The 56,531-nt window shown below is 52.6% G+C and carries 57 protein-coding genes (1 of these 57 only partly in view); 38 read left to right on the forward strand and 19 right to left on the reverse strand.

Annotated elements, in window-relative coordinates; all coding sequences use genetic code 11:
* The first annotated feature begins 22 nt into the window (after positions 1-22).
* Positions 23-328, forward strand: coding sequence for a hypothetical protein (locus tag ACWAU0_RS09500; RefSeq protein WP_033157699.1), 306 nt, complete (start codon positions 23-25; stop codon positions 326-328).
* A gap of 108 nt (positions 329-436) precedes the next feature.
* Here the strand turns inward: ACWAU0_RS09500 and ACWAU0_RS09505 are convergent, their stop codons facing one another.
* On the reverse strand, positions 437-655 hold the full coding sequence (locus ACWAU0_RS09505; protein ID WP_458139004.1) for a TraR/DksA C4-type zinc finger protein: 219 nt from the start codon (positions 653-655) through the stop codon (positions 437-439).
* Positions 656-964: 309 nt separating this feature from the next.
* On the opposite strand from ACWAU0_RS09505, the gene atpD reads away from it, so the two are divergent.
* The 6 genes from atpD (at position 965) to ACWAU0_RS09535 (ending at position 5,344) form a co-directional block, all read left to right on the forward strand.
* A complete protein-coding gene (gene atpD, locus ACWAU0_RS09510; RefSeq protein WP_458139005.1) occupies positions 965-2,335 on the forward strand; it encodes a F0F1 ATP synthase subunit beta in 1,371 nt (456 codons plus the stop codon).
* A complete protein-coding gene (locus ACWAU0_RS09515) occupies positions 2,332-2,748 on the forward strand; it encodes a F0F1 ATP synthase subunit delta/epsilon (protein ID WP_458139006.1) in 417 nt (138 codons plus the stop codon). The genes atpD and ACWAU0_RS09515 overlap by 4 nt, the downstream gene beginning before the upstream one ends.
* Complete coding sequence (locus ACWAU0_RS09520) at positions 2,745-3,020, forward strand: AtpZ/AtpI family protein (RefSeq protein WP_458139007.1); 276 nt, start codon at positions 2,745-2,747, stop codon at positions 3,018-3,020. The genes ACWAU0_RS09515 and ACWAU0_RS09520 overlap by 4 nt, the downstream gene beginning before the upstream one ends.
* A gap of 136 nt (positions 3,021-3,156) precedes the next feature.
* Complete coding sequence (locus ACWAU0_RS09525; protein WP_503428546.1) at positions 3,157-4,236, forward strand: lytic transglycosylase domain-containing protein; 1,080 nt, start codon at positions 3,157-3,159, stop codon at positions 4,234-4,236.
* Between the two features lie 149 nt (positions 4,237-4,385).
* Positions 4,386-5,075: a F0F1 ATP synthase subunit A gene (locus ACWAU0_RS09530; protein WP_458139008.1), complete on the forward strand. Its 690-nt coding sequence runs from the start codon at positions 4,386-4,388 to the stop codon at positions 5,073-5,075.
* A gap of 2 nt (positions 5,076-5,077) precedes the next feature.
* The gene (locus ACWAU0_RS09535) at positions 5,078-5,344 is read left to right on the forward strand and encodes a F0F1 ATP synthase subunit C (RefSeq protein WP_020483596.1); all 267 of its coding nucleotides are present in this window, start codon (positions 5,078-5,080) and stop codon (positions 5,342-5,344) included.
* A 24-nt stretch (positions 5,345-5,368) separates the two neighbouring features.
* Here ACWAU0_RS09535 and ACWAU0_RS09540 read toward each other — a convergent pair whose 3' ends face one another.
* Entirely contained in the window at positions 5,369-7,477 is a 2,109-nt protein-coding gene (locus ACWAU0_RS09540; RefSeq protein ID WP_458139009.1) for an acyltransferase family protein, read from the reverse strand.
* A gap of 243 nt (positions 7,478-7,720) precedes the next feature.
* Here ACWAU0_RS09540 and ACWAU0_RS09545 point away from each other — a divergent pair, with 243 nt between their 5' ends.
* The 3 genes from ACWAU0_RS09545 to ACWAU0_RS09555 are packed head-to-tail and all read left to right on the forward strand — an operon-like array spanning position 7,721 to position 10,690.
* Positions 7,721-8,476, forward strand: a complete 756-nt coding sequence (locus tag ACWAU0_RS09545; protein WP_458139010.1) for a F0F1 ATP synthase subunit delta — start codon at positions 7,721-7,723, stop codon at positions 8,474-8,476.
* Positions 8,469-9,905 (forward strand): F0F1 ATP synthase subunit alpha, encoded by a 1,437-nt coding sequence (locus ACWAU0_RS09550; protein WP_458139011.1) that lies wholly within the window; start codon positions 8,469-8,471, stop codon positions 9,903-9,905. Before ACWAU0_RS09545 ends, ACWAU0_RS09550 begins: the two co-directional genes overlap by 8 nt.
* The gene (locus ACWAU0_RS09555) at positions 9,902-10,690 is read left to right on the forward strand and encodes a F0F1 ATP synthase subunit gamma (RefSeq protein WP_458139012.1); all 789 of its coding nucleotides are present in this window, start codon (positions 9,902-9,904) and stop codon (positions 10,688-10,690) included. The genes ACWAU0_RS09550 and ACWAU0_RS09555 overlap by 4 nt, the downstream gene beginning before the upstream one ends.
* A gap of 25 nt (positions 10,691-10,715) precedes the next feature.
* On the opposite strand, the gene ACWAU0_RS09560 is transcribed toward ACWAU0_RS09555, so the two are convergent.
* The 3 genes from ACWAU0_RS09560 to ACWAU0_RS09570 all read right to left on the reverse strand — a co-directional run bounded on the left by ACWAU0_RS09560 (position 10,716) and on the right by ACWAU0_RS09570 (position 12,658).
* On the reverse strand, positions 10,716-11,015 hold the full coding sequence (locus ACWAU0_RS09560; protein ID WP_458139013.1) for a type II toxin-antitoxin system RelE/ParE family toxin: 300 nt from the start codon (positions 11,013-11,015) through the stop codon (positions 10,716-10,718).
* Positions 11,009-11,194 carry a hypothetical protein gene (locus ACWAU0_RS09565; protein WP_171697394.1) on the reverse strand — a complete coding sequence of 62 codons (186 nt, stop codon included), beginning with the start codon at positions 11,192-11,194 and terminating at the stop codon, positions 11,009-11,011. Before ACWAU0_RS09565 ends, ACWAU0_RS09560 begins: the two co-directional genes overlap by 7 nt.
* A gap of 108 nt (positions 11,195-11,302) precedes the next feature.
* Complete coding sequence (locus ACWAU0_RS09570; RefSeq protein ID WP_458139014.1) at positions 11,303-12,658, reverse strand: sigma-54 interaction domain-containing protein; 1,356 nt, start codon at positions 12,656-12,658, stop codon at positions 11,303-11,305.
* A gap of 297 nt (positions 12,659-12,955) precedes the next feature.
* Between ACWAU0_RS09570 and ACWAU0_RS09575 the strand changes: the two genes are divergently transcribed.
* From ACWAU0_RS09575 to ACWAU0_RS09600, 6 genes are all read left to right on the forward strand, one after another.
* The gene (locus tag ACWAU0_RS09575) at positions 12,956-13,648 is read left to right on the forward strand and encodes an MBL fold metallo-hydrolase (RefSeq protein ID WP_205451491.1); all 693 of its coding nucleotides are present in this window, start codon (positions 12,956-12,958) and stop codon (positions 13,646-13,648) included.
* Positions 13,649-13,661: 13 nt separating this feature from the next.
* Positions 13,662-14,588, forward strand: a complete 927-nt coding sequence (locus ACWAU0_RS09580; protein ID WP_205451490.1) for a sulfite exporter TauE/SafE family protein — start codon at positions 13,662-13,664, stop codon at positions 14,586-14,588.
* A 102-nt stretch (positions 14,589-14,690) separates the two neighbouring features.
* A complete protein-coding gene (locus tag ACWAU0_RS09585) occupies positions 14,691-16,568 on the forward strand; it encodes a multicopper oxidase family protein (RefSeq protein ID WP_458139015.1) in 1,878 nt (625 codons plus the stop codon).
* 31 nt (positions 16,569-16,599) lie between these two features.
* Positions 16,600-17,631 (forward strand): urease accessory protein UreH domain-containing protein, encoded by a 1,032-nt coding sequence (locus ACWAU0_RS09590; RefSeq protein ID WP_458139016.1) that lies wholly within the window; start codon positions 16,600-16,602, stop codon positions 17,629-17,631.
* Between the two features lie 9 nt (positions 17,632-17,640).
* A complete protein-coding gene (locus ACWAU0_RS09595; protein ID WP_171697400.1) occupies positions 17,641-18,060 on the forward strand; it encodes a phosphate-starvation-inducible protein PsiE in 420 nt (139 codons plus the stop codon).
* A gap of 30 nt (positions 18,061-18,090) precedes the next feature.
* Positions 18,091-18,603, forward strand: coding sequence for an aspartate carbamoyltransferase (locus tag ACWAU0_RS09600; protein WP_458139017.1), 513 nt, complete (start codon positions 18,091-18,093; stop codon positions 18,601-18,603).
* Here ACWAU0_RS09600 and ACWAU0_RS09605 read toward each other — a convergent pair whose 3' ends face one another.
* From ACWAU0_RS09605 to ACWAU0_RS09630, 6 genes are read right to left on the reverse strand one after another with little or no spacing between them, the layout of a single operon-like run.
* Positions 18,604-20,730 carry an EAL domain-containing response regulator gene (locus ACWAU0_RS09605; RefSeq protein WP_458139018.1) on the reverse strand — a complete coding sequence of 709 codons (2,127 nt, stop codon included), beginning with the start codon at positions 20,728-20,730 and terminating at the stop codon, positions 18,604-18,606. It abuts the gene before it with no gap.
* A complete protein-coding gene (locus ACWAU0_RS09610) occupies positions 20,727-22,376 on the reverse strand; it encodes a sensor histidine kinase (protein WP_458139019.1) in 1,650 nt (549 codons plus the stop codon). Before ACWAU0_RS09610 ends, ACWAU0_RS09605 begins: the two co-directional genes overlap by 4 nt.
* Positions 22,373-22,993 (reverse strand): DUF1638 domain-containing protein, encoded by a 621-nt coding sequence (locus tag ACWAU0_RS09615; RefSeq protein ID WP_171697404.1) that lies wholly within the window; start codon positions 22,991-22,993, stop codon positions 22,373-22,375. The genes ACWAU0_RS09610 and ACWAU0_RS09615 overlap by 4 nt, the downstream gene beginning before the upstream one ends.
* A complete protein-coding gene (locus ACWAU0_RS09620; protein WP_319962333.1) occupies positions 22,990-24,018 on the reverse strand; it encodes a uroporphyrinogen decarboxylase family protein in 1,029 nt (342 codons plus the stop codon). Before ACWAU0_RS09620 ends, ACWAU0_RS09615 begins: the two co-directional genes overlap by 4 nt.
* Positions 24,015-24,680, reverse strand: a complete 666-nt coding sequence (locus tag ACWAU0_RS09625; protein WP_171697406.1) for a cobalamin B12-binding domain-containing protein — start codon at positions 24,678-24,680, stop codon at positions 24,015-24,017. Before ACWAU0_RS09625 ends, ACWAU0_RS09620 begins: the two co-directional genes overlap by 4 nt.
* Positions 24,680-26,317 carry an ASKHA domain-containing protein gene (locus ACWAU0_RS09630; RefSeq protein WP_458139020.1) on the reverse strand — a complete coding sequence of 546 codons (1,638 nt, stop codon included), beginning with the start codon at positions 26,315-26,317 and terminating at the stop codon, positions 24,680-24,682. The genes ACWAU0_RS09625 and ACWAU0_RS09630 overlap by 1 nt, the downstream gene beginning before the upstream one ends.
* A gap of 393 nt (positions 26,318-26,710) precedes the next feature.
* On the opposite strand from ACWAU0_RS09630, the gene ACWAU0_RS09635 reads away from it, so the two are divergent.
* Together ACWAU0_RS09635 and ACWAU0_RS09640 are read left to right on the forward strand one after the other, a co-directional pair.
* Positions 26,711-28,000 (forward strand): ATP-binding protein, encoded by a 1,290-nt coding sequence (locus tag ACWAU0_RS09635; protein ID WP_458139021.1) that lies wholly within the window; start codon positions 26,711-26,713, stop codon positions 27,998-28,000.
* Positions 28,001-28,094: 94 nt separating this feature from the next.
* Positions 28,095-28,634, forward strand: coding sequence for a response regulator (locus tag ACWAU0_RS09640; protein ID WP_033157719.1), 540 nt, complete (start codon positions 28,095-28,097; stop codon positions 28,632-28,634).
* A 118-nt stretch (positions 28,635-28,752) separates the two neighbouring features.
* On the opposite strand, the gene ACWAU0_RS09645 is transcribed toward ACWAU0_RS09640, so the two are convergent.
* Positions 28,753-29,529: an ATP-binding protein gene (locus ACWAU0_RS09645; protein ID WP_101054482.1), complete on the reverse strand. Its 777-nt coding sequence runs from the start codon at positions 29,527-29,529 to the stop codon at positions 28,753-28,755.
* A gap of 347 nt (positions 29,530-29,876) precedes the next feature.
* Between ACWAU0_RS09645 and ACWAU0_RS09650 the strand changes: the two genes are divergently transcribed.
* The 5 genes from ACWAU0_RS09650 to ACWAU0_RS09670 all read left to right on the forward strand — a co-directional run bounded on the left by ACWAU0_RS09650 (position 29,877) and on the right by ACWAU0_RS09670 (position 35,965).
* A complete protein-coding gene (locus ACWAU0_RS09650) occupies positions 29,877-30,758 on the forward strand; it encodes a LysR substrate-binding domain-containing protein (RefSeq protein ID WP_205451484.1) in 882 nt (293 codons plus the stop codon).
* Positions 30,759-31,186: 428 nt separating this feature from the next.
* A complete protein-coding gene (locus ACWAU0_RS09655; protein WP_458139022.1) occupies positions 31,187-31,855 on the forward strand; it encodes a laminin B domain-containing protein in 669 nt (222 codons plus the stop codon).
* Positions 31,856-32,891: 1,036 nt separating this feature from the next.
* Entirely contained in the window at positions 32,892-34,121 is a 1,230-nt protein-coding gene (locus ACWAU0_RS09660; protein WP_458139023.1) for a DUF262 domain-containing protein, read from the forward strand.
* Positions 34,114-34,812 carry a hypothetical protein gene (locus ACWAU0_RS09665; RefSeq protein ID WP_458139024.1) on the forward strand — a complete coding sequence of 233 codons (699 nt, stop codon included), beginning with the start codon at positions 34,114-34,116 and terminating at the stop codon, positions 34,810-34,812. Before ACWAU0_RS09660 ends, ACWAU0_RS09665 begins: the two co-directional genes overlap by 8 nt.
* A gap of 55 nt (positions 34,813-34,867) precedes the next feature.
* A complete protein-coding gene (locus tag ACWAU0_RS09670) occupies positions 34,868-35,965 on the forward strand; it encodes an IS5 family transposase (protein ID WP_415878136.1) in 1,098 nt (365 codons plus the stop codon).
* Positions 35,966-36,747: 782 nt separating this feature from the next.
* On the opposite strand, the gene hisD is transcribed toward ACWAU0_RS09670, so the two are convergent.
* The 7 genes from hisD to ACWAU0_RS09705 are packed head-to-tail and all read right to left on the reverse strand — an operon-like array spanning position 36,748 to position 42,391.
* Positions 36,748-38,049, reverse strand: a complete 1,302-nt coding sequence (gene hisD, locus ACWAU0_RS09675) for a histidinol dehydrogenase (protein WP_458139025.1) — start codon at positions 38,047-38,049, stop codon at positions 36,748-36,750.
* 2 nt (positions 38,050-38,051) lie between these two features.
* Positions 38,052-38,681, reverse strand: a complete 630-nt coding sequence (gene hisG / locus ACWAU0_RS09680) for an ATP phosphoribosyltransferase (RefSeq protein ID WP_256606163.1) — start codon at positions 38,679-38,681, stop codon at positions 38,052-38,054.
* A gap of 15 nt (positions 38,682-38,696) precedes the next feature.
* Positions 38,697-39,962, reverse strand: coding sequence for a UDP-N-acetylglucosamine 1-carboxyvinyltransferase (gene murA / locus ACWAU0_RS09685; protein WP_171697416.1), 1,266 nt, complete (start codon positions 39,960-39,962; stop codon positions 38,697-38,699).
* Positions 39,963-39,995: 33 nt separating this feature from the next.
* Positions 39,996-40,307, reverse strand: a complete 312-nt coding sequence (locus tag ACWAU0_RS09690; RefSeq protein WP_033157731.1) for an STAS domain-containing protein — start codon at positions 40,305-40,307, stop codon at positions 39,996-39,998.
* Complete coding sequence (gene mlaD, locus ACWAU0_RS09695) at positions 40,307-40,771, reverse strand: outer membrane lipid asymmetry maintenance protein MlaD (RefSeq protein ID WP_033157732.1); 465 nt, start codon at positions 40,769-40,771, stop codon at positions 40,307-40,309. Before mlaD ends, ACWAU0_RS09690 begins: the two co-directional genes overlap by 1 nt.
* Before the next feature lies 1 nt (position 40,772).
* Positions 40,773-41,555 (reverse strand): lipid asymmetry maintenance ABC transporter permease subunit MlaE, encoded by a 783-nt coding sequence (mlaE, locus tag ACWAU0_RS09700; protein WP_033157733.1) that lies wholly within the window; start codon positions 41,553-41,555, stop codon positions 40,773-40,775.
* Between the two features lie 17 nt (positions 41,556-41,572).
* Entirely contained in the window at positions 41,573-42,391 is an 819-nt protein-coding gene (locus tag ACWAU0_RS09705; protein WP_205451475.1) for an ABC transporter ATP-binding protein, read from the reverse strand.
* Positions 42,392-42,535: 144 nt separating this feature from the next.
* Between ACWAU0_RS09705 and ACWAU0_RS09710 the strand changes: the two genes are divergently transcribed.
* From ACWAU0_RS09710 to ACWAU0_RS09780, 15 genes are all read left to right on the forward strand, one after another.
* On the forward strand, positions 42,536-43,510 hold the full coding sequence (locus ACWAU0_RS09710) for a KpsF/GutQ family sugar-phosphate isomerase (RefSeq protein ID WP_458139026.1): 975 nt from the start codon (positions 42,536-42,538) through the stop codon (positions 43,508-43,510).
* Positions 43,511-43,522: 12 nt separating this feature from the next.
* Positions 43,523-44,056, forward strand: a complete 534-nt coding sequence (gene kdsC / locus ACWAU0_RS09715) for a 3-deoxy-manno-octulosonate-8-phosphatase KdsC (protein ID WP_445367805.1) — start codon at positions 43,523-43,525, stop codon at positions 44,054-44,056.
* Positions 44,053-44,619 carry an LPS export ABC transporter periplasmic protein LptC gene (lptC, locus tag ACWAU0_RS09720; RefSeq protein WP_445367806.1) on the forward strand — a complete coding sequence of 189 codons (567 nt, stop codon included), beginning with the start codon at positions 44,053-44,055 and terminating at the stop codon, positions 44,617-44,619. The genes kdsC and lptC overlap by 4 nt, the downstream gene beginning before the upstream one ends.
* Positions 44,606-45,106: a lipopolysaccharide transport periplasmic protein LptA gene (lptA, locus tag ACWAU0_RS09725; protein ID WP_171697419.1), complete on the forward strand. Its 501-nt coding sequence runs from the start codon at positions 44,606-44,608 to the stop codon at positions 45,104-45,106. The genes lptC and lptA overlap by 14 nt, the downstream gene beginning before the upstream one ends.
* Positions 45,106-45,831 carry an LPS export ABC transporter ATP-binding protein gene (gene lptB / locus ACWAU0_RS09730; RefSeq protein ID WP_205451472.1) on the forward strand — a complete coding sequence of 242 codons (726 nt, stop codon included), beginning with the start codon at positions 45,106-45,108 and terminating at the stop codon, positions 45,829-45,831. Before lptA ends, lptB begins: the two co-directional genes overlap by 1 nt.
* Positions 45,832-45,844: 13 nt before the next feature.
* Positions 45,845-47,281, forward strand: a complete 1,437-nt coding sequence (locus ACWAU0_RS09735) for an RNA polymerase factor sigma-54 (protein WP_171697420.1) — start codon at positions 45,845-45,847, stop codon at positions 47,279-47,281.
* Positions 47,282-47,320: 39 nt separating this feature from the next.
* Entirely contained in the window at positions 47,321-47,611 is a 291-nt protein-coding gene (gene hpf, locus ACWAU0_RS09740) for a ribosome hibernation-promoting factor, HPF/YfiA family (RefSeq protein ID WP_020483551.1), read from the forward strand.
* Positions 47,612-47,667: 56 nt separating this feature from the next.
* On the forward strand, positions 47,668-48,525 hold the full coding sequence (gene rapZ / locus ACWAU0_RS09745) for an RNase adapter RapZ (protein WP_033157739.1): 858 nt from the start codon (positions 47,668-47,670) through the stop codon (positions 48,523-48,525).
* A gap of 35 nt (positions 48,526-48,560) precedes the next feature.
* On the forward strand, positions 48,561-49,919 hold the full coding sequence (gene mgtE, locus ACWAU0_RS09750; protein ID WP_205451470.1) for a magnesium transporter: 1,359 nt from the start codon (positions 48,561-48,563) through the stop codon (positions 49,917-49,919).
* 68 nt (positions 49,920-49,987) lie between these two features.
* Complete coding sequence (gene minC / locus ACWAU0_RS09755; RefSeq protein WP_101054456.1) at positions 49,988-50,728, forward strand: septum site-determining protein MinC; 741 nt, start codon at positions 49,988-49,990, stop codon at positions 50,726-50,728.
* A gap of 21 nt (positions 50,729-50,749) precedes the next feature.
* Positions 50,750-51,562: a septum site-determining protein MinD gene (gene minD, locus ACWAU0_RS09760; RefSeq protein ID WP_033157742.1), complete on the forward strand. Its 813-nt coding sequence runs from the start codon at positions 50,750-50,752 to the stop codon at positions 51,560-51,562.
* Positions 51,562-51,816 (forward strand): cell division topological specificity factor MinE, encoded by a 255-nt coding sequence (gene minE, locus ACWAU0_RS09765; protein WP_020483546.1) that lies wholly within the window; start codon positions 51,562-51,564, stop codon positions 51,814-51,816. The genes minD and minE overlap by 1 nt, the downstream gene beginning before the upstream one ends.
* A gap of 101 nt (positions 51,817-51,917) precedes the next feature.
* Positions 51,918-52,115, forward strand: a complete 198-nt coding sequence (locus tag ACWAU0_RS09770) for a winged helix-turn-helix domain-containing protein (protein ID WP_020483545.1) — start codon at positions 51,918-51,920, stop codon at positions 52,113-52,115.
* 303 nt (positions 52,116-52,418) lie between these two features.
* Complete coding sequence (locus ACWAU0_RS09775; RefSeq protein ID WP_033157743.1) at positions 52,419-55,220, forward strand: glycosyltransferase; 2,802 nt, start codon at positions 52,419-52,421, stop codon at positions 55,218-55,220.
* 415 nt (positions 55,221-55,635) lie between these two features.
* On the forward strand, positions 55,636-56,531 hold the beginning of the coding sequence (locus ACWAU0_RS09780; RefSeq protein ID WP_458139027.1) for a TonB-dependent receptor. It continues 1,489 nt past the right edge of the window; only the first 896 of its 2,385 coding nucleotides appear in the window; it begins with the start codon at positions 55,636-55,638; the stop codon falls past the right edge of the window.

The following is a 56,531-nucleotide window of genomic DNA, read 5'->3' on the forward strand; positions in this document are numbered from 1 at the left end:
TGCATCAAAAGAGGACATATTTATGCGCAGAGTTAGACCGAATACTTCCGTTCTTCTGTTAACTTTACTGGTCGCCGGTTGTGCTAGCGAGCCAGCCGCCCCGACCAAGCAGGCGGACAAAATTCTGTCCGGTGAACAAATGTTGCGGGATAGTCAGGGCATTGCGCAGTTGGGTAGCCGTTGGCAGGAAGGTAAGCAAATGGTCGAACGCGGACAAGTGATGCAACGTGAGGGTCAGATAAAGATTGACGAAGGCCGCAATCTGGTTGAGGAAGGCCAAAAAATCATGCGTGAAAGTGAAGAGGGTTATAAAAACATAAAACAGTAGGCAACCCGTATACCGTTACAGGATGCTTTTTATAAAGTTTAGCGATGATAGGGGGTTTAAGTCCGGTGGCTACCAGCGTTTAAGGGTTTTGCTACCGGATTGAAGCGGTTAGGCCGCGTTGCTGTCTTGAGTCTTTGGGGTTTGCGGCACTAAGGTTAAGACGGTTTTGGATATTTTAACGCCTGAGTGATGGATATCCCGATATTCCAGCTGCATGTTGTAGCAAAAAGCGCATAGCGAAGCATTTGGCAGAAATTGCAATTCGTCTGGCGGAATTTCATCCCCGCACCTTGAGCAAAAGCTTAACTGCGTTGCCTTTGGTTTCATGTTTCCCCCTCTTTCCCGTAAAAATCGCTACTGAGGATAAACGGAATATTTCTTGCCTTCTGTTGGAACGCCGGCATTTTTCAACACTCCGTTGTTAGGGCAATGTGATAAAGTCCAAAGTTCCTGAACTAACCCCGTGTACCAGCGCTAATCGGTGCTTGCGACATAGTGCAAATATGCGAAATATCTAATGCGATTATCCAAGCACTGACGATTCCGTAGCAAGCTTTTTTCGCTATGGGGCGCAAGAATTTTAAAAATATGCTAATCCAAGTGCTTTAGGGGGATTATGCGTCGGAGCAAGTTGCTATGACAGGCGAGATGAAGCAGGTGGGCCGGATTGAGGCCGCGCAGGGGCCGGTGGTCGATGTGCGTTGCGAATATCTGCCGCCAATCGGTCAGGCGCTTGATGTTGTGAACGGTGGCGGTCGCTATGTGCTGGTCGTGTTTCAGCATCTGGAGCCTACGCTGATTCGGGCGATTGCTTTGCATTCGGTTTCGGGCTTATTTCGCGGCATGCCGGTGTTTGATCGTGGCGACGCTTTAAATGTGCCGGTCGATCCCGGTTGTTTGGGGCGCATGCTCAATGTGTTCGGCGACCCGCTTGATGGCGGCCAGCCTTTACCTAACATTAATTTCCGCAATATTCTCTCCTCTCCGCCCTTACTGTCCGATACGCTGCCGGCTTCGCAAATCTTGGAAACCGGCATCAAGGTCATCGACCTGCTTTGCCCGTTCGTGCGTGGCGGTAAAACCGGCTTGTTCGGCGGTGCCGGCGTCGGCAAAACCGTGCTGATGATGGAGTTCATGCACGCGGTGAGTGTGGCGATGCAAGGTGTATCGGTTTACGCCGGCGTTGGCGAACGCATGCGCGAAGGCCACGAACTCTGGCATGAAATGGCCGATGCCGGCGTATTACCCAAAGCACTGCTGGTCTACGGGCAAATGGACGAGTCACCCGGTGTGCGCTTTCATGTCGGTTACACCGCTTTGGCGTATGCCGAGTATTTGCGCGACACGCTGGATACCGAAGTGTTGTTTCTGATGGACAATATTTTTCGCTTCGTGCAGGCCGGCAGTGAAATTTCCGGTTTGCTGGGGCGGATGCCGGCCACGGTCGGCTATCAACCCACTTTGCTGACCGAAGTTGCATCGCTGGAAGAACGTATCGTCTCCACCAAATCGGGCTCCATTACCTCGGTGCAGGCTGTGTATGTGCCGGCCGACGACATGTCTGATCCGGCAGTGGCTACCATCCTTGGGCATCTGGATAGCGTGGTCATCTTGTCGCGGCAACAGGCCGCCAAAGGCATTTATCCGGCCATAGATCCTTTGCGATCCAGCAGCCGGATCATGGATCACCATATCCTGGGCGACCGGCACTATCAGGTGGCTCGTGCCGTGCGCGAGCATTTGTCGCGCTATCGGGAATTGGAAGATATTATCGCCATGCTCGGTATCGAAGAGCTCTCGCAAGAGGATCGCCGAATCGTCGAACGGGCGCGCCGCTTGCAACGCTATCTGACCCAACCGTTTACCACCGTAGCCGATCACACCGGCATGCCGGGCGTGCGCGTGCCGCTGGCGCAAACCATCACCGACTGCGAAGCATTTATGGGCGGCCAATATGACCAGCTCAGCGAAGCCGATTGCTATATGAAAGGGGCAATGTCGGCATGAACGGGTTTGCGTTAACTTTGCTGGATAGTCGTGGCGCCGAGCATTTCGATACCGTTACCCAGTTTATCGGTGCCGATGCCGACGGCAGTTTCGGGATTTTGGCGGGGCATATTCACTGCGTGGCTTTGTTGAGATACGGGCTGGCCCGTTTCTGCGATCAAGCCGATGTCTGGCATTATTTGGCCTTGCCCAGCGGTGTGCTGCGCTTTGCCGACAATCAACTGACCGTGACGACGGTACGCTATTTTCTCGGCAAAGACCGCGACAGCATCTGCGAACGACTCGCCGCAGAAATGGCCCTGGCCGATTCAGAAGTACATACCGCGCGGGCGACGTTGTCGGAAATTGAACATTCTTTGGTGCGGCGCCTAGCCGAATTGAGTAGTCGCGGATCAGCGGGAATAGTGCCATGAGTTTTCGCAACAAATTAATCGAACACACTCGTCGCGATCTGCGTCGCTTGGAAGATAAAACCCGACGCCCGGCGACTTGGGTTGGCATGCTGTTTTATGGCGGCACCCTGGGTTTACTGTTTGTAGCGCCTATCGTCGCAGGTGCGTATTTGGGGCGGTGGTTGGATACATTGGCTACCGGTTATTCGGTGCGCTGGACTGTCAGTTTGATCGTGTTGGGTATTGTGCTTGGCGCTTATAACGTTTTTCGATTTTTGCAGGAAAAAAGCTGATTTTTTTCGGATTTATTCTTCACGAAAATTCGAAATGAGCGCTATTATTTATTGAAAATACACGAGGAATATCTTACGGCTCTTCGGCGTAGCAAACTTTACATCGATCAACGTTGCACTCAATAACCAGACTAAAATGAAACCACCCTTGCTGCGTTTAGCTCTTCCCTTATTAGCCTTATTTTTATTAAATGCTTGCACCAGCAGTTCGCCGGTAAAGCGAGAGAAAATGGCGTCGGTAAGGCCGAATATCGTCCAACAGCGACCGTCTTATCAACCGCAACCGACGCTGTATAAACCAGCATTTTATACGGGGACGTTCCCAAAACCGGCAGCGTTGGAGCCGGCCGTGGATTTCTGGCGAAAAACCTATGCGGTCTGGCAGCGTTCCGAAGTGGCTTTTCATGACGACCGTTATTTGGATGTCGTCTACGAAGTGATGACCTTACCGGGCTACGTTGCGGAAGGCCTGACGGCAGAACAAAAAGACATGATCAGCCAGCGCCGCGAGTATTGGAAAGCCCAATTGGCGGAATTGGAAAGTAAAGTGCGTTATGGCGCGGCCTTGAACGCCAACGACCGGCAATTGATCGCCAAGCTGGAAAGTAACGGCAGATCGCTAAATAGCGTGTTGCCTGGCCTTAGCGACAGACTGCGTTCGCAGCGCGGCACTCGCGAGCGTTTTAAACGCGGCTTGGAGATCAGCGGCCGCTATGATTTGCAGTTTAGAAAAACCTTCCGCGATGCCGGCTTGCCTGAAGACTTGGCCTATCTGCCGCACGTAGAGTCTTCGTTTCAACCATCCGCCAAATCCTCCGCCGGAGCGGTCGGCATGTGGCAATTTACCAAGGCTGCCGCCAAAACCTTCATGCCCGGCGGTGATCGCGTCGATCAACGTTACGATCCTTTCGTGTCCGCCAACGGCGCGGCCCGGTATCTGAGTTACGCTTACGGTAAGCTTGGTGATTGGCCGGCGGCGGTAACTTCATACAACCACGGCATCGGCGGGATGAAGCGTGCCCAAAACCAAGTCGGCAGTGACTTCGTGCGTATCGTAGATACCTATGACGGTCCGGCCTTCGGTTTCGCCTCCCGTAACTACTATGCGCAATTCCTGGCCGCCCGCGAAATTGCTTCCAATCCCGAGCAGTTTTTCCGGGAAGGCGTCCGCTACGAAAGTCCGTTGGCCCCCGGTCAATACTTGGCTGTTGAATAAATCAGTGCTTAAAGCTTATTCCAGCGAGGCTGTCGTAAAGGGTAGGCTAGGCTGAACGCAATGAAGCCCAACATTTATATTTTGTTGGGCTTCGCTGTGCTCTGCTCAACCTAGATTGCTGTTCTGTTTGTTTAATTCGAGGTGCGGACATGAATAACGCCGAGTCGGCAGCCGATACTGTTTTTCAACTCGGTCCACTGCCGATCAGTAACACGGTCGTGACTACCTGGGGCGTGATGCTGGGTTTTGTGGTGTTAATCTTGTTGCTGCGCTTCAGCCGTCAGCCATCTTCATTGCGAAATTTGCTCGAAGCCGTGGTCGTGGCGATAGAAGGCGCGATTGCCGAAGTCTTACCGGCGGCTTCAGTGCGGCGGGTGTTGCCGTTCGTGGCCAGCTTGTGGCTGTTTGTGTTGGTGGCTAATCTGGTGGGATTAATTCCGGAACTGCATGCGCCCACCCGCGACTTGTCCGCTACCGCCGCCTTGGCGGTTCTGGTGTTCGGGTCTACTCACTGGTTCGGGATCCGTGATCGCGGCTGGCGTCAGCATTTTCGCCATTACGCCGAACCCAGTATCATCCTGTTACCGTTTCACATCATCAGCGAATTTACCCGCACCCTGGCTTTGGCCATCCGCCTGTTCGGCAACATCATGAGTCTGGAAATGGCGGCCTTGCTGGTATTGTTGATTGCCGGCTTTCTGGTGCCGGTGCCGTTATTGATGCTGCATGTAATCGAAGCGGTGGTGCAGGCCTATATCTTTGGTATGCTGGCGCTGATTTACATCGCTGGTGCGTTGGAACCTGGCGAATCCGATACATCCGCCATTCCCGAGGAATAGTCATGAATGACATCCATTTATTCAGCATGATTTCCACCGGCGTGGCCGGGCTGGTGATCGCCCTAGGCACGATGCTGCCGGCTCTGGCAATGGGCAAAGCCATCGCCGCCGCGCTAGAAGCTCTTGCTCGCCAGCCGGAAGCCGAGAAGACCATCACCCGGACCTTGTTCATCGGTTTAGCGATGATAGAGTCCTTGGCGATTTATTGTTTGGTGGTGGCCCTGATTGTGTTGTTTAGAAATCCTCTGCTTGAGTATTTTTTAAAATAACTCAACGCAGATTGCTCCAATCGTTTACTTGGACTCTTTGTCCAACCATTCAGTAAATTTGTCGAAAATAAATTTACTGCCGCGCATGGAAAGATGATCGTCATCGTAAAAATAAGACATGTCATCGTGCATGCCGCTGCAAGTCGATTCATCGCATAAATATTCGTAGGCGGGAAAAATCTTAATCCGCTTATGCGTGGCGGCATTGATAGCATCGACCGCTCGTCTGTAGTTTATATTGCGTTCTTCAAAAGACTTTCTGGACACATCGCACTCGGGCAGCGCTTTGTCTGTAATACGCAGTGGGCGCTCGTCCACACAGTTTTTAGCGCTTATACCAATCTCCGGTACGTCTTCAATAAAAACCACCACTTTGCCCAGCTTTAAAATCTCATTGATGGTTGCGACATAGCCGGAAACAAATTGATTGTAATTTTCCGTCAACACATCATCCGGGCTTCTAACAATCCGATACAGGTTTTTAGAATCAGTGTTGCCGAAGCCAAAACCTTCTATGTACATCGCGCCTCTGGTCGCAAACACTACGCGCTGAATGGATGGGAATTCCTTCAGCAGCTTTAGCACGATAGGAACCACTACCCGGCATCTTGTCGATTTTTCGGCAAATTCTTCCGTCGGATTAATGCTCACCAGATCGATGAATGGCAGGCAGCCATTGACACCTACCAATGCCAGATCGTTCGAGCCCTTGGAAATGGAGTCGTAGACAAATTGCGCGGCGTGACTATCGCCGACCACCAGCATTTTTGGGGTGGCGGTGGTAAAGCGGCACATCAAATAATTGTAACTGGCCCCTTCCAATACCGTCTTACAGCGCTCATCGACCCAGTCCTCCGGTGTGTTGTAGAGCACTGTGCCGTTTACGTCGGCATACATTTTGGTTTTGGTCTGCGCATCGGCTTTACGAAAACCCAGTCCGTCCCGAGAATATGAAGCGTAACCGACATAGCCGATACCCAGCATCAGTAGCAGCAGTATCGCGGTCTTGGCTCTGCTGTGGCTACCCAAACGTATTGGTTTTTCCACCAGTCTGTAGGTCAGCCAAGCCAATGCCACGGCCAGCAACACCGCAATGGCTCGAATATTCATGCTAGGTACGTCGGTCTCGATGATTTGCGCAAAAGACAGCAGGGGCCAGTGCCACAAATACAACGGAAAACTGATCAAGCCGAACCAGACCGCCAGCGGGTGGGATAAGACGATGCGATTAACCCAGGCATTCGGCCCGGCCGATATGATCATGACTGCAGCCAACATCGGGATCACCGCCCAACGGCCAGGGAAATTGAGTTCTTTATTGATGATGAAAAAACCGAAGGCCAGCAGCAGCATGCCCAGAATAGAAAGCGCGTTGGCCAGTGTTTTGCCGTCGGCGGCGTGAGAGTTTCGATAAACCGCGCCTGCCAGCCAACCGTCGAGCTTCAGCTTGATAGTAGAGAACGAGTCTTTCTTGTAGAGCGTCATCCAGGCCAGCAAACTACCGCATAACAGCTCCCAAAACCGGGTTTGCGGAGAGTAAAACGTCGCGACAGGATGGGCGATGACGCCTGTGATATTCAGGCCGAAAGAGACGATGGCAATCAGAACCGTAATGGTCAACAGATTGAAGTTCCGCTCCCAGGCAAACCAAAGCAACAAGGGCCAGACGATGTAAAACTGTTCCTCAATGCCTAAACTCCAGAGATGCAGCAAGGGTTTAGTCTCGCCGGAGTTGTCGAAATAGCCGGCCTCGCTCCACAGCACAATGTTGGAAACGAATCCTGCGCCTGCGGCAATATGCTTGCTCAACTGCTTGTACTCGTCGGCAAACAGCGCGAACCAACCGAAGACGTAACAGGCTACTAACACCAGAATCAGTGCCGGAAATATACGTTTAACCCGGCGGGCATAAAATTCGGTGAAGCTGAAAGTACCCTTTTCCAGGTTCTGAAAAATGATGGTCGAAATCAGATAGCCAGAAATCACAAAGAAGATGTCTACACCTATAAAGCCGCCTTGCAAACTGCTGGGAAAGGCATGAAAGGCGATAACCGAGAGCACGGCAATGGCTCTCAAGCCGTCAATATCCGGACGATACTTTGGGTGTGACAGATGTTCTTGCAAAGAGGTCATAGGGTAAAGAAATGCTAAGTGGGTTCGGACTTTCCATCTAATCTGCTCTAGCCTGGAAAGGCGGGCCGTATTCTAAGCCGTAAGTATTCGAGCCTCAAGACGTGCCTAAGCGGCAAACTGCGCAGGCTAAATTTTCAGACATCGAAACCATTGCGGGGTTTAAGATAGCGGATAAACAAAAGATCGGCGGTATTTTCGGAACAACGCCGCAAGTTCATATCCAACAAAACGGGTTACCCATCCATGATGCAATTCGACTGGACAACCTTTATCCTGGAAATCCTCAACTTTCTAGTCCTGGTGTGGATACTGCAACGCTTTCTGTACCGGCCGGTGCTGGCCATGCTCGATGCCCGGCAGCAGCGCATCAAAGACGAAACCGAGCAGGCCGCAAAATTGCGCAACCAAGCGGAAGCCCTGCGTCAACAATACGAACAACGCTTAGCCGCTTGGAATCAAGAACAGGAGACCAGTCGCCGCCAACTAGACGAAGAGTTAACTCAGTTGCGCAATACTGCAATGGAGAATCTGAAACAAACCCTAGCCGATGAAGAAGCTAAATTGCGCGTCCGCAACCAGACGCTGATTGCGGCACGGGAAGCCGCTTTGATAAGGGAAGCTGCGGGCGCGGCTTACGGGCAAGCTGCGGCTATGTTGCAACGGCTGGCTTCGCCGCAATTGACGCAGCGCATCGTCGAGGTCTTTCTGCAGGACCTGCTTGATATGCCGGACAGCGAGCTAGCGGCGCTACGCAAAGCCGCTGCTATGTTGATTGCCGCTTCTGCGGTCGAAGTGCTTAGCGCGCACCCGTTGAGCGAAGCCGATCAAGCGCGAGTGACGGAGGCCTTGTCGACTGCTGCCGGACAAACCTTGCAAATCACCTTCAAGGAAGACTCGGCCTTGATTGCCGGGTTGCGCGCCATAGTCGGCGAATGCCAATTGCACGCCAATCTGGCCGACGAACTGGCGTTTTTCCGGCGCCAAGCCAATCATGGTTGAGTCGGTTAAACCCTACCAATTCGGCTTGCGCTTATCTGAGCGCGGCTGCGTGGCCGGCATCGGCGATGGCATCGCCTGGATCCGCGGCTTGCCCACGGCGCGGCTGGACGAACTGATCGGTTTCGACGACGGCAGCACCGGCTTGGTGTTTCAGTTGGGCCGGGAAGTGTTGGGAGCGATTCTGTTGTCGCAAAACCGTGGCGTCACCGCCGGCATGGCGGTGCAACACATTGGGCGTAAGCTGGAAATTGGCGTTGGCGATACTTTAATGGGACGGGTGGTTGATCCGCTCGGCAGTCCGCTGGACGGTTTACCGCCGCCGGAATTGCGCCAGTTTCGCTCACTGGAAGCTGCCGCGCCGCCCATCATCGAGCGCGATTTCGTCTCCGAACCTTTATACACCGGCTGTAAGATCGTCGATACGCTGATTCCCATCGGTAAGGGCCAGCGCCAGTTGATCATCGGCGACGACGGCATTGGCAAAAGTGCGCTGGCTCTGGATGCGGTTCTGAATCAACGCGGCCGCAATGTATTGTGCGTGATGGTGTTGATCGGCCAGCCGCGTTCTTCCGTCGCCGGTACCCTAGAAGCGCTACGTCAGGCCGACGCGCTGGCCTATACTGTGGTGGTGGTCGCCGAAGCCAACGCTTTACCGGGTTTTCGCTATCTGGCGCCGTTTGCCGGCTGCGCGATTGCCGAGCACTGGATGCGCATGGGCCGCGACACCTTGGTGGTCTATGACGATTTGACGCGCCACGCTCAGTCCTATCGCGAGCTATCGCTGCTATTGCAACGGCCACCAGGCCGGGAAGCCTATCCGGGCGATATTTTTTATCTGCATTCCCGGCTGCTGGAGCGCTCCACCGTATTGTCGCCAGCCTATGGCGGCGGCAGCATGACCGCCTTGCCGATTATCGAAACCCGCCAGGGCGAGCTGTCGGCGTATATCCCCACTAACTTGATTTCGATCACCGATGGCCAGATTTATCTGGAGAGCAAGCTGTTCGCGGCAGGCATGCTGCCGGCCATCGACATCGGCCGTTCGGTGTCGCGCATCGGCGGCAAGGCTCAGCATCCGGCCATCAAAACCGCTTCCGCGCATATCCGCTTGGATTATTTGCTGTTTCTGGAGCTGGAGTTGTTCGCCCGCTTCGGCACCCGTTTGGAAGCCGGTGTCGAGGAAAAACTGCAACGCGGCCGTTTGCTGCGGGAAATATTGAAACAGGACCGTTTGCAACCTTTGTCCGAACGCGCGCATCTGGCCTGGTTGCTGGCCTATGGCGAGGGTTTACTGGAAAACCTCAAACCGGAACAGGCGGCCGGCGTATTGGCCGGGTTACTGGCAAAATTGCCGGATGCGTTGACTTTGGATTCGCCGAAAAAACAATGGTTGTCAGTGTTGCGGCAACTCTTGGCGGATAAAGCATGAGCCAGCGCCGGGAAGTCGAGGCGCGCTTAGTCTTGTTCGACGATTTGTCCGGCATTCTCGGCGCCATGCGCAGTTTTGCCTTGGCCGAGCTGCGGAAAGTGGGTAAGCGCGAAGCCGCGCAGCAACAAGTTGTGCAATCGCTGGAAACGGCCTTGGCCGATTTGGCCGACAGCTTGCCGGAGCCGGCTTTAAGCGCGCCCGCGAAAGACATTTGGCTGTTATTCGGTTCCGTGCGCGGCTTTTGCGGCAGCTTTAACGAAGACGTGATCCGTTACTGGCGGCAAAATGCCGATCAGCAGTGCCCTCTGATTCTGCTTGGCGAACGCCTGCACCCAATGGTTGAGGAGCACGCCGCATTGCAACGGCTGCGCGGTGCCGAAGGCGGTCTGGATGCGCTGGCAGCGATAGATAGTATTCTGGCGGCGGTGGCAGAGCTGCGCGGCGTCGAATTTGGGTTGATAGCTTGTATTCGTGACGAACAAGGGGCGCGCAGCCAACGCCTTTGGCCTCTGGCGAATGTTGCCAGCCACGCCCGGCCAAACCCGCCGTTGACTTTCGCGCCGGCAGCGGAAGTGGCTCAAGGCGTTGCCGAACATTATCTGTTTCATACCTTGCTGGCCTTATTGTTACGCTCGATTCGTGTCGAAAACCACATGCGGCTGATGCAGATGGAAACCGCGTTGCGGCATCTGGAGCGCGGCGGCGAAGAATTACAACGGCAACGCAACCGGCTGCGCCAGGAAGAAATCGTCGAGGAAATCGAGTTGATGGTGGGGCGGCATTAGCAGTCTGCGTTTAGCCATTCAATGCTTATTCCCGTTGCAGATATTCCTGTTTGAAGTCTCGCCGCTTATGAATCACACCATGGATATATAAGGTTTCGCCGATTATTTCGTAAAGTATCCGGTATGAATATACGCCGATTTCGCGCACATTTTCCTCGCCAATTTCGGAGACTGTCCTACCCAGCTTTGGCATGATCGCCAGTACATCGACTTTAGCGAGAATGTCTTGCGTTACGCGGTTTGCGTAGAGTTTGGAATCACGAGCAATAAATTGATGTATCGAGTGGAGGTCTTCGCGTGCGGGTTTTGACCAAACAATCACCATTGTTCGATTTCGCGCTTTAACTCTTCGTGGTGAATGAATTGGTCTTCAGCGATAGCTTTGCGGCTTTTGCGTAACTTGTCGACGACGTACAGCTGATACATGATTTCGTCCATGTCTGCGTTGTCAGGCAAACGGTCAATCGATTCCAGCGCTTCCTGTTTTAGAGTGGGTGCTTGCATGAATAGAGTCCCATTGATGACTGGAGCTACACCATAAAACGCAATCAATGGGACGTCAATACGATATTTGCGCGGCGTTGACGTGATTAACCTGCCAATTGAGCGAGCCTATAGCCCATACTTCCGCCGTTTCCGCCAAAAAGTCGCCCGGCTCATCCCTGCAAATTGCGCGGCCTGTTCCAGATTGTCCGGGTTATTTTCCAAGGCTTCGCGGATCAATTCCGCTTCGTTTTGACTTTTTGGACGCGGGGCAGAGTTTTGGTCAAGCGTTGCTGCCGGTCTAAGCGGCTCACGAAACTCGGGTGGCAAATCGCCTATACCGAGCTCACTGCCGCGGCCTACCGCATAGGCGTATTCGACGACATTATTCAGTTCCCGGACATTACCCGGCCAGCGGTAATCCAGCAACAGGCGCATCGCTTCCGGCGCGATGCGGTCGATATGGCGATGGCCTTGGGTGTTATGCCGGTCTATCAGGTGTTGCAGCAACAGGCTGATGTCCTGGCGACGTTCGCGTAGCGGTGGCAGAAAGATCGGCACCACTCGTAAGCGATACATCAAATCTTCTCGAAACCGCCCGGCCTTAACCTCTTCGCGCAACGATCTATGCGTGGCGGCAATAATCCGCACATCCACGCTGACCGCGCTATCGCCGCCCACCGGGGTGAAATTACGTTCCTGTATCACCCGCAGCAACTTGGCTTGCAGCTCTAGTGGCAACTCCGCTATTTCGTCCAAAAATAAAGTACCGCCGTTGGCACGTTGAAACAAGCCGGCATGATTACGCACCGCGCCGGTAAATGCGCCTTTGACGTGGCCGAACAATTCGCTTTCCAACAGGCTGGGGGTCAAGGCCGCGCAGTTGATCGCCAAAAACGGCTGATAGTGCCGTGGGCTTTCCAGGTGCAAGGCATGCGCCACCATCTCTTTACCGGTGCCGGATTCGCCGCGGATTAACACGGTGGCTTCGGTTTCGGCGACGTTGCGGATGATTTTGATGGCCTCTTTCATGGCCGGGTCGCGCGACAGAATGCCGTGAAAGCTGTCGCTGTCGTCCGGTTTTTGCTCGGGCGCTATGTCGCTTTGTGGTTGCAGAAATTCAATCGCCCCGGCGAAGCCGCCGTTGTTGTCGTAGAAGGCGCGCGCGGTTCGATAGCAATTCAGCGTCCGGCCATCCGGGCGATGTATCCGCACTGCTTGCGACTTGACGATGCCGAGTTCGGCCAGATTGCAGGGATCGTTGCCGCTGTCGCAATTCAGTGCGGTTTTGCAAGGCTTGCCTACGGTCTCGGTTGCGTTCAGGCCGAACAATTGTTCGGCGCCTTTGCTCCACAGCAAAATGTCGCTATTGCTGTCTACGATAAAGGCTGCGCCGCTTTCGAATAAATCGGTCAACACTTCTACGACTTGATCGGCGCCGATTTGGCCGAGCCAGCGTTTGAATAGGGGGGAAGAAGATGCCATGCGTTCAAGCTCGTTTTGTTTCAGTGATGTTTCAAGTGTATCAGCATCGTTTCAATATTTCATATTGAAACGCCAGGCGTGGCCGGCGCCAGACCGCTTCATCAAACCTATCGACTTAATTCTTTAAGGTAAGAAAACTAAAATAATCAATTAAAACAAAGGTATATATCTATTTATCCCATGCTGGATAGCGCTGGATTTGTGGGCCGTGCGGATATAAATACTGCCGGTAAACTGGCACGAGTATTGATATACAGCACTTATATTCTTTTTACTTTGCGCTTAATGAGGCGGGTCATGATTTTCAGACAACTCTTCGAAACAGAAACCTCCACCTACAGTTATTTGTTGGGATGCGAACGCAGCCGTCGCGCCTGTCTGATCGATCCGGTGGCTTCGGAGCTGCCGATTTATATCGATTTGCTGCAAAGCCTGAACCTCAAGCTGATTTACACATTCGAAACCCATGTGCACGCCGACCACATTACCGGCGCTGGATTGTTGCGGGAAAAGCTTGGCAGCAAGAGTGTGGTACATCGGGATGCTGGCGCGCTCTGTGCGGATTTGCTGGTCACCGACGGGGTGTTATTGCAAGTGGGCGATCTGGATATTCAGGTGCGGCATACCCCCGGCCATACCAGCGGTTGCGTCAGTTATGTGATGGCTGATCGGGTGTTTACCGGCGATGCCTTGTTGATCGGCGGTAGCGGGCGCACTGATTTCCAGCAAGGCGATGCCGGCCAGCTGTATGACAGCATCACCGGCAAGTTATTCACATTACCGCCTGATACGCTGGTGTATCCGGGGCATGATTACCAGGGTAATACCGTGTCTACCATCAAACAGGAAATGGCAAAAAACACCCGTTTGGGCCAGGGGCGCACTCGCGCCGAGTTTATCGGCATCATGAGCGAATTGAAGCTGGCGTATCCCAAGTTCATCGATCAGGCGCTGCCGGCCAATCAGTCCTGTGGGACGCCTGCCGAATAGGCGGAGTTAGCCGATGATCCTGACGCTAATCTTGGCAATCTGTATCGGCCTGCTGTTGGGCTTGTTGGGCGGCGGCGGTTCGATTTTGACGGTGCCGATGCTGGTTTACGTGCTGCATGTACCGCCCAAGACCGCGATCGTCACCTCATTTGTGGTGGTGGGTGTCTCCAGCCTGATGGCGTTGATCCCGCATGCTCGGCGCGGCCATGTCTGCTGGAAAAGTGCGCTGGTATTCGGTTTGGCCGGGATGCTCGGCGCATTTGGCGGTGGCCGCTTGGCCGGCCATTTTTCCGGGGAATGGCTCATGGTGTTTTTTGGCGCGATTACATTGTTGACGGGTCTGGCGATGATTTTCAAGAAAGCGCCAAGCCAGCCGGCTGTTGAGCAGGCGCTACCGATGTGTCCTTTACAAACACCGGTATTGCGATTGTTGTTCGACGGGGTTTTGGTCGGCGGGCTGACCGGCTTGGTTGGGGTCGGTGGCGGATTTTTGATCGTGCCGGCATTGACCTTGCTGGTGGGTTTGCCGATGCCGGCGGCTATCGGTACGTCTTTACTGGTTATTGTCATGAACGCCAGCGCCGGCTTGAGCGGCTACGCGAATCACGCCCAACTGGATATTCCCTTGATGGCGCTGGTGACGGCGGGTGCGGTAATGGGCAGTTTTCTGGGTGGCTGGTTATCCAACTTCATCAGCGCGACGGCGTTACGCCGCGGGTTTGGTTGGTTCGTGATACTGGTGGCGGTTTATGTATTGTTTAACGCGCTGAGCTGGCAACTATTGGCATCGTTAGAGCTGTGGCAGGATGACGAACGTGCCTGGCGACGAGGCTTGGCAGGATTGGCCGCCTTGTTGGCGCTCGGTTTGATAGGCAACCGCATTCATAGCCATACGCCGCGCAGAGAAGCGTTGCCAATGTCGCCCCGCCATCACCTTTGAATTAGGCTAGACTAATATTGACGGTTGTGCTACGCCGTTGATTCCGCCATCCGGTGCCAACCGCCTGGCGTATAACTATAAAAAATCGTTTGAGGAGGGTATATGTCTTATTCAATCAATACGTCACGTCGGCGCTTTTTTGCACAAAGTGGAGCGGGATTAATGGCGTGGGCTGCGGCGCCCGCATGGCTGAGAGCGATGGAAAACATGGCCGAGATGCCGACGATGCCGCCGCGCAAAGCCTCGGCCAATTTTCACCCGGACGTGGAATTGGATTTGATCTGCAAACCAAACGCGGTGGCTATTTTGCCCGGCCAGCCCACGCGCGTGCAGCAATATTTTGCCAAGTTGGTGAAGGGACCGGCGCAGACTTTAGCGGAAATTCCCGGCTCTTATTTGGGGCCGATACTGCGCTTCGAAAAGGGCCAAAAGATCAGAATCAATCTGCATAATCAGCTTAACGAACCGAGTATTACCCACTGGCATGGTTTGCATGTACCTGCGGAAGTGGACGGGCATCCGCTGTACACGATAGACAGCGGCCAAGTGTTTGTGTACGAATTTGAAATGCTTAATCGTGCCAGCATGAATATTTACCATCCGCATCCGCACAACACCACAGCCAAGCAGGTTTATCACGGTTTGGCGGGTGCGATTTTGGTTAACGACGAGGAAGAACGGCGCCTGGAACTGCCCGGCGGCGAATACGAAGTGCCGATCGTGATTCAGGACCGCAAGTTCGACGCGAATAATCAATTGCAATATGTGCATGCCATGCACGACAGAATGATGGGTTTTTACGGCGACCGGATTTTAGTGAACGGTCTGGCCAATTTTCAGCTCGACGTCGCCAGTCGAGCGTATCGTTTCCGCGTCCTCAACGGCTCAACGGCGCGCATCTACAAACTGGCTTGGGACGACAAATCGCCTATCACCGTCATCGGCACCGATGGCGGTTTGTTGGAAGCACCGGTCAATAAACCTTACGTGATGCTGGCCCCCGGCGAGCGTTTGGATATTTGGGCGGATTTCAGCGGGCGTAAAGTTGGCTCTCAGTTGGTGTTGCGCAGCCGTTCTTTTTCCGGCGTATTGCCGGGCATGGCCGAACGGATGATGGGCGGTGGTCAAGGCGATCATGGCCGTATGGGTGGCGGCATGGGTATGCATGCTAGCGCCATACCGGTGGGTAGCGACTATCCGATTTTTACGGTGAAAGTCACCCGGCAGCAAAGTGATAGTCCGAAATTACCTAACAGCCTGGCGAAAATTAACCATTACAGCGTAAACGACACAGCCAATCCCGGTAAACCGGTGCCCATCGCTATTTCGGAAGGGCCGATGCGCATGGTTTTAAATGGCCGGCCTTATGCTTATAACGATATTTTGCCGAGCGAGCGCATTCCCGTAAATACCGTGCAATTGCTGGAAATTTTTCATGCGCATGGCGGTGGCGGACACGGCGATAAAGCCGGTGGCGAGCACAGCAGTGCCGAGAAGGCCGATGCCGGTTCCCACAAAATGGGCGGTATGGGCATGATGGGTGATATGCGGCATGGTGATAACAACCAGGGCGAAGGTGAGCACCGGCGCATGGGTATGATGGGCATGCGCCACGGCGGCGAGAACGCAGAAGCCGGTGGGCATCAGATGGGCGGCATGGGCGGTATGAGCGGTATGAGCGGTATGAGCGGTATGGGAGGCGGAATGGGTATGATGATGTCCATGGCCCATCCGATTCATTTGCACGGCCAATATTTTCAAATCCTGAGCCGAACTATCGCCAATAACGAAAGCGCAGATTACGCCACGGTTAAAGAGGGTTTTATCGAAGGCGGCTGGAAAGACACGGTGTTGGTGATGCCGGGCGAGCGGGTCAAAATCATCAAGCCCTTCCAGGATTTTAAAGGTTTGTTCATGTACCACTGCCATAACCTGGAGCATGAAGATATGGGCATGATGCGCGATTTCCTGGTGGTCTAACCGGAAAGCGCCAATTGTCAGGGAGCGGGATATGACGATAATCAACAGGCATTTAACAGTCGAAGGCATGCATTGCCCTGGTTGCGAAGACGTCATTCGTCAAGCGCTGGCCGATTTACCGGGTGTGACAACCCTGGATGTCAGCTATGTGCGAGCGACGGTGGATGTGCAATTCGACGACAAGCTTGCCGACGAAGCGGCGATATACCAAGCCATTCGCGCCAAGGGCTATGGCGTGGCACTGACGCCGCGGCCTGCCGCTGGCAAGTTAAAAGGCCTGTTGATTTTTCTGTTGTTATTGCTGGCGGTCGGCGGCGTGACGTTCTGGGGCAAGAGTTTGATGCCCGGCGTAATGCAGCAAATGTCGCCGCACATGGATCAAGCGGTATTGCTGGGCATCGGTTTTCTCACCGGTTTTCATTGTATCGGTATGTGCGGCGGTTTTGTGGTGGGTTACACCGATCCTCGTCAAGCCAAGTCCCGCCAGCTGCTGGCGCATTTACGTTACGCAGTCGGCAAAACCTTGTCCTACAGCGCACTCGGTGCCGGATTTGGCTTGTTGGGCGCCACCATTGCGATTACCCCGCCGATGCGCGGCGGACTGGCGTTGGCGGCGAGCGTGTTTTTGTTGCTGTACGGGCTGAAGATGCTCAACGTCTTTGCGGTCTTGCGCCGCTTTACCTTGCGCATGCCTAAGGCCGTCAATCGCCAGCTTGCAGATGAATTGCGCAAACCGCGCAGTGCTTTGCGTACCGGCTTGTTGACCGGTTTTTTGTTGGGTTGTGGACCGTTACAAGCCATGTATGTGATGGCCGCCGGCAGCGGCGACCCGCTACAGGGCGCGTCGATGCTGTTCTGGTTTGGTCTCGGTACGTTAGTGCCATTGCTCGGATTTGGGTTCTTCGCCAGCTTGTTGTCGCAGGTTTTCATGCGCCAGCTGGTAAAGGTTTCCGCAATATTGGTGATCGCGATGGGCGTGATGATGGCGCAGCGCGGTTTAAAAATTATCCAGGCAGGCCAGATGCCCACAGCGATGCCTGCGCATACTCAGCCCGTTCAGTGAGGTAAAGTGTTGGATATTCAGCGTTTCAGACAATTGAACGAGCAGGCCAAATTGCTGGCGGACGAAATAGGCAATTTGCTGATCGAAATATTTCATTATTTGGCCTTGTTTGTCATTGGTGCCAGTATTGTCTGGTCGGCGGTGGTGGCTTACGGCGGCATGATGCTGCAAGGTCACGCCACCATTGGTGACATTTTGCTGTTGTTTATCTATTTAGAGCTGGGTGCGATGGTCGGCATCTATTTCAAAACCAACCTAATGCCAGTGCGTTGTCTGATTTACATTGCCATCACCGCGCTGGCTAGATTGTTGATCGCGGATATTCAAGCCCATCATCAGGCCGATATGGGAATTTTGCTGGTGTCCGGCGGCATTTTATTGTTGGCCTTGTCGACCGTGATCATTCGCAAGCCAAGTGACGATACCTGAACCGGCAGTTACAGATAAAGGAAGACTAAAATGAACAAATCATTACTGATTGCGGCGTTGGTGTTAACGGCTCCTATTGTCCTGGCCATTCCACCTGTCGATCCATCGCGCTTAGACGAAGTGCAAGAGCGCGGCAGCCATGTCATGCCGTTTGCACTGGAAAAAACCCTGCATATTTTCAATAAGACTGATACCGGCGGTATTCAACAAGTGATCGCTAAGGATGCCGCTGACAGCCAACAAATTGGCTTAGTGCGCAGTCATCTGTCGCAACTGGCTACACATTTTGCGGCTGGCGATTTTTCAGGGCCGCGACGCATTCATGGGGATGACATGCCGGGGCTAAACGCCTTGGCGTCGGCAGCCGGGAAAGTCAGTTTTGCCTATCGGGAATTGCCGAACGGTGCCGAGATCGAGTATTTGAGTGAAGATAAACAGTTGATAGAAGCAGTGCACAGCTACTTCGATGCCCAACTCAGCGACCACGCCCGCCATGCGGTGCCCGGCGGACATGCTATGCATCATGGTGGTCATCAGCCATAGTTACTTTTCGGCGGCTCCGGCTTGGGGATGTGATTTTTCCAACCACTCTCGATTAGGATGCCAGTGGCTGATCCAGGCGGGCAAATCTGCAGCAGGCATCGGCCGCGCAATGCCGTAGCCCTGGGCGTTATCGCAGCCCAGTTTTAGCAATAGCAAGCCATGTTCATCGGTTTCGACGCCTTCGGCTATTACTTGCCGATGAAAGGCGGCGGTGAGATTGATGATGCCGGCGACGATGGCCAGATCTTCCGGGTCGCCGAGAATGTCGCGAATAAAGGATTGGTCGATTTTTAAGGTGTCGGCCGGCAAGGCTTTAAGGTAGGTCAGTGACGAATAGCCGGTGCCGAAATCGTCCAACGCAAAGCCGACGCCCAGTTTTTGGCATTCCTTCATTACGGCGGTGACGCGGCCAATGTCTTCCAGTGCGGCTGTTTCCAATATCTCCAGTTCCAGGCAACGCGGGCGTAATTGCGGATGCGCGGCAAAGCCGGTTTTCAAGGTGTCGACGAAATCCTGGTGCAGTAAGTGGCGCGGGGCGATATTGATGCTGATGGCAATGTTCAAGCCCATGTCTTGCCACGTTTGCAGGTGGTCCAGGGCGCGGGCCAATACCCAATTGCCCAGGGCGATGACCAGTTCGGTGCCTTCTATGTCGGGTAAAAACGCCGCAGGCGACAATAAGCCGCGCTCGGGATGCCTCCAGCGAATCAAAGCCTCCGCACCCAGCACTTTACCCAGGCGCATATTGACCTTGGGTTGGAAATACAATTCGAACTGGTTATTGAGCAGCGCGGATTCGATTTGCGTTAAGGTCTCGCCGCGGACCAGCGCTATTCTGTCCAGTTCCTGATCAAACAGGTGGTAGCGATTTTTCCCGCGCTGTTTGGCGACATACATGGCTTGGTCGGCATGCCGCAGCAGCGTGTCCGCGCTTGCCAGGTCATCAGGGTATAGGGTAAGGCCCACGCTGGCCGATACGCAGACCTGGTTATCATCTATGCTCAACGGTTCCGCGACTTTGCAGAGCATGCGCTCCAATACCGCCTCGCATTCGCGGGTGTCGTTAAAGTCCAGCAAGAGCAGCACAAATTCGTCGCCGCCGATGCGGGCGACGGTATCGCCGGCTCTGAGGCAGTCGCGGATGCGTAGGGAAATTTCTATCAGTAACTGATCCCCCGCTTCGTGGCCGAATTGGTCGTTGACCGGCTTAAAACCGTCCAGATCCAGATAGCATACCGCCATATGGTTGCCGGCGCGGTGTGTGTGGGCCAGCGCTTGGGCTAGGCGGTCTGCCAGTAATACCCGGTTGGGGATGCCGGTCAGCGGATCAAAATGGGCGATGCGTTCCAGATCGTATTCATGGTTCTTCAGCGGGGTAATGTCGGCCGACAAACCGATGTAATGATGAATTTTGCCGTCGTCGTCCCGCACTACCGAAATCGAGGTCAGCGCAGCAAAAACCTCGCCTTTTTTATTGCGGTTCCAGAGTTCGCCACTCCAATGATCGTGTGCGTTCAGTGCTTGCCATATGGCTTTGTAAAATTCCGCGGATTGTCGGCCGGATTTGAGAATACTGGGATTTTTACCCAGCACTTCCTCGCGCGCGTAGCCGGTAATTCGACTAAAAGCCGCGTTGACATCAATGATGCGGTTCTCGCTGTCGGTAATGACGACGCTGTCGTGAGTGTGGGCAAATACACTGGCCGCCAGGCGTTGCCCAGCCTCGCGGCGTTGCAGCTCTTGACGAAATTGTTCGCGTTGCAACAGATTGCGAATCCGCAAGCGGGCGATTTCGATGCTGATGGGTTTGGTCAAATAGTCCGCGGCGCCCAAAGAAAAGCCCAAGGCCTCGGCTTGAATTTCGTTCAAAGCGGTCACGAACACAATCGGAATGTCTTTTAACAGCGGGCTGGCCTTGATCCGCCGACAGGTTTCGTAGCCGTCCATATCCGGCATCATGATGTCGAGCAGAATCAGATCAGGCGGCTCATCCAGCGCCAGTTCCAAGCCTTTAGCGCCGGAGGTGGCGATTTGAATTTGGTAATCGTCCTGCAATGCCAAACCCAACAAGGCCAGGTTGGCGGGAGTGTCGTCGATGGCGAGAATTTTCAATTGTTTGCTGTTCATTCGGTTTGTACTCCATTCCAACCCAAGGCTGAATAAAGCTGCCGCAACTGCTGGCGTGCCTGGTCGAATTTCATTTCGTTAACCGACTGAGCTATTTCGGAAAACCGTGGTTCTAGCGCACTAGCGCGCAGTAAATTTTGCAATGCTTTAACGTGATTAATGGCATGGAACATGTTCTTGGCCAATAAGTTATCGAGTTCGTCCATTAGCGGCCGTAATTCTTGGTTGTGGTGGAGCAAGGCGATGTCTTCTGCATTTATTGGGTCGGTTACCGCCATGACGGGTTGCTCTGGATGGGCTGGCGCAGCTTGATAATGTTCGGCATTGACTGCTGCGGAATACAGCTCGGCGCACGGGACGGGTAGGCGCTGTTGTGCGGAATTGTGGTTATGCAGTTGACAGTCAACCAGGTCGCAGCGAATTCTGAACCAGAACCGGGCACCCCTGCCCGGACTACTCTCCACGCCGGCTTCGCCCTGCATCAGCCCGGCAAAGCGTTGCACGATGGATAAGCCCAAGCCGGTGCCGGCGTAACGCCGCGTCGAACTGGCGTCGATTTGGGTAAAGGGTTTGAAAAGCAGGCTCTGTTGGTCGGCGGCAATGCCGATGCCTTGATCGGACACGGAAAATTCCAGTTGTGCTTGCGAACCTTGCCGACGCAACTCTATTACCTGGATTTTGATCGCGCCTTGATTAGTAAATTTGATGGCATTGCTGACCAGATTTGACAGCATTTGCCTGACTCTGATTTGATCCAGTTGATAGCATTGCTCGCTGGGGCCGAGCCAGACGGTTTCGATTTGCAGGTTTTTCTGATGTGCGCTTTCCCCAAACAGCGACTGGACTTCGGTGATGATTTGCCGAGGCTGCGCGGCAGAGTAAACCAGCTCCAGCCTATTCGCCTCGATTTTAGACAAATCCAACACATCGTTTAACAGGGTTAATAGAGTCTGTCCGGATGCGAGGATAGTGCGGGCGCATTCTTGATGCTTGCTTGGGTCGCAGTCAGGTAGACTCAGCAGTTGCGCCATTCCCAAGATACCGTTCAATGGGGTGCGGATTTCGTGCGACATGGTCGCCAGGAAATTACTTTTAGCCTGGTTCGCGCTTTCCGCGATGCGGGTTTTGATTTCATTGCTCAAAATCAGCGCCATGTGCGAGAAAAATGGCGATAGATAATCGCGCATTTGCGCGGAGCCCAACATGTCGGTCATTTTGATGGCACCGATTAATTCTTTGCCCACCTGCAAGGGCATGACCCAGGTGCAGGCAATAGCCGGCGTCATGCCGCGCAGTAGCGTGTGCTCAGAATCCGTGGCTTGTTCGACAAAGCGGCGCTGCTGAAAAACTTCGTTGATTAAGGGATCGTCGATATGATCAATAATTTGGCGTTCGCCGGCTAAATTGGCGTAATGGATTGCCCCCGCGTCCAGATAATAAATTTCGACATTGCTGCCGCCCAAACTGCCGCACAAAGCAGTCATTAAGCTCTCTAACAATCCTTCGACGCCGGCGATGGGGTTTAACAACTCCAGCATGTGCAGGATCAGATACAGATTGGCTTTTTCTTCCGAAAGCTTGCGGACGCGGGTTTCCAATTGCTTGATTTGGTCCTGCAGCTCTTGATGGGAAGGCACTTGGGTCATTGTTCCGCAGCAAGCCGGCGTTGAATGGCATCGGCCAAAACGGTTTCCAAATGCTCCAGGCTGACATCCATCCATGCCAGCGGTAAATCCACGAAGCGCGCAGCGGTTTCGGCGGCGGCGCTGAAATCGCCGTTACACGGGGTACGCAGCGCCAGAATATATTTATGACTACTGTGAAATATCTCCCTGATCACCGTCATATTGGCGCCGAAGCAGGCGGTGATCATGGGTTCCCAGGTCAAGGCCCAGTCTTCCAGTAAAAAATACGCGCCCTTTTCCAGTTCCTGCATGAATAACTCGTAGCCGAGCAGCATGACGATACAGTTTTGGCCGTGGGTGCGGCAGGTGTGGTGGCCCTCCAGATATTTTTCCATCAACGGGTGGCAGCCGCCGTAAAACACCACGGTTTTTTCGCCGAGTTTCTCGCGTTCTTCCAGCGCCTGATTCAGCTCGGTCGACAAACGATTCAGGTAATTGTGCAAGGCCGAATCCAGATAATGGGTATGCACGTTCCAGTGATTTTTCGCGATTAGTCCGTCCACTTCCTTACGCAAAATGCCGCAGCCCACCATGGTCAGCGGAGTTTGATTTTCCGGATGTATCGCGAAGGTTTTCATGGCAGTCTCCCGTATTCGAATGCTGCATCGACCATGGTCCGAATGTTGGCCTCGGGCACGGCCATTGGCATGACGCCGTTACCGAACAAAAAATGGCCGCCGGTTTTGCCGATTTCGACAATACGCTGCACTTCGGCGCGGGTTTGCTCGGCGCTCCAGTGAATCATTTTAATATCGTCGATCACCCCGCAGGTCAGGCCGCGATTACCGATCAGGCGTTTGGCTTCGGCTAAGTCGGCAAGTGGGCTGATGTAGTGAGTTTTGATGTGAAGTTCATCGAAAACCAAATCGATCACATCGTTAAAACCCGCCATGCCGCAGTAATAAACGATGTCCTCATTTCCGCCCGGCAGCAAGTCCCGCCGCATCCAGGGCATCACCTTTTGCTCAATTTGCTTGCGGCTGACGAAATACGGCGAGCCAAACGGCGTGGAGTAAATCAACACATTGGCGCCCAATGCCCGTAAGGCGGCGATTTCCTGCCGGCAGAAATCCGAGCATTTGCGCAGCAGTTCGTCGCGGACATCAAACGGGCCGAGCAGGAATAACTCCATCCATTTATCCATACCCATCAAGATGGCCGGCAAGGTGGTCGAGGCCGTGACGTAGGCGCAAATCGGATGCGTGGTGCCGACTTCGCAGCACAAAATCTTTAGACAGTCGGCAACCGATTGCCAGGCCGGATGCTGTGTAATGTCGGTGGGAATGTCGAGTTTGGCAATGTCGTCCAGGTTTTTGATGACGAAGTCCGCGACATTTGGAACGCCGTCGTCGGCAAACAGGATTTCCCGGCAACCCAGCAACTCCGCTTCCTTGCCAACATAATGCAGACTCCAGATGTTGTCGTAGCCGTAGCGCCGCAACAGGCGTAATTGGCCGTCGGCCACATATTCACCCCTGCTGAAGTATTGCTTGGCGGGCATACCCAATTCTCGGGCGCCGTGATCGGACATATTGCAAAAAACCGGAATGCGCGGCGCGGGGTTGCCGGTCGCCGTCGCGGTGAGGATTTCCAAAGGTGTCATGGCTTGACCTCGCGAATCAGATCGACGATGACTTTAGCGGCGGTGACGCCATCCGGCGCCCAGGCATCCGCGCCGACCTTGGTGTACAACTCCGGATCGAAACGGTAGGGAGCGCCGCCGACCGCCAGTTTGATTTGTTGTTCCAGACCACGTTCTTGTAACAAACTGCGCACACCCAGGCTGCCTTTTTCGCTGGTGGCGGTGTGGACCATCATCGCGGATACCGCGATGACTTGAGCGTTCTCGGCTACCGCGGTATCGACGAATTTTTCGGCAGTGACGTTGGTGCCCAGGTCGACCACATCCACCATCAGCGATTTCAAGCAGCCGCTAACGATCCGTTTGCCCAAGGAATGCAAGTCGCCGTAGGCGGCACCGATGACGACCCGGCCTATCATTTCCGGCGGCTTACTGAATTTTTCCAGCATTTTTTCGGTGACGTCGGCCGCAATTTGCGCGGTCATGAAATGCTGGGCCAGATTGGCGTCCGGATCTTTTTCGATTAAGGTCATCATCAACTCGATGGCCGGGATGACTAATTTGAAGACGATATCCTCGGGGCTGAATCCGTCGTTTAAGGCGTGATTGACGACCTCTAGGGCGGCCGGCTTATCGGTTTCGAATACCGCCTGGTTATAGGATTGAATATAAGCGTCGAGCATTATTCGAATTCCTCGATGGACATGGGCTGCAAGCGTAAATTGTCGATAAAGCGGTTTTCATATTCGAAAACCCCGCCAAGATTGACCACGCGCGCCCGTTGCACAATATTGTTTAACAGACTGGGCCCGGCCGGATTCAACAGCAGTTGTTCGCAGCCGGCCAGACTGGCATTGGCCAGCAGGCTGACCCGTTCGGGGGGTATAGGAGGCAGTAAGCCAACTCGGAACCCGCTGTTTAGGTCCAAATGTTGACCAAAACTTCCGCAAATCCACAGACGATTCAAATCGCTTATTGCCAAGCCTGCGTACGACATCAATTGTGACATGGCAGCGGCTGTCGATGCCTTGGCACGCTGGAAAATATCGATGTCGCTCGCAAAAATGGCACTTTTGGGAATGTCGGCTTGCAATAAAAAGCCTTGTTCGGACAGCGGTTCGGCGAAGCGTCCGGACGGTTTCAGATGCTTTTGGTCCAGTAGCAAGGCAATGGCATCAATGAAGCCGCTGGCGCAGTAGCCGCGCGCCTGGACATCTCCTATCGTCCGTAAGCCGCTTGCCGACACTTTGCAAATTGCACCGGCTTCTGCGGTTAAACCGTTGCGCATGCCTACGCCTTCGAAAGCGGGGCCGCCCGGCACGGAACTGACCCACAGGTTGCTGCCGTCCCACACGGCGATTTCGGTATTAGTGCCGAAGTCGGCCAACAGCATCGGTTGCGATTGTTCAGTAATGCCGGTAGCGAGCAGGTCGGCCAGTAAATCCGAACCAATAAAACCAGCCAGCGGTTGGGCGATGTCGATGTCGGCATGCGGTGTGCGCCATGTCTGCCGCCAGGCATCGGCATCGGCAGGCTGGCAGGCGATAGGGCTTTGCCAGTTCTCGGGCTGGTAGAGGCAGTCGCCGCTATTGCCGCAAATCAGCGTCAACATCGCGGTATTGCCCACTATTAATACTTTGCCCAGTTCCGCCAGTATCGGCGTTATTTCGCCCATATCGCGGCTGAGAATGTCGCGTATGCCGTCGATGATGGCCGCGCGCGCTTCCCGGCCTATGCGTCGGCAATCTTGATCGTCCAGGCGCTCGGCATCCAGCCGGGTCAGAATGTCCGCGCCATGCGCGACTTGTGGATTGATGCTGTAGCGGGTGCCGATGCGTCGGCCGGATTGCCGATTCCACAATGACAGGCGGATGTGTGTCGTCCCCAGATCGACCGCCACCCCGTAGACATATTCGGAAACGGTTGGATTGCCCTGGGCTTGATAAAGCGGGGTGGGGTCCAGACTTTTCCAGGCGGAATGCGGCGCCGGATTGTCCAGATAAAGCGTGCAGTCGCTGCGTGCCTGCAACTGGCAGGCTAAGCGTATGCCGCCAGCCAAATCTTCAGGAAGCAGCTTTTGCCGTTCCGCCAGCGTCGGTGGGTTAAATTCGCCGTCGACGGTTTGAATCAGACACGCGCCACAGGTGCCCAAACCGCCACAGGCCGCGCGTACCCGCAAAGCGGTAGTGTCGAGGGCTTGGCGTACCGTCAGATCGGGTTTGAGCAGTATGCGTAACGTCTGATCGTTACTGCCGACCGTTGCCAGCATATCGCCAGCTGGGGGGGGCGGCCGTCCGGTATCGGGAGGGATGGTGGTCATAGGCGATGGAAACCTGTAGGAGTAGTAGCAATTGCGCTTTCGCTTTCGTTGAGGCCTGGCATGATGGGGTTTGATCTATTCGGCATGGGCAAAACAGCCAGTGGTTTTCCCCTTTTATTTTAGTGTGTATTGGTGGTTTCGCTGATCCAATCTTGTGGCGTAAGCGATTTGTCTTTATTAGATCGGGTTTTACGGCATAAACTCCGTGATATGCGGTTATAAGCAGTGCCAAAAGGCACTTTAGGCTATCGGCACACTGTTCATGCTGGAATGTCATCAACAATCGGGTAAACTTTGCCGATGCGCCAAAAAGCGGGTCGTGACCGGAATCGGCTTGCCTGAGACGCTTGCAGTCAATCCAGATCATGGTTCACCTAAGCCAACGGAATTTAGATGGAATCCGATAAACAATCGACAGAGCGCCAAGCCACCATTCTGTTAGTCGATGACGAGTCTATCAACCTGTCGGTTTTCGGGCAGTTTCTCGCCCCGTATTACCAGATTTTGGTAGCGACCAACGGGCAGCGTGCGTTGCAATTGGCGGGTGGTGCGCCAAAGCCGGATTTGATTTTGTTGGATGTGATGATGCCCGATATGGATGGGTATGAAGTCATCGGCCAGCTAAAAGCTGATCCCAAAACCGGCGATATTCCCGTGATATTCGTGACCGCCTTGACTTCTGATCTGGAGGAAGAGCGGGGTTTGTCACTGGGTGCGGTGGATTATCTTTACAAGCCGTGTCATTTGTCGATTCTATTGGCCAGAATCAAAACCCAGCTGGAACTGAAGCATGCCCGGGATTGGCTAAAAAACCAAAATACCTATCTGGAAGCCGAAGTGCAACGCCGGCATCAGGAGAATCAGTCTGTACATTTGCAACTATTACAATCGGAAAAATTGGCGGCGATAGGGCAACTGGCGGCCGGCATTGCCCACGAAATCAATAATCCGATTGGTTTCGTCAATTCCAATTTGAACACGCTGAACGGCTATTTGTGCGACGTTTTTTGCGTGATGGATGCTTACAACGCCGCTTTAGCCGAAAAAAACTTTTCGGAGGAGGCGCTGCAAAACTTGCGCACGCTGAAACAAACCAAGCAGCTTGACTATTTGCGCGGCGATATTCCGGAATTGATTGCTGAGTCCATGGAAGGTTTGTCGCGGGTGCGTGACATTATTCAGGATTTGAAGGATTTTGCGCATGCCGATAAAAACGATTGGGAATTGGCCGATTTGCATAAAGGGTTGGATTCCACGCTGAATATTATCAACAACGAGCTGAAGTACCATTGCACCGTGCACAAGCAATACGGCGAGATACCGGAGATTTATTGCCTGCCTTCGCAATTGAATCAGGTGTTTATGAATTTACTGATTAACGCCGCGCACGCAATTGATACCAAAGGCGATATTCATATTAGTACCGGTTGCACGGAGCCGAATGTCTGGGTGGAAATCCGCGATAACGGCAAAGGTATTGCCCCGGAGAACCTGCCGCGTTTGTTTGAGCCGTTCTTCACCACCAAGCCGGTCGGCAAGGGCACCGGGCTAGGCTTGTCGGTTTCGCAGAATATCGTCCGTAAGCATGGCGGTAAAATCGAAGTAACCAGCCAGCCTGGGCAGGGTAGCCGGTTTCGAGTCTGGCTGCCGATTCGGCCGCCGGAATCGGCGTCTGCCGAATAGTCCGGTGCGTCTGGCGGTTTTTGAATACCAAACTTGCAGAAGGGGTTTTACCTGCCAGACTATGTCATCAATAGACCACTGTTAGTGCAAAATCATGAACCAGGCAGATATTAAAATACTCATCGTCGACGACGAGCCGAACGTGCTGAAAGCGCTGACGCGGTTGCTGAAACAGTACGAACCCGTTACCGCAACCAGCGGCGAGGAAGCGCTGTTGTTAGCTGAGGAACATAGCTTTGATTTGGTGATTTCCGATTACCGAATGCCGGGTATTAACGGTATCGATTTTTTGATTTTATTCAAGCGCATGCAGCCGGATGCTGTGCGCATTGTGTTGACCGGCTTTGCCGATCTGGAAGGCGCCCAGCACGCCATCAATGAGGCGGAAGTGTTTCGCTTTATCAACAAGCCCTGGAGCAATCTGGAAATTGTCAATGTGGTCGAGAACGGTCTGGCGCACAAACGGATGTTGTTGGAAAACCGGGCCTTGGCCGATCAGGTGCGGGCGCAGCAAATACTCCTGAATGAAAAAGAAGCGATTATTAAAGCGCTGGAAGCCGAGGAGCCGGGTATCACCCAAGTGAATTGGGCGCAGGACGGCTCGATTATTCTCGATGACGAAGATTTTAAATAGACAGTATTGCCGGCTCTATTGGTAATTATTTCCGCGATACCGTTAATCCTGCGAAATCGGGGGCCAAAGTATTAAGCGGGCTCCCGCCAGTCCGAGAGCCGCTTTGTTTAGAACGGAGTTACAGCTGTTCGGTACGCTCGTCATTACTAAAGGCATTGAAAAATTGCTTCGCGGTTCTGCCGTTTTTGGCGGCATTCTGATGGGCAAAATCCAGCGCCGATTTGTGTAAAGCCTCGCGGTTGCCGCGATAATCGACGAAATAGCTGTCGACAATATCCAGGTATGTCTGAGTATGCTGCGGGTAAAACGCCAGCCGCAAACCGAAGCGGTCGGACAGTGAGATTTTTTCCTCAATGGTGTCGGAATAATGCACCTCGTTGTCAATCAGCAGCGTATCCAGATTGTCGCGCATATGTTCCGGCAGCAAATGGCGGCGATTGGACGTGGCGTAAAACAGCACATTCTCCGGCGGCATTTCAATAGAGCCTTCCAATACACTTTTCAGCGGCTTGTAGAGAGCGTCGCCGTTCTCAAACGATAAATCGTCGCAATAAATAATAAAACGCTGATTGTGTTCGCGGATGTCGTCGACGATTTCCGGCAGATACAGCAAATCTTGTTTATCCACTTCGATGACTCGTAAACCTTCGTGCAAATACTCGTTCAACAAAGCTTTCACCAGCGAGGACTTACCGGTGCCGCGCGCGCCCCATAACAAGGCATTATTCGCCGGCAGTCCCGCCAGAAAACGCAGCGTGTTATCTATCATTTGCTGCTTTTGCGGCTCTATGCCCAGCAGTTGATCCAGCCGGATCGGATCGATTTGCCGAACAGGACGCAGAAACGCCTGGCGCTGACGCCAAATTGCCGCATAGGTGTGGTTCCAATCTATCATCTGTGATCCTTGGCTGGGGCCGGTCGAAGCCCGGTTTGTCTAAAGAAATGGAAAGTGTATAAATTTTGGACAATTTAACACCACTCCAAGCACAGCAACAACTTAGCGCGCTTTTTAACGGGTTGCCAACAGAGTTATCCACAGATTTTGTGGGAAAGTTACAGAGGTTGTGGAAATGTGACTACCCGCTGTAGCCACTATATGCCGCTTGTGCGGGTAACCAAGGACTGCTTAGACTTTATTTTAAGTCGCGGCTTTGGCGGCCGAGGCGCGTTTCTGCGCGATGATCGACTTATAATCGATTGTTATCATTTAAACGATCGCTATTGGCTATTTACGGGGTGGCTATGAATCTGCGGGATTTACATTATTTAATCGCCGTTGCCGACTTGCGCAGTTTTGTGCAGGCTGCCGACCGTTGTTGCATCAGCCAGCCGACTTTGAGTACCCAGATTAAAAAGTTGGAAGATGAATTGGGTATCCAGATTTTCGAGCGCACCAATAAAAAGGTGTTGCCTACCGAGCTAGGCGAGCAGATCGTGGCGTCGGCAAGACGGATCTTGAAGGAGCAAGACAATATCAAGGAACTGGCTGCGACAGCCCAGGACCCGTTGGCCGGTAACCTGCGTTTCGGCGCGTTTCCAACCTTGGCGACCTATTTGTTTCCGCCACTGGTACCGCTAATCAAAAAGGATTTGCCACGCATCCGCCTGATTTTAGTCGAGGAAAAAACCGAGCAATTGTTACAGCAACTTCGCAGCGGGCAGATGGATTGCGCTTTGCTGGCTCTGCCGATTTACGAGGATTTCCTGGAAAGCCAGGCCTTGTTCGACGACGAGTTTCTACTGGCGGTCGCAGACGGTCATCCGTTGGCGGTCAAGCCGCAAGTCGAGCCAGACGATCTAAACGGCGAACATTTGCTGTTGCTTGACGAAGGCCATTGCCTGCGTGGGCATGCCTTGCAAATCTGCCAAACAATCGGCGCCGACGAAGAACAGGATCTTCGCGCCACCAGCCTGGAAACCTTGCGGCAAATGGTTCGCGCCGGTACCGGCATCACCTTCATGCCACGTATCGCGGTGCGAGACGAACCGGGGCTACGTTATCTGCCATTCGCTGAGCCGGCGCCGAGCCGGACCATAGGCATGGTTTGGCGCAAGACCAGTGCCAGAGGGGAGCTGATTCGGCGCTTGAGCGGCTTGGTGCAGGATGCTGCTAAGGACATTTAGGTATACACCGCTGGCGTGGCAACTATTTTATTGGCAGTTCGTGATCTGACGGCCAAATGACATTTTCCACGAAAACCTTTGATGTTCTTTTGCTCTGTATGGCAGCCTGTCGGCTGTGGGCGCTCGCTAGAAGTTAATTTGTATTTAGCCGACAAAATGGCGGGCCTTGTCTCGTATGTCCGTTTAAAAGCTGAGATAAGTACTTACTGCGGGATACTGGAGTAATCCCCGCCGGGAAATTACAAATCGTCTAATATTTGCAAGGTCCTTAAGCCTTATTGCGCCTGATAACAGCCTGATGCTTGGACTATTTGAAGGCGGAGATACGAGGCTCGACAAAAATTACGACCATTTCCACTAATGCCTTGAGCCTTGTGGCGAAGCAAACACGTTGCCCGTGCCGGGCTTTTACCTTGGGAGTACCCATCATGAACAAAAAACAGTTGTTACCTGTTGCTATCGTATTGTTGACGTCGCAGCCGGTTCTCGCCAGCGTGTCCAGTTCATTCGATGTCGACAGCGAGAACTGGCAAATCGTCAGTTTTGCCGATTTCAGCCAGAACAATTATTCGATCATCGGCCAATACCAACCCAGTCATGTATCAGGTGGTGGCAATCCCGGCAATTATCTGGCCGCCACCGACCCTGACAGCGGCGATTTTACCTTCTCCGCTCCCGCGGCTTTCTTGGGCTCGCAGCTCGGCGCTACCGGGCTGTCCTACGATCTCACGTATCGCGATGGCGATGTCAATTGGCAAACCACCGACGTCATGTTAGTTGGCAACGGCCAACGCCTACTCTGGAAACGCGACCCGAATATCGTGCCGGATAGTAGCTGGACTCATATCAGTCTGACTTTTGCGCCCTCCTCGGAATGGCGGCTGGGCAGCACAGGCGGGGTGTTCGCCAGTCAAAGTGATTTTCAAAATGTCCTGTCCAATTTGAGTGGGTTGTACATTCACGGCGAATTTACCAACGGTATCATCGAAACCGCCGGCCTGGATAATGTAGTGTTGCAAACGGTGCCGCTACCGGGGGCGTTTTGGTTATTTGGGGTGGGGGTTGCGGGGTTTTGGTCGTTCACTCGCAAGGGGTAATAAGGTCAATTGTTAAGTAGTTGTGTCGCTGGCGCGACGGTTTGTTTTGGAGTCGGGTCTCGGCCCGACAGCCGAGGTACTTTCTTTTGCTCCGCCAAAAGAAAGTATCCAAAGAAAAGGCAGCCCGGATGCCGCTTGTTCCCTGCGCTCCTCGCTTTTGAACGGGGTTGCCGAAAGGGGCTTCCTGCCCCTTCGGCAACGCGCCGCATCCATGCGTCGCCCCTGCGGGCTAATCCGTTCAAAAGCTCCGGTGCTTGGCGCGGCATAAGGGAGAAAACCCTGCCGCGAAATTTGAAACCGTTTAATATTTGCGAAGTTTTTGTAGGGCGCATTAGTGTTAGCGTAATGCGCCGAATGTTTGACTGACAGCATACGGCGCAATTCGGCTGCGCCGATTGACGCCCTACGATTGCGAGTTACGGTCTTACCGGGGGCGTTTTGGTTATTTGGGGTGGGGGTGGCGGGATTTTGGTCATTCAGTCGAAGGGCGTAATGGACTGAATCGTTAAGTGGTTGTGTCGCTGGCGCGACGGGTTGTTTTGGAGTCGGGTCTCGGCCCGACAGCCGAGTAACTTTCGCTACGAAAACCATCCTTGGTTTTCGCCCTTCGGGCCAGCCTATCGGCTGTTCAAATTCGTTCCAGACGAATTTGTGCTTGGCCAAAGAAAAGTCACCAAAAGAAACGCCACCCGGATGCCGCTTATTCCCTGCGCTCCGAAGCTTTTGGCGGGGGTTGGCGAAAGGGGCTTCCTGCCCCTTCGCCAACGTGCGGCATCCATGCCGCACCCCTACGGGCAATTCCCACCAAAAGCTCCGGTGCTCGGCGCGGCAAACGGGGCAAAACTCCGCCGCGAAAATTCGAAATCGTCTAATATTTGCGGATTTTGTAGGGTGCATGAGCGACAGCGTCATGCGCCGAATGTTTGAAGGCCAGCATACGGTGCAATACGGCTACGCCTATTGGCGCCCTACGATTGCGCCTTACGGCCTTTGAAGATTTATTGATTAACGTAATGATTGGCACATAGTGAGAAAAATGAACGAACTTGATGATATTGATGACGAGTTAGAATCTGGAGCTATTGGTTCGATGGTGGTTCCTGCTGATGCCTCAGATCGAGCGATCGAGAAACATTTCGAATCCGGTCGCCTTCGTGTAGTTCAAGAAAAAAACGACATATTCATGTCGCACATCATTGACTTTATACAAGGAACTAACGGTGATCGTGTTTGGGGGAATCTGCGGCCAGAGTATCAACGTCGCCTCCGTTGGGACACCAAAAAGAAATCTAAGCTTATCGAGAGCTTCATAATGAATGTTCCAGTGCCGCCAATATTTTTGTATGAGAAGAGCTTAGGAAAGTTTGAGGTCATGGACGGGCAACAGCGATTGAACGCCGTTGCTGAATTCATGAGCGGGCAATTTGCTCTGGAAGGTTTAGAGATTTGGCAGGCTTTGAATGGGAGGACTTATTCAAAACTACCTCCGCTAATTCGTCGCGGATTGGAACGAGCAAAGATTTCTGCCATTACGCTGATGTCAGATAGTTCGTCCACCGAGGAAGACAGCCTTGATCTGAGGGCACAGGTATTTGAGCGGCTAAATACCGGTGGCGAACGCCTCAATGCACAAGAGCTTCGCAATTCGCTTTACTCAGGACCTTTTAACGAACTAATTATAGAATTGTCCAAAGACGACTTTTACACCAATGCGTGGGATATACCAAATCATAAGGACAACACCCGTATTGACGGGACGGTTAGTGAAAGTCTTAAGAATGATGGTCTCTACAAAAGAATGACTGACGTTGAGATTATCCTTCGCTATTTCGCATTTAGAGACCCTGATAAGATTTCCGGCTCTGTTAGAGCAATGCTCGACAATACGATGAAGCGAAATCGATACTGTAATAGTGACGACGCGACTCGGCTAAAAGAATCTTTCAGAGCAGCGCTGTCCATTTGCATCGAAGTCTTTGGAGACATGGCGTTCCGCCTACCTGACGGTGGCAAGAGCAAATCATCAAAACTCTCGCGTCCCCTGTTTGATGCAGAGATGGTCGCAATGTCGATGCATATAGATATAGCCAATAGGACTAGAATACTCGAAAAGAAAGATCTAATACGGGATGCTGTTTTAAATCTGGCCTTGCCAGAAAGCGAGCATTACGCGCTTATGGTCGGCCGCGGAAATACTGCAGCCACTATCAAAGACCGAATTTTAAAAGTCTATAAAGTTATTTCGGACATTCTGGATAATGGCTAGCCTTAATAGCGCAATAACGACTGCCGAGAATTACCTGGAGGAAATAATTTCTACAGTTCGGATACGACAAAGTTATAACGATATAGTTGTATCCCAATCGGGGATGTTATATTCAGCTTTCACGCATGACCCTATCGCAAAAGGAAAGCTGCAAGAGGCTCTTAAATACAAAGATACTGACACAAACTCCCTTTATATGGCGCTAGTCGTTCAGGCGAATGGGGTGTTTGAACAATATATTAGAGTTTTCACGTCTGTGGTTGTGGACACAAGGCGTGGCGATTGCACAAAATATTCTGAGCTTCATGAAGATCTTCGAACTGAGCATATAGTTTGCTCGGCACGGGTTCTATCATTTCTAAAAAAAGGCGATGTCAACGGACAAAAATTTGATTTCCAGCGGCTGATATCTCAACTTGGTTTTTGCTTTTCAGATCAGTCAGAATTTTCTATAAGCGGCGACGTTTTCACAATTTTACTTGGAAACTGCACTCCGACTCGCTTGGAAGGGCTATTTAAATCCCTTTGTCTCCCTGAGCCATTTTCAGAACTTATAGGTGAGAATGCGAAACTCAAGAAAAGAATGAAGGAGACAAAGAAAGGAAAGGTGGCAAAAATGGCTCGAGAAGAGCTGGAGCGACAAATTGACCTTAGCAGGCTGGTGAAAAACTCGAAAAGCCAAGTAAGCTAAGGCATAGATGAGCGGCTAACTGTTAAAATAGGCTACCTAAATTTGGAGCCTTTCAATGCGCGGACACGATGCCATTCAAAACAGCTGGTTCAGCTATGTTAGCCTGGAAGACCGTATTCCCAAACAGCATCCGTTGCGTCGTTTACGGCTACTGGTTGATGGCGTATTGGCCTCGATGGATGCCGTCTTTGCCGAGCGTTACTCGCACACCGGCCGTCCCTCGATTGCCCCTGAAAAACTGCTGCGCGCCTTGCTGTTGCAAGTGCTGTACACCGTTCGCAGTGAGCGTCAGTTGATGGAACAACTGGACTACAACCTGTTGTTTCGCTGGTTTGTCGGTCTGGGCATCGACGACGCCGTGTGGGAACGCACAGTGTTCAGTGCCAACCGCGAACGCCTGCTGTCCGAAGCCCTGAGTCGCGAATTTTTTGAGCGGGTACTGGCCATAGCCGAATGGCAAAATCTGGTGTCCGACGAACACTTCAGTGTCGACGGTAGCCTCATTGAAGCCTGGGCCTCGCACAAAAGCTTCGTCAAAAAAGATGGTAGTGGTCCCGATAAACCCGCCGGCCGCAATCCCGAGATCGACTTCAGTGGCGAAAAGCGCAGCAACGCCACCCATCAAAGTACAACCGATCCCGAAGCCCGGCTTTACAAGAAAGGCGAATACACCGAGGCCAAACTGCGTTACATCACCCATGCCTTGTCCGAGAATCGCAACGGCCTGATTGTCGATGTCGAAACCACTCAAGCCACCGGCACCGCCGAAATCGAAGCCGCGCAAAAAATGATCAAACGCCGCGTGCCCCAAGGTGGCAGCGTCGGTGCCGACAAAGGCTATGACCAACCGGCGTTCGTCAACGGACTCGAGTCCCGTGATATCAAAGCCCATGTGGCCCGCAAAAAGATTGGCAGTGCCGTCGACGGCCGCACCGCGCGCGGCAAAGGTTACGCCCAAAGTCTCAAGCGCCGCAAAATCGTCGAAGAAGCCTTTGGCTGGGTCAAAACGGTCGGCGGCCTGCGCAAAACCCGTCACATCGGCTTAGCCAAAGTCGCGGGTCAGGCCTTGTTTTGCTTTGCCGCCTACAACCTGACGCGCATGCTCAACCTATTGGTGTTCACGCCGAAACCGGCGTGGAGTGCACCCGCCTAGGGTGAAGTTCGCCTGAAAACCGTCCACAGACGGCTTCAGGCGAATAAAAAGCCCTTGAAACCGGGGCAAAACGCTTGAAACTCGATGTCATGACCGATTTCAACTCGAAAAAATCACGAACATCGTGGGTAAGGGGAAATATCGGCGGGTTTTTCACCAGCCTGTTAGAAACACGATAGTTCATGGTGATTTGAGACCAACCGTCACGCTTACTGATGTACATGAGTCCGTTGAGTTCTTTTCCGCTCTGATAGACGCATTTGACGCTTTGGCAAAAATGGAGAAGAGTTAAACTAATATATCTAAGGCCCTAGGGGGTGCTAAACGGAAGCGCATCGCGTTGATAGGCCTCCTCGCGTCGGCAGATCCCACATTATAGAGTGGTATTTTTTATATTGGCGTTTTGCCGAATTACGGGTTGGTTTTTCTCCCGTTATTTCGCCCCGAGCATCGCAGCTTTTGGCGAGAAAAGCCCGATAGGGGGGCGGCAAGGATGCCGCTCGTTTTCGGAGGGGCAGGAAGCCCCTTCCGAAAACCCTCGGCAAAAGCGAGAAGCGCAGGATTAAGGCGGAATGTCGGGTGGCCTTTTCTTTGGATACTTTCTTTTGGCCAAGCAAAAGAAAGTATCTCGGCTGTCGGTCCGAGAACCGACTTCAAAACCATCCGTCGCGTTAGCGACACAAATTTAAAATTCCCTCACCCTAGCTCTCTCGGCAACTGCCCCTTGCGTTGCCCTAACTCCTGCATCCTTGCAGTCGTCCCTGGGGGAGAGGGAACACAAATTAAATCCTAAACTCCGCCGACCGCGCGTGCGCGGTCAAACTCTCTCCGCGCGCCAACACAGAAGCAATTTTCCCCAAATTCTGCGCGCCCACCGCTGAGCAATTGATCAAGCTGCTGCGTTTTTGGAAATCGTAAACCCCTAAAGGCGATGAGTAGCGGGCGGTGCTGGAAGTCGGCAGCACATGGTTCGGTCCGGCGCAATAATCGCCCAGCGCTTCGGCGGTGAAGCGGCCCATGAAGATGGCGCCGGCATTATGAATTTGCTCGCACAAGGCTTCCGGTTCCGCTACGGACAACTCTAGATGCTCCGGGGCGATGCGGTTGGCGACTTGCGCGGCTTCGGACAAATTAGCGACTTTGATGAACGCGCCGCGACCGGTCAAGGATGCGCGGATGATGTCGGCGCGTTCCATGTCTGGGAGCAATTTGTTGATGCTGACTTCCACTTGCTGCAGAAACGCGGCATCATCGCTGATTAAAATGGCCTGGGCGTTTTCGTCGTGTTCGGCTTGCGAGAACATATCCATCGCGATCCAGTCCGGGTTGGTCTGGCCGTCGCAGATGATTAAAATCTCGGATGGGCCGGCGATCATGTCGATGCCGACTTGGCCGAACACCAGTTTTTTGGCCGTCGCCACATAAATATTGCCGGGACCGACGATTTTATCCACCGCCGGCACGGTTTCGGTACCGTAAGCCAGGGCTGCCACGGCTTGGGCGCCGCCGATGGTGAATACTCTATCCACGCCGGCGACATGCGCGGCTGCCAATACCAAGGCATTGGTTTCGCCGCGCGGGGTGGGGACGACCATGATCAATTCGCCGACGCCGGCGACTTTGGCGGGAATCGCGTTCATCAATACCGAAGACGGATAAGCGGCTTTGCCGCCCGGTACGTAGAGGCCGGCTTTATCCAATGCGGTGACTTTTTGGCCCAGTACGGTGCCGTCTAGCTCGGTGTATTGCCAGGATTGCAGCTTCTGATGCTCGGCATAAGCACGGACGCGGTCGGCGGCGGTTTGCAAAGCAATGGCTTGGGTGCTGGGTAAAGTATCCCAGGCCTGTTGCAACGTTGATCTGTCCAGTTCCAGTTCGCCGGCGGTTTTAAAGTTGGTGCCGTCGAAGCGGTTGGTGTATTCCAGCAAGGCCTTGTCGCCGCGTTTTTTGACGTCGGCAATAATGTCCAGAACCCGTTTGTGTATTTCCAGATCGTCGCTGGCATCCCAGGCTAAACGGGCTTGCAATTGTTTGTCAAAGTCGATTGCCGCGCTATCTAGGCAGAGCATTTTGATCGCAGTCATGATTACGCCCTCTGGGCCAACGTGGTTTCGAACTGGTCGATGAGCGCTTGAATGGCTTGATGTTTCATTTTCATCGCTGCTTTATTCACCACTAGTCGAGAGGTGATGTTGGCGATTAGTTCCCGTGGCTCCAGGCCGTTGGCTTTTAGGGTGTTGCCGGTATCGACCAAATCGACGATGCAATCGGCCAATCCGACCAGCGGCGCTAACTCCATCGAACCGTAGAGCTTGATGATTTCGGCTTGTATCCCCAGGTTGGCGTAATAACGCTGTGCGGTTTTGACGTATTTGGTGGCGACCCGCAAGCGGCCTTTCACTTCCGGGGCATTAACCGGGCCGGCGGTCATCAAGCGGCAGCCGGCAATGCCTAAATCCAAAGGTTCGTAAAGACTTTCCGCGCCGTGTTCCATCAACACGTCCTTGCCGGCGATGCCCATATCCGCCGCGCCGTACTCCACAAAGGTGGGAACGTCGGTGGCGCGGATGATGACCAACTGCACGTCGGGGCGGGTGGTTTGCAGAATCAGTTTCCGGCTCTTGTCCGGATCGTCAATCGGCGTGATGCCGGCTTGTTCCAGAAATGGCAGGGCTTCTTCGTAAATACGGCCTTTGGATACGGCAATGGTCAACATGGTTTTGCGAGTGATTTAGTTAGGAACGCGGCGAATGGTAGCACCCAGTTGCGACAATTTTTCTTCGATGTGATCGTAGCCACGGTCGATATGGTAAATCCGATCTACCAAAGTTTCGCCTTCGGCAACTAGACCGGCCAGCACCAAGCTGGCGGATGCCCGCAGGTCGGTAGCCATGACCGGCGCGGCTTTTAGTTGGCCGCTGCCGGTACAAATGGCGGTGTTGGATTCCAGCTTGATCTGCGCGCCCATGCGTTGCAATTCCTGTACGTGCATGAAGCGGTTTTCGAATACGGTTTCGGTGATTAAGCCCACGCCTTCAGCGACGGAATTCAGCGCGGTAAATTGTGCCTGCATATCGGTCGGGAACGCCGGATAGGGCGCAGTGCGCACGGTCACGGCTTTTGGACGCTTGCCGTGCATGTTCAGCTCGATCCAGTTTTCGCCGCAAGTGATGTCGGCACCGGCTTCTTTTAATTTGACCAGTACGGCATCCAAAGTGTTTGGATCGGTGTTTTTCAGTTTGACGTGGCCGCGGCTAATTGCGCCTGCCACCAGATAGGTGCCGGTTTCGATGCGGTCCGGGAGGATGTCGTAATGCAAGCCTTCTACACCCAGTCTTTCTACGCCTTCCACGGTCAGAATATCGGTGCCAACGCCGGTGATTTTGGCACCCATTTTATTTAGAAAATGCGCCAAATCGGTGACTTCCGGTTCTTTCGCGGCGTTTTCGATGATGGTCACGCCTTCGGCCAGTGTGGCGGCCATTAGAATGTTTTCTGTGCCGGTCACGGTGACTTTATCCAGCACCAGATGGCAGCCTTGCAAGCGTTTGACCTTGGCGTGGATATAGCCGGCTTCGACGGTAATGTCGGCGCCCATTTTGAGCAGCGAGTCGATGTGAATATCCACAGGCCGTGTGCCGATGGCGCAACCGCCGGGCAACGAGACATACGCTTCGCCGAAACGCGCCAGCAAGGGGCCCAATACCAGAATCGAGGCGCGCATGGTTTTCACCAGCTCATAAGGCGCTTCGTATTTGTGAATGGTGCTGGTATCGACTTCGATGTTCATTTTTTCGTCGACGGTCAGTCCCACGCCCATTTGTCCCAACAATTCCATGGTAGTAGTAATGTCGTGCAAATGCGGAATGTTGCCGACGCTGACCGGCACATCGGACAATAAAGTAGCGGCCAGAATCGGCAGGGCGGCGTTTTTGGCGCCGGAGATTCTCAGTTCGCCGTGTAGCGGTTGGCCGCCGGTAATCAGTAATTTATCCATGGATTTTTATTGGTTTGTAAATTGGAATGCAGCTTAATGCGTGTGGGTTGCAAAATATTCGGTTTCGTCCAAGCCGCTGAGTTTGGCCAATGCCAGCAGCTGAGCCGGAATGTTCTTGAAGGACAGCTTGACCCGGCCCATCCGGCTGAGCCTGATCCATTCGATCATCAAGGCCAGGCCAGCGCTATCGGTGGTCTGGACTTTGGCTAGATCGATGCACATGCTGTCCATGCCTTTCAGAAACTTGAAGGATTGCAAGGTTTGTTTGTCGATGCTGGCAAAAGTCAGGCTGCCTTCCACGGTAAAGTGGCCGGGCGACTGTTCGGTTAATGTCAGCTTGGACATTATTTGCCTTCCGCTTTGTTCAGCATGAATTTGCCTATCATTTCTTCCAGCACGATGGCGGAACTGGTGATGTCGATGGTGCTTTTATCCTTTAAATATTCATCCGAAGAGCCGGGGTCCAGGCTGACGTACTGTTCACCCAGCAGGCCGGCGGTATAAATACTGACGCCGGAATCGCTCGGTAGATTGTTGTATTGCGATTCGATGCGCATTTCTACGACCGATTCGTGGCTGTCCTTGTCCAGCCTGATTGCGGATACCCGGCCGATGCGCACGCCGGCAACCGATACAGGGGATTTGACTTTCAGGCCGCCGCTGTTTTGAAAATGGGCGATGACCGTGTAGCTGTCGTCGCTGCTGTAGCTGCCTAGATTACTGACTTGCAGCGCCATGTAAAACAAGGCGGCGATGCCGCTGGCGACAAAAAAACCGACCAGAGTATCCTGGGTTTTGGAATGCTGCATGTTAAATGTCTCCAAACATGAGTGCGGTTAAAATGAAATCGAGGGCCAGTACCGAGAAGGCCGAATTGACCACGGTGCGGGTGGTGGCGCGGCTGACGCCTTCTGAAGTGGGGATGGCATCGTAGCCTTCGAACAAGGCAATCCAGGACACTACGAAGCCGAAAACCACGCTCTTGATTACGCCATTAACAATATCTTCTTGAAAATCGATACTGGCCTGCATTTGTGCCCAAAATGCGCCGTCGTCAACGCCAAGCATGCCCACGCCGACCAGATGGCCGCCCATGATGCCAATGGCGCTAAACAAGGCGGCAAGCAAGGGCATGGACAGAAAGCCTGCCAAAAAACGCGGGGAAATGATGCGTTTGATCGGGTCTACGGCCATCATTTCCATGCCTGACAGTTGTTCGGTGGCCTTCATCAAGCCGATTTCGGCGGTCAATGCCGAGCCGGCCCGGCCGGCAAACAATAGCGCTGACACCACGGGGCCCAACTCGCGAACCAAGGAGGCAGCTACCATCACGCCCAGCGATTCCTCCGCGCCGAAGTCGGACAGAATATTAAAACCTTGTAAACCTAAAACCATGCCGACGAACAGGCCGGAGATAGTGATGATTAGAAACGACAAAACGCCTACCGAATACACCTGCTTGATCAGCAGGTTGGGGCGTGGCAGCACGTCGCTGATGCCGGTCAGCGTGTGGCTCAGAAAAAACGAAGCGCGGCCGAGCTTGGCAAAGCTGCTGCGCGTGGCTTTTCCCAGATTTTGCAGAAATTGAAACATGGTTGAATACAAGGTGGTTATTTGCTCGCCAGCAGATCGTCGAGGTAATCAGGCGCCGAATAGTGAAAGTGTACAGGGCCGTCGGCATCACCGTGCATAAACTGTTGCACCCACTCCGAATCGGATTGTTGCAATTCTTGCGGGGTGCCTTGGCCGATGATTTTGCCTCCCGACAAGACATAGATGTAATCGGCGATGGCGGCGGTTTCTTGTACGTCGTGCGAGACGATGATGCTGGTCAGGCCCAGAGTGGTGTTCAGCGCCTTGATCAAGTGTACCAGCGCGCCCTTGGAAATGGGGTCTTGGCCGGTAAACGGTTCGTCGTACATGATCATTAGCGGATCCAGAGCGATGGCACGCGCTAAAGCTACCCGCCTGGCCATGCCGCCGGACAACTCGTTGGGCATTAAATGGCGGGCACCGCGCAAACCGACGGCGTGCAGTTTCATCAATACCAAGGTGCGAATCATCGATTCCGGTAAGTGGGTGTGTTCGCGCATCGGAAACGCCACATTGTCATAGACGCTCATATCCGTGAGCAGCGCGCCGCTTTGGAACAGCATGCCCATGCGTTTGCGCAATTCGTAGAGTTCGCGAGGTTTCAGGCGGTGAACATTTTGCCCGTCAACGTGTATTTGGCCGCGATCCGGGGTCAACTGACCACCGATCAATTTCAATAGCGTGGTCTTGCCGGTGCCACTGGGGCCCATGATAGCCGTGACTTTGCCGCGCTGAATCTCCAGGCTGACGGCGTCGAAAATTTTCCTGGGGCCTCTGGAAAAGCTCAAGTTGCTAATCGAAACGATATTGTCTTCAGGACTTGCGCTATTGGCCATTTACCGGAATCAAAAGAGTTTTTGGATTGGGAACAGGCTATTTTCTATGACTGGCCGAGAATAAGTCAATGACTTGGGGTGAAAAGTCGGTTAATAACATGCAATAATGGTTCCTTTTTGTTTGGGTGCGTGGAGTTAATTTCCGTGGGTTGTGATCAAGACATACAGGCGTTGGCGTTGGCGGTGATTCAGACCGAAATGCAGGCGGTTGCCGGCTTGGCTGCACGCATCGATGAGCAATTTGTTAGTGCCTGCCGTTTGCTGCTGGCCTGTAAAGGCCGGGTGGTGGTTACCGGTATGGGCAAATCCGGGCATATTGCCGGTAAAATTGCCGCCACGCTGGCCAGCACCGGTACCCCGGCTTTCTTTGTGCACCCCGGAGAAGCCAGTCACGGTGATCTTGGCATGATTACCCGGCAGGACGTGGTGCTGGCATTGTCCAATTCCGGCGAAACCGAAGAAATCCTGACGATATTGCCTATCATTAAGCGGTTAGGTGTGCCGTTGATTGCGCTGACAGGCAATCCGGAATCGGCGTTGGCTCGGTTTGCCAGCGTACACATCAATGTGGCTGTCGAGCATGAGGCTTGTCCGTTGGGTTTGGCGCCGACTGCCAGCACCACGGCGGCATTGGTCATGGGCGATGCCTTAGCCGTGTCACTATTGGAAACCAAGGGTTTTACCCGCGACGACTTTGCTTTGTCGCATCCGGGCGGTAGCTTGGGCAAACGCTTGTTGTTACAGGTTAACGACATCATGCACCGCGGCAGTGAAGTGCCGGTGGTGACGGATAGCGTTTTAGTGAGCGATGCCTTGTTGGAAATGACCGGCAAGAAGCTGGGCATGACCGCAGTGGTCGATGGCGAAGGCCGGGTTGTCGGGATATTTACCGACGGTGATTTGCGGCGCATGTTGGAAAAAAATCTGGATGTGCATGCGACACATATCGCCGAAGTCATGACGGGGCCTTGTAAAGTGATCGATGTGGATATGTTGGCGGCGGAAGCCATGCAAATCATGGAAAGTAAAAAAATCAATGCCCTGCTGGTCGTCGACAGCCAACAAAAATTGTTGGGCGCGTTGAATATGCACGATTTGCTGCGGGCCGGCATAGTCTGAGAGTGACGAGTGATGTTCGATTTAAGCCCCCAATTACTGAGTGCTGTTAAGCGGCTAAAGCTGTTGATTCTGGATGTGGATGGCGTGTTGACCGACGGTCGTTTGTTTTTCGACGATAACGGCAAAGAATATAAATGTTTTCACGCGCGCGACGGGCATGGCATTAAATTGTTGCGTCAGACTGGTGTAGAAGTGGCGGTAATTTCCGGCCGCAAATCCAATTCGGTCGCGCTGCGTATGCAGAGTCTTGGAGTCGAGCTTGTCTACCAAGGTCACGAGAACAAGCGCGCGGCATTCGCGGAAATTTTGCAGCGTCTGGTTCTAACGCCGGAACAAGTGGCGTATATCGGCGACGACATTCTGGATTTGCCGGTGATGCGTCAAGTGGGTTTTGCGGTGGCAGTGCAAGATGCCAATTTCGTGCTAAAGAATTATGCTCATTGGCAAACACAGACAGCCGGCGGTTTAGGCGCGGTTCGGGAAGTATGCGATTTAATCATGCAAGTCCAGGATAGCTTTGACGGCGTACTGCAAACCTATTTATGACCGTACTGAAAAATCTACAGATTTTTATTTATGTTGGCTTGGCCGCATTGTTGTCATGGTGGCTGGTACAGCTGAATGAACAGCGTGACGCCGAAATGAAAATTGTCGAAAATAGCCCGGATTTTTTTAGCTTGGGTTATTTCAAAAAGGAAATGAATATCGACGGTGTGCCGAAAAGCGAATTGGCCGCGGAAAAAATGCAGCACTTTAAAGCCGACGGCAGCACGCATCTGGAAAAGCCGGTGATGACTTTGTATAACCCCAACCAGATGCCTTGGCTGATCAAGGCCGAAAGCGGCGTGATGGCGGCGGATGGTGATAATTTACAACTCAATGGTAGTGCTTATATCAACCGGGAAGCCTCGAAAACCAATTCGGCGCTGACCATCAATACATCGGATCTGCGAGTAAAACTCGCCAGCCATTATGCGGAGACACAGGCGTGGACGGAGATCATCAGCCCACCCAACAAAACGGCGGGAGTAGGAATGGAAGCGACTTTTGTTAGTCCGATTCACCTGAAATTGTTGTCCAAAGTGAAAGGTCGCTATGAAATTAAGTAAAATGGTCGGTGTAGGCCTGTTATTCTCGGCGCGGATGGCGTTTGGTCTGGAGTCGGATTCCGAACAACCCATCTATATCGACTCGGATAATGCGGTTTACGACGAAAAGGCGCAAATCAGCACCTATACCGGCAATGTGGTTGCTACGCAGGGAACGATCAGAATCGATGGCGACAAATTGGTGGTTTATCTGAAAGATGGCGCGATTATCAAATTGATTGCTACCGGTAAACCGTCGCGATTCAAACAGTTGCCGGCGGTGGGCAAGGAAGAAATGCACGGGGAGGGCTTGATCAACGAATTTTACCCCGACCAGAATTTGCTGAAATTTATGAAAAATGCCTCGGTCTGGCAGGGCGATGCTAAACAATCCAGTGAGTATATCGAGTACGATACCAAGAACTCCTTGCTGAAAGCTGGTGAAGCGCAATCCGACGGCAAGCGCGTGCACTCGGTGATTAAACCCAAGCCTAAGCAGGCGCAATAATGGCGCGATTGGTTGCGGAACAGCTGTTTAAACGCTACAACAATCGAAATGTGGTCGATGGGGTCAGCCTGAGGGTGGACACCGGGGAAGTCGTAGGTTTGTTGGGTCCGAACGGAGCCGGGAAAACCACCAGCTTTTACATGATGGTGGGCTTGGTCAAAGCCGATAGCGGCGAGATTTTTTTTGACGAGCAGCGCATCACGCATCATCCGATGCACCGGCGCGCGCGCTTGGGAATCGGTTATCTGGCGCAAGAGGCTTCGGTCTTTCGTAAATTGAGTGTGGCCGATAATTTACGCGCGGTATTGCAGATTCGGGTCGATTTGACCGATGGGCAAATCGAGTTGTTGATCGATGAGTTATTGACAGAGTTTAATATCAACCACTTACGTAATCAGGTGGCGCTTGGTTTGTCAGGTGGGGAGCGGCGCAGGGTGGAAATCGCCAGGGCGTTGGCTAGTGAGCCGCAATTTATTCTGCTAGACGAACCGTTTGCCGGCGTCGATCCTATTTCGGTGCTGGAGTTGCAAAAAATCATTGCGCACTTGAAGCATCGCGGTATCGGGATTTTGATTACCGAGCACAAAGTGCGGGAGACTTTGGAGATTTGCGATCGCGCTTATATTTTGAACAATGGGAAGGTTATCGCCGAAGGCCAGTCGCGCCAGTTGGTGGATAACGAAGAGGTGCGTAGAGTGTATCTGGGCGAGAAATTTAGTTTATGAAATTCGAATAGTCATGAAGCAATCTCTACAACTCCGTATCGGTCAGAGTCTGACCATGACGCCGCAATTGCAACAGGCTATTAAGCTGTTGCAGATGTCGACTTTGGACTTACAACAGGAAATTCAGCAAGCCTTGGAATCCAACATGATGTTGGAGATCGACGAAGAGGAGCTGCCTAATCTGGAGTTTCGCGATAAAAAACTCGAAAACACCGATCAGCAAACCAGCGAAGGCTCGCAAACCGATATGCCGGACGAATTACCGGTCGATGTCAGTTGGGACGATGTCTACGAAAGCTCTTTGCCCAGCGGTGGCGATGAGGGCGATAGTCCGGAATTCGAGGCCTTTCGCGGCAAATCCGAGTCTTTACGCGATCATCTGGTTTGGCAGCTGGAGCTGATTCCGATTTCTGACCGCGATTATGCGATAGCTACCGCTATCATCGACGCGATTAACGATGACGGTTATGTGACCAGCGAATTGGCGGATATTTTTCAGGGACTCCAGGATCAACTGGAAGGCTTGGAAATGGATGAAGTCCTGGCCGTGTTGCATAGGGTGCAAAACTTTGATCCCGTCGGTGTGGCGGCGTTGGATTTGGCTGACTGCCTGGGTTTGCAATTGCAACAGTTACCGGCTACGACGCCTTATCGGTCGGAGGCTTTGGAGTTTGTGCACAGGCATTTGGATTTGTTGGCCAGTTGCGATCAAGCGCGCTTGATGAAGAGGATAGGGATGACCGAGGATGTATTAAAGGGGGTGCTGGCGTTAATCAGAACCCTGGATCCCAAGCCTGGCGCTCGCTTGCAGGATTCTGATGTCGAATATGTGGTGCCTGATGTGTTCGTCGCCAAAGTCAACGGACAGTGGCTGGTTAATCTGAACCCGGAGATAGCGCCCAAATTGCGCGTCAATCCTTTTTATTCTGGGATGATCAAACGCGCCGACAATAGTCATGACAATGTCAGCATGAAAAACCATCTGCAGGAAGCGCGCTGGTTTATTAAAAGTTTGCATAGCCGCAACGACACTTTGTTGAGAGTGGCGAGAAGCATCGTCGAAAAACAAGGCGATTTTTTCGAGCACGGCGCGATTGCGATGAAGCCGATGGTATTGCGCGATATCGCCGAGGAATTGGAATTGCACGAATCCACCATCTCCAGGGTCACCACGCAAAAATACATGCACACTCCACACGGTGTGATCGAATTTAAATATTTTTTCTCCAGCCATGTCAGTACCGATGGCGGGGGAGAGTGTTCGGCGACCGCAATTCGGGCGCTGATAAAAGAGTTGGTCGGCAGTGAAAACCCGGCCAAGCCATTGAGCGATAGTAAAATATCGGACTTATTGAATGAGAAGGGCATTAATGTCGCGCGCCGCACCATTGCCAAATATCGGGAAGCGATGTCCATTCCTTCAACCAGCCAGCGGAAAAGGCATATTTGATCAATCTGGAAGAATAATTTTTAAAAACAGGAGTATTCCATGCAAGTCAGTATCACAGGTCATCACGTAGAAGTCACCGAAGCATTAAAAGCCTACGTGGATGAAAAAATCAGCAAAATCAAACGTCATTTCGACAATGTCGTTGATGTTCACGTCATTTTGACCGTTGAGAAATTGGAGCAAAAAGCCGAAGCGGCGGTACAAATCAGCGGTGCCAAACTGTATGCCGAAGACGTACAAGAAGATATGTACGCGGCTATCGACAACATGGTCGACAAACTCGACAGACAAATCGTCAAACATAAAGAAAAAAATCAAAACCATCGTTAATTATGGGCTTGCGCGGTACAGGGTGAACGCGATTTTCGCTCTGTATCGTTTTGCATATGAAACTAGTCATCGTCAGCGGCTTATCGGGATCGGGTAAAAGTATCGCGTTGGATACTTTGGAGGATTGCGGCTATTACTGTATCGACAATCTTCCCGTGACCTTGCTTGAGGATTTTGTCGATCATGTCATGCTGAAAGACCCGGCGACCTATAGTAAAACCGCTATCGGTATCGATGCCAGAAACCGTAACCAGAAGTTAGCCGATTTCCCGGATAGCCTGACTTTTATTCGCAGCAAAGGTATTGATTGCGAACTGGTTTTCATGGAAGCGGATGAGAACATCATTCTGAAGCGCTACAGTGAAACGCGCCGCCGCCATCCGTTGACCACCGAAAGTAGGCCGCTGCGCGAGGCTTTGGAAATCGAACGGGAAATGCTGCGACCCCTGGCAGCTCGAGCCGATATACTTATAGATACCAGTTTCACTCACTATCATCAGTTACGGGATTTGCTGAAAAACCGTTTGGGCGAAAAAGGCAAAAGTTCTTTGTCGATTTTGTTTCAGTCTTTCGGTTTTAAATACGGTATCCCGTTGGATGCCGACTTCGTGTTCGATGCCCGCAGTTTGCCCAATCCCTATTGGGCGCCGGAACTGCGAGGATTGACCGGTAAACACGCCGAGGTCATCGATTTTTTGCAGAATGAAGTGATCGTCAAAGAGTTTCTGCATGATATAGGTTATTTCATCGGTCGCTGGGCGCCGCGCTTCGAATCGGATAATCGCAGTTATTTAACCATAGCGATCGGCTGTACCGGCGGGCAACATCGTTCGGTTTATCTGGTCGAGGCATTGAGTAAGCACTTTCAAACTATTACTCCTAACGTTATCGTCAGGCATCGGGAATTGCGTTAACGCAATTGCTTAGCCCAATTTCTTGGTTTTTACCCATGACATCAGCAGCAAAGCTTGAAAATACCGAGCATCTTTTAGATCGCGCCATCGAAGTGCTGACAAAAGACTCTCTGATCGAGATTAGGAACCTAGTGCGTTCCTTATACCCGGCGGAAGCAGCGCATATTCTCGAGTCATTGGAGCCGGAACTGCGAGCCAAGCTGTGGGCGTTGATTCCGCCCAGCGTGATCGGCGAAATTCTGGTCGAGATAAATGTCGAAGTGGGTAGCAGCTTGCTGAAAATTACCGACAGGAAAGATTTGATTGCCGCGACTGAATCCATGGGCCATGACGGTATGGTCGATCTGCTGCATGTATTGCCTGAGCCTTTGCTGTCGCAAGTGATGGAATCTATCGGCGTACATAACCGCAATCGCATCGAAAAGGCGCTTAGCTATGACGAGCATACCGCCGGCGGCTTGATGTCTGACGATGTGTTAACCATTCGCGCCGATGTAACGCTGGACGTGGTAACGCGATATTTACGCTTGCGCGGTAATATGCCGACTGCAACAGACAGTCTAATCGTGGTGGATCGCAAAGAGCAGTTTCAGGGCTTGTTGCCGATTAATCAATTGTTGACCCACGACCCGCATACCAAAGTTGAGTCGATTATGGATACCCGTAGCTCAGGTATTCCCTACGGTATGCCTAGTCGGGATGTGGCTGGTTTGTTCGAGCGGCGAAAATTGCTGTCCGCGCCCGTGTTAGCCAATGACGGTAAGGTTTTGGGGCGCGTCACTATCGACGATGTCGTGGGTTTGATTCGTGAAGAAGCCAATCACTCCTTAATGAGCATGGCCGGCTTGAGCGAAGAGCAGGATATGTTTGCGCCGGTATTTAGTAGTGCCAAGCGTCGTGCATTATGGTTGGGCGTGAATTTGCTTACCGCCTTCTTGGCGGCTTCAGTCATCGATTTGTTTGAGGCTACTATTCAACAGATCGTCGCATTGGCGGTATTGATGCCGATTGTAGCGTCTATGGGGGGTATAGCCGGCAGTCAGACTTTGACACTGGTTGTCAGGGGCTTGGCCTTGCGACAAGTCACCACCGGTAACGCCGTGAGTTTATTGTTTAAAGAGGTCTCGGTCGGCCTGCTAAACGGCTTGGTTTGGGCTGCTGTGGTGGCGGTAGTGGCTGGGCTGTGGTTCCACAATCCGCATATCGGTATGTTGCTCGGCGTGGCGATGATGATCAATTTAGTGTGCGCGGCTTTGTCCGGCGTGGCGATTCCGGTGTTGTTGGATAAGATCGGTGTAGACCCTGCGCTGGCTGGCGGTGTGTTGCTGACCACAGTTACCGATGTGGTTGGATTCATGGCCTTTTTGGGCTTAGCAACCTTGTTTTTACTGTAAGGAACTGTGCTTTTTGTCACGGAAAATGATAGTATTTCGGGCATTCAGTAGCGGATTTTCCAAACTCGATGTCAACCGGCGCACCTACTTCGCAAAAAATAGCTTTGGAGTTTAAAAGCACGTCACTGACCGTGCCGGTGTTGCTGCTAGCCAGTAACGACATCTCTCTGATCGATCAGCAGCTCAAGGAAAAAGTGGTTCAAGCTCCCGAGTTTTTTAAAAACTCGCCCTTGCTGATCGATCTGCAAAAACTTAACGCTCAAAATCTGCCAATTGATTTCACCGAAATAGTCACTATCGTCCGTCAGCACGGCTTCATGCCGATAGGGGTACGCGGGGGTAACGAGCATCAGAACGGCGACGCTTTGGCTATGAATTTGCCCCAGCATTCCCTGCACGGCAGCAATGTGCCCTTAGTCAATAAAGCACCGGCAAAAACCTTGCCGACACCTGCTGCGGAAGAGCAAAAGCAAGCTAATCAGTCAATTGAAAATAAGTTGGTGACACAGCCGATACGCTCGGGCCAGCGGGTTTATGCCAAAGGCGACTTGATCGTCACCGCAACCGTTAGTGCCGGCGCGGAAATCATGGCGGAAGGTAATATTCATATATACGGATCCCTGCGCGGACGAGCGCTTGCCGGCGTGCTGGGTAATGTCAATAGCCGTATTTTTTGTTCGGATTTGCAAGCCGAACTGATTTCGATAGCCGGCATTTACCAGCTTAGCGACGATTTGAGCAAGTATCCCGCGCACAAGCCCGTACAGATCAGTCTGGATAACCAGACGCTGATTATCAAAGATATTTAAGCTTTTCTTGGAGGAACAACATTGGCCAGAATTATCGTAGTAACATCGGGAAAAGGTGGTGTGGGCAAGACCACAACCAGCGCTGCTATCGCGATGGGCTTAGCGAAGCGCGGACATAAAACCGCTGTGATCGATTTCGATGTGGGGCTGCGTAATCTCGACTTGATCATGGGATGCGAGCGTCGCGTTGTTTATGATTTGGTCAATGTGATCAACAACGAAGCCACCCTAAATCAGGCCCTGATCAAGGACAAGCGTTGCGACCAGTTATTTATATTGCCGGCATCGCAAACCCGTGATAAAGATGCTTTAACAACGGAAGGTGTCGGCAAAATTCTGGAAGAGTTGTCTAAAGACTTTAAATACATCGTTTGCGACTCTCCGGCAGGAATAGAGCGCGGTGCTACACTTGCCATGTACTTTGCTGATGATGCATTTGTGGTAACCAACCCGGAAGTTTCCTCAGTTAGGGATTCGGATCGTATGCTGGGTATCTTGTCCAGCAAATCGCGCCGCGCCGAGAATGGCGAAGAGCCGATCAAGGAGTATTTGTTGTTGTCGCGTTATTCGCCGGATCGGGTGAAATTGGGCGAGATGCTCAGCGTTGACGATGTACAGGAAATTTTGTCGCTACATTTGTTGGGCGTTATCCCGGAGTCCAAATCTGTGTTGAATGCGTCAAACTCAGGCACACCGGTCATTCTCGACGAGCAAAGCGATGCAGGTCAGGCTTATGCAGACATCGTGGCGCGTTATTTGGGCGAAACCAAACCACATCGTTTTATCGAGGAAGAGAAAAAAGGCTTATTCAGTAAGCTATTCGGGAGCAAGTGATGAGTCTCTTAGATTATTTCAGATCCTCGAAAACCAATACGGCATCGCTGGCCAAGGAGAGATTGCAAATTCTGGTCGCCCATGAGCGTGCATCCAGAAATCAACCGTCCTATTTGCCCGAGTTGCAGCAAGAATTGCTGGCGGTGATCCGTAAATATGTCAATGTCGGGCAGGATGCCATTACCGTTAATTTTGAACAGGATGGAAACCAGGAAACCCTGGAACTTAATATTGTGCTGCCTGATGAGCGTTAGTTGTGCTGACTAGCTTTTGCCGCGGCTTGTGTTGCGTAAGGCTGGATAGCACGACTAAAACCCCCCGATTTTTTTTGTTGTTTAAATGATGAGGAGTTGAAATGGTGGATACAATTGGTGAAGCAGCTGGAGCAGTCTGGCAATATTTGCATACGCATGGCGAAGCTAGCGTTAATAAAGTCACGACCGAAACCGGCTTGGGTAAGAACGACGTCCAGCGAGCGATCGGTTGGCTGGCTAAAGAAGACAAACTGAATATTGAAATGAAAGGCCGCGTAGAAACCCTTTCATTGAAATAAAAGTTTTCCCGCAACCTGCTTAAGGTTGAGCTAAGCGTGGCGACATTCAATACCGGCTCTTTGCCGGTTTGAGCGTCGCCGGGGTTTGCCCTTGGGCGGGTTCCTAAATGCCGCTGTGTTTTGTTGGTAAATCTGTTACCTGACAGGAATGCGTGGCCCGCTTAGACACGCGCCAGTCGCTCTGTCGAAATCAGATACCGTAGCAAGCGCATTTAAATTTGCCGACGGAATGGCTGCGTAATGCCGTGAAAATTAAAAAATACTGATTCTAATAACCCTCTATTGCGGAGTCTTTCTGTCGAAATGAAAGCCAAAATTGCCACATTTTTCACCTTGGTGCTACTGGTTGTCATCAACCTGGGTATCTGGTCTTACGTCAATAATCCGTTAAAACTGCCATCCTGGAGCGATACCATGATGGGGGTGACCTTTAACCCCAAGGGGCGCGATTTCAATCCTGCCGACGGCGTATTTCCCACCAGAGAACAAATTCAATCCGATCTGGAGTTATTGTCCGGTAAAGCCCATTCGATAAGAACCTACACCGCGCTGGAGGGTATGGAGGTTGTGCCTGAGTTGACAGCCAAGAATGCGATCAATCTGGCGATGGGCTGTTGGGTGGATTTGGTTGATGACGATAGCGCCGAGGACGATCCGCAAAAAAAGTTAGAGAACACGCAGAAACGGCTGGATAAAAATCAGCGCGAAGTCGAAAGCCTAATCAACCTAACCAATCAATATCCAAAAACCATTGTTCGCACGCTGGTGGGTAACGAATCGTTGTTACGGTATAGAAACAAGGTTAGTGGACCTATCGCACAGAAAGTCCGTCAAGAATTTTCCGGTTCGATGAGCGAACAAGATTTGCAGCTGAAAATCGAGGCGGATGTTAAGGCGGAAGTGGCCGGCAAAGCCAACGAACTGATTGAGTACGTTCGCGAAGTAAAAAAACGCACCTGGAAACCGGTTAGTACAGCTGAAACCTGGGATATATGGGTAGCAAACCCGGCCTTGGCGGCGGAAGTCGATTACATAGCTGTGCACATTCTGCCCTATTGGGAAGGTGTGCCGGTCGATTTACCCAAAGGTGCGGAAGGCGATAACGCAGTCGAATATGTGTTCAAGCGTTATTACGAATTGCAGCAGTTGTACCCCAACAAAACCATCGTGATTACCGAGGTGGGTTGGCCATCCGACGGTCCTCCGCAAAAAGCCGCCACTGCTTCGTTGGCGAATCAAGCCAAGTTTTTGCGTGAGTTCCTGAATCGCGCGACTGCCGAAAACATTATTTACTATGTGGTCGAAGCGTTTGACCAGCCGTGGAAGATCAAGCTGGAAGGTACGGCCGGTGCTTACTGGGGCTTATTCAATGCTGATCGTCAGCCTAAGTTCCCGATGGAAGGTGACGTACTGGCCAATCCAACCTGGCGTAACTGGGCTAGTGGCGCTGCAGTACTCAGTATTATCTTGATGGCGGCCTTCTTGTTTACCCGTAAGAGCTTGAAGCTGCCGGGTAAATTTTTCTTCGGTATCGTCGCCAACTTGGCGGCGTCGGTATTGTTTTGGTCGGCATCGATTGCCGCCGCGCAATACCAAACTAGTTTTTCGGTTGTGTTCTGGGCGATTTTGCTGATGATGCAGGCCATGGCCATCTTGGTGTTGCTGACCGAGAGCCTGGAGATTTCCGAAGTCATCTGGCATCGCAAGGGTCGCCGTACCTTCCAGCCGCTGACGCCGCCGGCCGGTTTCCGTTATCCGAAGGTTTCGATCCACTTGCCGATCCACAACGAGCCACCGGAAATGGTGCGCAAGACCCTGAATGCGCTGGCCAAGGTCGACTATCCGAACTACGAAGTATTGGTGATGGATAACAACACCAAGGATCCGACAGTTTGGCAACCGGTGCGTGACGATTGCGACCGCCTTGGCCCGAAATTCCGCTTCTTCCATTTGGATAATTGGCCCGGTTACAAGGCCGGTGCGATCAACTACGCATTGACCAATACCGCTGAAGATGCCGAAATCATCGCGGTCATCGACAGCGACTACATTCTGAACCCCGATTGGCTGAAAGCGATGGTGCCGTATTTCGACCAGGAAAATGTCGGCTTTGTGCAGTCGCCGCAGGATTATCGCGATTCTGGGCAAAGCACGTTCAAGGATATTTGCTACTGGGAGTATGCAGGCTTCTTTAATATCGGCATGGTGCAGCGTAACGAATTCAACGCCATCATTCAGCATGGCACGATGACCATGGTCCGCAAGTCGGCGTTCGACAAAGTCGGTCCGTGGGGCGAATGGTGTATCTGCGAGGATAGCGAATTGGGCTTGCGTTTGTATGAAGCGGGTTACGACTCGGTGTACTGCAAGGAGTCTTTTGGTCGCGGCCTGATGCCGGATACCTTCTCCGGCTATATGACGCAGCGTTTCCGCTGGGTATACGGCGCGATGCAGATCATCAAAAAGCATTGGCGGCATTTTTTGCCCAACAAAAAATCTTCGCTTACTTCGGCACAGCGCTATTACTTTGTGGCGGGTTGGCTGCCTTGGTTTTCCGATGCGTTGGCGCTGCTATTTACCGGTACCAGCTTGATATTGACCGCGCTGATCGTGTCGGATCCTATTCACAGTGAGCTGCCGGTAAACGCCTTCCTTTTGCCGACCATAGGCCTGTTTGCATTCAAAATCTTGCGCGGTTTGTGGTTGTACAAGGCGCGGGTGGCTTGTTCAATGTTGCATGCATTGGGTGCGGCACTGGCCGGGTTATCGCTGACCCATACCGTGGCACGGGGTACCTTGCAAGGTTTGTTTACCTCCGGCAAGCCCTTCATGCGCACGCCAAAATACGAGCAGCAAGGGCCGTTGGTGGCGGGGTTGTTGATCATTTGGCAGGAGTTGTTATTGCTAACCTTGTTGCTTGCCGGCATCCTGGCGATGCGCTCTATCGAGCATTTCGATAACTTGAGCGGCAGGTTGTGGATGGCAGTATTGGCGGTGCAATCCGTACCTTACGTCGCCACGCTGCTGACGATTCTGATCAGCGTTGCGCCTAATTATTTTCCAGGCAAAAAACTCTCCGCCGATGAGTTAGACGCGGACGAATAAATACCGCTTGCTTGGTCTCTGAAAACCCTTGTCGGCTGAAAAGCTGGCAAGGGTTTTTTGTTTAGCGGGCGAGGACCGGTTCCAGTTGCTACCTGAGCTGTTGTCGCTGTTTTGAGTGTCAGCATCAAAACAATGGATATGGCGGCGAATAAAATAAACTGTGTTATATGACTTATTTCTAGTGAGTCATTTGCCGCATAAATGGGTGGTTGTGGTGGCGTATTTGATGATGCGTTGTATTAATTGATTGATAAAAAAGCACAATTGTATTTAGGGTTATAAATTGCTTATATCTACAAATGGCTGTTTTAAAGTGTGTGAGATCACCAGAAACCGTTGGTGTTTTAAATAGCGCTTTTGCCGACAATTAGTCCTTAGCAAGAACAAATCGCATACCTTCGCAATTTTTAAACCTATGAAACACGCAAAAATCAAACTTAGCGCCAAGCCCTATTTAATGGGGGCGATGCTGCTCACTGTGTTGCCGGGAGTCTCGGCGACCGAAGATGGCAAGACAGACAACAAAACTGGTAGCAATCAAACCGCAATATTGCCGGAAATGACGGTTACCGCCGAAAGCGGAAAAGCCGCTACGCAAACGGCTACCGAAAAATACAAATTGCCTGCTGTTACCGAAAGCGTTACCCGCGAGAAGATGGAAGATACCATCAACGTAATGAACACTGAGGATGCCATCAAGTATTTGCCTAATATCCTGGTGCGCAAACGTTATATCGGCGACAAGGAAATGCCGGTGTCTATGCGCACCTCCGGGACCGGTTCTAGTGCGCGCAGCTTGATTTATGCGGACGGCATTTTGCTATCGTCGTTGCTGGGCAATAACAACAGCATGACCGGTTCGCCGCGCTGGAATATGGTCTCACCGTCAGAAATTGAGCGGGTTGATGTGATGTACGGACCGTTTTCCGCAGCCTACGGCGGAAACTCGATAGGCGGTGTCGTTGATATTACGACGCGGATGCCTGAGAAATTCGAGGCTGGCGGCGGCGTGCAGTCTACTTGGCAAGAATACGATGTTTACGGCCATACCGATGTCTACGACTCCCAGCAGTACACGGCCAATCTGGGTAGCCGACACGGCGACTTTTCCTGGCGCTTTGACGTCAGTCATTTGGATGCGCACAGTCAGCCTATATCATTTACGTACTTGCCTACTCCCTGCCCCGCGACTGGTGCGAATGCCTGCCCGAATACTAACGGTATTTCAGGCGCCGTCGGCGATGTCGATAGAAGCGGCTCCCAAAGAATCTTTGCCATAGGCGAAGGCAATATCAGACATACGGTGCAGGA

This window comes from Methylomonas sp. Uni0009 (assembly GCF_054188105.3).

Excerpts from the sequence above, each read along its gene's own strand:
- ACWAU0_RS09500 (WP_033157699.1), top strand. The coding sequence starts at position 23 with ATGCGCAGAGTTAGACCGAATACTTCCGTTCTTCTGTTAACTTTACTG.
- ACWAU0_RS09505 (WP_458139004.1), bottom strand. The coding sequence starts at position 655 with ATGAAACCAAAGGCAACGCAGTTAAGCTTTTGCTCAAGGTGCGGGGAT.
- atpD (WP_458139005.1), top strand. The coding sequence starts at position 965 with ATGACAGGCGAGATGAAGCAGGTGGGCCGGATTGAGGCCGCGCAGGGG.
- ACWAU0_RS09515 (WP_458139006.1), top strand. The coding sequence starts at position 2,332 with ATGAACGGGTTTGCGTTAACTTTGCTGGATAGTCGTGGCGCCGAGCAT.
- ACWAU0_RS09520 (WP_458139007.1), top strand. The coding sequence starts at position 2,745 with ATGAGTTTTCGCAACAAATTAATCGAACACACTCGTCGCGATCTGCGT.
- ACWAU0_RS09525 (WP_503428546.1), top strand. The coding sequence starts at position 3,157 with ATGAAACCACCCTTGCTGCGTTTAGCTCTTCCCTTATTAGCCTTATTT.
- ACWAU0_RS09530 (WP_458139008.1), top strand. The coding sequence starts at position 4,386 with ATGAATAACGCCGAGTCGGCAGCCGATACTGTTTTTCAACTCGGTCCA.
- ACWAU0_RS09535 (WP_020483596.1), top strand. The coding sequence starts at position 5,078 with ATGAATGACATCCATTTATTCAGCATGATTTCCACCGGCGTGGCCGGG.
- ACWAU0_RS09540 (WP_458139009.1), bottom strand. The coding sequence starts at position 7,477 with ATGACCTCTTTGCAAGAACATCTGTCACACCCAAAGTATCGTCCGGAT.
- ACWAU0_RS09545 (WP_458139010.1), top strand. The coding sequence starts at position 7,721 with ATGATGCAATTCGACTGGACAACCTTTATCCTGGAAATCCTCAACTTT.
- ACWAU0_RS09550 (WP_458139011.1), top strand. The coding sequence starts at position 8,469 with ATGGTTGAGTCGGTTAAACCCTACCAATTCGGCTTGCGCTTATCTGAG.
- ACWAU0_RS09555 (WP_458139012.1), top strand. The coding sequence starts at position 9,902 with ATGAGCCAGCGCCGGGAAGTCGAGGCGCGCTTAGTCTTGTTCGACGAT.
- ACWAU0_RS09560 (WP_458139013.1), bottom strand. The coding sequence starts at position 11,015 with ATGGTGATTGTTTGGTCAAAACCCGCACGCGAAGACCTCCACTCGATA.
- ACWAU0_RS09565 (WP_171697394.1), bottom strand. The coding sequence starts at position 11,194 with ATGCAAGCACCCACTCTAAAACAGGAAGCGCTGGAATCGATTGACCGT.
- ACWAU0_RS09570 (WP_458139014.1), bottom strand. The coding sequence starts at position 12,658 with ATGGCATCTTCTTCCCCCCTATTCAAACGCTGGCTCGGCCAAATCGGC.
- ACWAU0_RS09575 (WP_205451491.1), top strand. The coding sequence starts at position 12,956 with ATGATTTTCAGACAACTCTTCGAAACAGAAACCTCCACCTACAGTTAT.
- ACWAU0_RS09580 (WP_205451490.1), top strand. The coding sequence starts at position 13,662 with ATGATCCTGACGCTAATCTTGGCAATCTGTATCGGCCTGCTGTTGGGC.
- ACWAU0_RS09585 (WP_458139015.1), top strand. The coding sequence starts at position 14,691 with ATGTCTTATTCAATCAATACGTCACGTCGGCGCTTTTTTGCACAAAGT.
- ACWAU0_RS09590 (WP_458139016.1), top strand. The coding sequence starts at position 16,600 with ATGACGATAATCAACAGGCATTTAACAGTCGAAGGCATGCATTGCCCT.
- ACWAU0_RS09600 (WP_458139017.1), top strand. The coding sequence starts at position 18,091 with ATGAACAAATCATTACTGATTGCGGCGTTGGTGTTAACGGCTCCTATT.
- ACWAU0_RS09605 (WP_458139018.1), bottom strand. The coding sequence starts at position 20,730 with ATGAACAGCAAACAATTGAAAATTCTCGCCATCGACGACACTCCCGCC.
- ACWAU0_RS09610 (WP_458139019.1), bottom strand. The coding sequence starts at position 22,376 with ATGACCCAAGTGCCTTCCCATCAAGAGCTGCAGGACCAAATCAAGCAA.
- ACWAU0_RS09615 (WP_171697404.1), bottom strand. The coding sequence starts at position 22,993 with ATGAAAACCTTCGCGATACATCCGGAAAATCAAACTCCGCTGACCATG.
- ACWAU0_RS09620 (WP_319962333.1), bottom strand. The coding sequence starts at position 24,018 with ATGACACCTTTGGAAATCCTCACCGCGACGGCGACCGGCAACCCCGCG.
- ACWAU0_RS09625 (WP_171697406.1), bottom strand. The coding sequence starts at position 24,680 with ATGCTCGACGCTTATATTCAATCCTATAACCAGGCGGTATTCGAAACC.
- ACWAU0_RS09630 (WP_458139020.1), bottom strand. The coding sequence starts at position 26,317 with ATGACCACCATCCCTCCCGATACCGGACGGCCGCCCCCCCCAGCTGGC.
- ACWAU0_RS09635 (WP_458139021.1), top strand. The coding sequence starts at position 26,711 with ATGGAATCCGATAAACAATCGACAGAGCGCCAAGCCACCATTCTGTTA.
- ACWAU0_RS09640 (WP_033157719.1), top strand. The coding sequence starts at position 28,095 with ATGAACCAGGCAGATATTAAAATACTCATCGTCGACGACGAGCCGAAC.
- ACWAU0_RS09645 (WP_101054482.1), bottom strand. The coding sequence starts at position 29,529 with ATGATAGATTGGAACCACACCTATGCGGCAATTTGGCGTCAGCGCCAG.
- ACWAU0_RS09650 (WP_205451484.1), top strand. The coding sequence starts at position 29,877 with ATGAATCTGCGGGATTTACATTATTTAATCGCCGTTGCCGACTTGCGC.
- ACWAU0_RS09655 (WP_458139022.1), top strand. The coding sequence starts at position 31,187 with ATGAACAAAAAACAGTTGTTACCTGTTGCTATCGTATTGTTGACGTCG.
- ACWAU0_RS09660 (WP_458139023.1), top strand. The coding sequence starts at position 32,892 with ATGAACGAACTTGATGATATTGATGACGAGTTAGAATCTGGAGCTATT.
- ACWAU0_RS09665 (WP_458139024.1), top strand. The coding sequence starts at position 34,114 with ATGGCTAGCCTTAATAGCGCAATAACGACTGCCGAGAATTACCTGGAG.
- ACWAU0_RS09670 (WP_415878136.1), top strand. The coding sequence starts at position 34,868 with ATGCGCGGACACGATGCCATTCAAAACAGCTGGTTCAGCTATGTTAGC.
- hisD (WP_458139025.1), bottom strand. The coding sequence starts at position 38,049 with ATGACTGCGATCAAAATGCTCTGCCTAGATAGCGCGGCAATCGACTTT.
- hisG (WP_256606163.1), bottom strand. The coding sequence starts at position 38,681 with ATGTTGACCATTGCCGTATCCAAAGGCCGTATTTACGAAGAAGCCCTG.
- murA (WP_171697416.1), bottom strand. The coding sequence starts at position 39,962 with ATGGATAAATTACTGATTACCGGCGGCCAACCGCTACACGGCGAACTG.
- ACWAU0_RS09690 (WP_033157731.1), bottom strand. The coding sequence starts at position 40,307 with ATGTCCAAGCTGACATTAACCGAACAGTCGCCCGGCCACTTTACCGTG.
- mlaD (WP_033157732.1), bottom strand. The coding sequence starts at position 40,771 with ATGCAGCATTCCAAAACCCAGGATACTCTGGTCGGTTTTTTTGTCGCC.
- mlaE (WP_033157733.1), bottom strand. The coding sequence starts at position 41,555 with ATGTTTCAATTTCTGCAAAATCTGGGAAAAGCCACGCGCAGCAGCTTT.
- ACWAU0_RS09705 (WP_205451475.1), bottom strand. The coding sequence starts at position 42,391 with ATGGCCAATAGCGCAAGTCCTGAAGACAATATCGTTTCGATTAGCAAC.
- kdsC (WP_445367805.1), top strand. The coding sequence starts at position 43,523 with ATGTTCGATTTAAGCCCCCAATTACTGAGTGCTGTTAAGCGGCTAAAG.
- lptC (WP_445367806.1), top strand. The coding sequence starts at position 44,053 with ATGACCGTACTGAAAAATCTACAGATTTTTATTTATGTTGGCTTGGCC.
- lptA (WP_171697419.1), top strand. The coding sequence starts at position 44,606 with ATGAAATTAAGTAAAATGGTCGGTGTAGGCCTGTTATTCTCGGCGCGG.
- lptB (WP_205451472.1), top strand. The coding sequence starts at position 45,106 with ATGGCGCGATTGGTTGCGGAACAGCTGTTTAAACGCTACAACAATCGA.
- ACWAU0_RS09735 (WP_171697420.1), top strand. The coding sequence starts at position 45,845 with ATGAAGCAATCTCTACAACTCCGTATCGGTCAGAGTCTGACCATGACG.
- hpf (WP_020483551.1), top strand. The coding sequence starts at position 47,321 with ATGCAAGTCAGTATCACAGGTCATCACGTAGAAGTCACCGAAGCATTA.
- rapZ (WP_033157739.1), top strand. The coding sequence starts at position 47,668 with ATGAAACTAGTCATCGTCAGCGGCTTATCGGGATCGGGTAAAAGTATC.
- mgtE (WP_205451470.1), top strand. The coding sequence starts at position 48,561 with ATGACATCAGCAGCAAAGCTTGAAAATACCGAGCATCTTTTAGATCGC.
- minC (WP_101054456.1), top strand. The coding sequence starts at position 49,988 with ATGTCAACCGGCGCACCTACTTCGCAAAAAATAGCTTTGGAGTTTAAA.
- minE (WP_020483546.1), top strand. The coding sequence starts at position 51,562 with ATGAGTCTCTTAGATTATTTCAGATCCTCGAAAACCAATACGGCATCG.
- ACWAU0_RS09770 (WP_020483545.1), top strand. The coding sequence starts at position 51,918 with ATGGTGGATACAATTGGTGAAGCAGCTGGAGCAGTCTGGCAATATTTG.
- ACWAU0_RS09775 (WP_033157743.1), top strand. The coding sequence starts at position 52,419 with ATGAAAGCCAAAATTGCCACATTTTTCACCTTGGTGCTACTGGTTGTC.